At 59.4% G+C, this 56,974-nt stretch carries 52 protein-coding genes (2 of these 52 cut by a window edge); 20 read left to right on the top strand and 32 right to left on the bottom strand.

The window, feature by feature from the left end:
- On the bottom strand, positions 1–116 hold the 5' end (the start) of the coding sequence (gene tatC, locus ACYU7Q_RS20440; protein ID WP_460611313.1) for a twin-arginine translocase subunit TatC. 763 nt of this gene lie to the left of the window's left edge; only the first 116 of its 879 coding nucleotides appear in the window; the start codon lies at positions 114–116; the stop codon falls past the left edge of the window.
- Between the two features lie 166 nt (positions 117–282).
- On the bottom strand, positions 283–1,575 hold the full coding sequence (locus ACYU7Q_RS20435; RefSeq protein WP_460611312.1) for a serine hydroxymethyltransferase: 1,293 nt from the start codon (positions 1,573–1,575) through the stop codon (positions 283–285).
- Between the two features lie 111 nt (positions 1,576–1,686).
- On the opposite strand from ACYU7Q_RS20435, the gene ACYU7Q_RS20430 reads away from it, so the two are divergent.
- Together ACYU7Q_RS20430 and ACYU7Q_RS20425 are read left to right on the top strand one after the other, a co-directional pair.
- Positions 1,687–2,208 (top strand): RNA polymerase sigma factor, encoded by a 522-nt coding sequence (locus ACYU7Q_RS20430; protein WP_460611311.1) that lies wholly within the window; start codon positions 1,687–1,689, stop codon positions 2,206–2,208.
- Between the two features lie 177 nt (positions 2,209–2,385).
- Complete coding sequence (locus tag ACYU7Q_RS20425; protein ID WP_460611310.1) at positions 2,386–3,183, top strand: anti-sigma factor; 798 nt, start codon at positions 2,386–2,388, stop codon at positions 3,181–3,183.
- 306 nt (positions 3,184–3,489) lie between these two features.
- Here ACYU7Q_RS20425 and ACYU7Q_RS20420 read toward each other — a convergent pair whose 3' ends face one another.
- The 8 genes from ACYU7Q_RS20420 to ACYU7Q_RS20385 all read right to left on the bottom strand — a co-directional run bounded on the left by ACYU7Q_RS20420 (position 3,490) and on the right by ACYU7Q_RS20385 (position 13,489).
- Positions 3,490–3,975, bottom strand: a complete 486-nt coding sequence (locus ACYU7Q_RS20420; protein WP_460611309.1) for a hypothetical protein — start codon at positions 3,973–3,975, stop codon at positions 3,490–3,492.
- Between the two features lie 111 nt (positions 3,976–4,086).
- Positions 4,087–7,281, bottom strand: coding sequence for a T9SS type A sorting domain-containing protein (locus ACYU7Q_RS20415; protein ID WP_460611308.1), 3,195 nt, complete (start codon positions 7,279–7,281; stop codon positions 4,087–4,089).
- Between the two features lie 26 nt (positions 7,282–7,307).
- Positions 7,308–7,856: a Riean_0653 family protein gene (locus tag ACYU7Q_RS20410; RefSeq protein WP_460611307.1), complete on the bottom strand. Its 549-nt coding sequence runs from the start codon at positions 7,854–7,856 to the stop codon at positions 7,308–7,310.
- A gap of 17 nt (positions 7,857–7,873) precedes the next feature.
- Complete coding sequence (locus ACYU7Q_RS20405; protein WP_460611306.1) at positions 7,874–8,422, bottom strand: Riean_0653 family protein; 549 nt, start codon at positions 8,420–8,422, stop codon at positions 7,874–7,876.
- A 351-nt stretch (positions 8,423–8,773) separates the two neighbouring features.
- The gene (locus tag ACYU7Q_RS20400; protein ID WP_460611305.1) at positions 8,774–11,317 is read right to left on the bottom strand and encodes an autotransporter outer membrane beta-barrel domain-containing protein; all 2,544 of its coding nucleotides are present in this window, start codon (positions 11,315–11,317) and stop codon (positions 8,774–8,776) included.
- A gap of 552 nt (positions 11,318–11,869) precedes the next feature.
- Positions 11,870–12,568 carry a metallophosphoesterase family protein gene (locus tag ACYU7Q_RS20395; protein ID WP_460611304.1) on the bottom strand — a complete coding sequence of 233 codons (699 nt, stop codon included), beginning with the start codon at positions 12,566–12,568 and terminating at the stop codon, positions 11,870–11,872.
- 148 nt (positions 12,569–12,716) lie between these two features.
- Positions 12,717–12,932: a hypothetical protein gene (locus tag ACYU7Q_RS20390; protein ID WP_460611303.1), complete on the bottom strand. Its 216-nt coding sequence runs from the start codon at positions 12,930–12,932 to the stop codon at positions 12,717–12,719.
- 53 nt (positions 12,933–12,985) lie between these two features.
- The gene (locus ACYU7Q_RS20385; RefSeq protein WP_460611302.1) at positions 12,986–13,489 is read right to left on the bottom strand and encodes a hypothetical protein; all 504 of its coding nucleotides are present in this window, start codon (positions 13,487–13,489) and stop codon (positions 12,986–12,988) included.
- 123 nt (positions 13,490–13,612) lie between these two features.
- Between ACYU7Q_RS20385 and ACYU7Q_RS20380 the strand changes: the two genes are divergently transcribed.
- From ACYU7Q_RS20380 to ACYU7Q_RS20355, 6 genes are all read left to right on the top strand, one after another.
- Positions 13,613–13,861 (top strand): 4a-hydroxytetrahydrobiopterin dehydratase, encoded by a 249-nt coding sequence (locus ACYU7Q_RS20380; RefSeq protein WP_460611301.1) that lies wholly within the window; start codon positions 13,613–13,615, stop codon positions 13,859–13,861.
- An 87-nt stretch (positions 13,862–13,948) separates the two neighbouring features.
- The gene (rsmI, locus tag ACYU7Q_RS20375) at positions 13,949–14,716 is read left to right on the top strand and encodes a 16S rRNA (cytidine(1402)-2'-O)-methyltransferase (protein WP_460611300.1); all 768 of its coding nucleotides are present in this window, start codon (positions 13,949–13,951) and stop codon (positions 14,714–14,716) included.
- Positions 14,691–16,418: an apolipoprotein N-acyltransferase gene (gene lnt, locus ACYU7Q_RS20370; protein WP_460611299.1), complete on the top strand. Its 1,728-nt coding sequence runs from the start codon at positions 14,691–14,693 to the stop codon at positions 16,416–16,418. The genes rsmI and lnt overlap by 26 nt, the downstream gene beginning before the upstream one ends.
- A gap of 102 nt (positions 16,419–16,520) precedes the next feature.
- Positions 16,521–17,324: an inositol monophosphatase family protein gene (locus ACYU7Q_RS20365; RefSeq protein WP_460611298.1), complete on the top strand. Its 804-nt coding sequence runs from the start codon at positions 16,521–16,523 to the stop codon at positions 17,322–17,324.
- Positions 17,325–17,360: 36 nt separating this feature from the next.
- Positions 17,361–17,573, top strand: coding sequence for a hypothetical protein (locus ACYU7Q_RS20360; RefSeq protein ID WP_460611297.1), 213 nt, complete (start codon positions 17,361–17,363; stop codon positions 17,571–17,573).
- A 148-nt stretch (positions 17,574–17,721) separates the two neighbouring features.
- Positions 17,722–18,063 carry a hypothetical protein gene (locus ACYU7Q_RS20355; RefSeq protein ID WP_460611296.1) on the top strand — a complete coding sequence of 114 codons (342 nt, stop codon included), beginning with the start codon at positions 17,722–17,724 and terminating at the stop codon, positions 18,061–18,063.
- A gap of 141 nt (positions 18,064–18,204) precedes the next feature.
- On the opposite strand, the gene ACYU7Q_RS20350 is transcribed toward ACYU7Q_RS20355, so the two are convergent.
- The 3 genes from ACYU7Q_RS20350 to radA all read right to left on the bottom strand — a co-directional run bounded on the left by ACYU7Q_RS20350 (position 18,205) and on the right by radA (position 22,600).
- Positions 18,205–19,224: an SPASM domain-containing protein gene (locus ACYU7Q_RS20350; RefSeq protein ID WP_460611295.1), complete on the bottom strand. Its 1,020-nt coding sequence runs from the start codon at positions 19,222–19,224 to the stop codon at positions 18,205–18,207.
- A gap of 124 nt (positions 19,225–19,348) precedes the next feature.
- A complete protein-coding gene (locus ACYU7Q_RS20345) occupies positions 19,349–20,962 on the bottom strand; it encodes a TlpA family protein disulfide reductase (protein ID WP_460611294.1) in 1,614 nt (537 codons plus the stop codon).
- Positions 20,963–21,202: 240 nt separating this feature from the next.
- A complete protein-coding gene (radA, locus tag ACYU7Q_RS20340; RefSeq protein WP_460611293.1) occupies positions 21,203–22,600 on the bottom strand; it encodes a DNA repair protein RadA in 1,398 nt (465 codons plus the stop codon).
- Between the two features lie 171 nt (positions 22,601–22,771).
- Here radA and ACYU7Q_RS20335 point away from each other — a divergent pair, with 171 nt between their 5' ends.
- Positions 22,772–24,172, top strand: a complete 1,401-nt coding sequence (locus ACYU7Q_RS20335; RefSeq protein ID WP_460611292.1) for an ATP-binding protein — start codon at positions 22,772–22,774, stop codon at positions 24,170–24,172.
- Positions 24,173–24,187: 15 nt separating this feature from the next.
- On the top strand, positions 24,188–25,846 hold the full coding sequence (locus ACYU7Q_RS20330) for an NAD(P)/FAD-dependent oxidoreductase (RefSeq protein WP_460611291.1): 1,659 nt from the start codon (positions 24,188–24,190) through the stop codon (positions 25,844–25,846).
- Positions 25,847–25,944: 98 nt separating this feature from the next.
- Here the strand turns inward: ACYU7Q_RS20330 and rfbA are convergent, their stop codons facing one another.
- From rfbA to ACYU7Q_RS20300, 6 genes are all read right to left on the bottom strand, one after another.
- Complete coding sequence (gene rfbA / locus ACYU7Q_RS20325; RefSeq protein ID WP_460611290.1) at positions 25,945–26,823, bottom strand: sugar nucleotidyltransferase; 879 nt, start codon at positions 26,821–26,823, stop codon at positions 25,945–25,947.
- Positions 26,824–26,945: 122 nt separating this feature from the next.
- On the bottom strand, positions 26,946–27,953 hold the full coding sequence (locus tag ACYU7Q_RS20320; RefSeq protein WP_460611289.1) for an SDR family oxidoreductase: 1,008 nt from the start codon (positions 27,951–27,953) through the stop codon (positions 26,946–26,948).
- A 105-nt stretch (positions 27,954–28,058) separates the two neighbouring features.
- On the bottom strand, positions 28,059–29,114 hold the full coding sequence (rfbB, locus tag ACYU7Q_RS20315; RefSeq protein ID WP_460611288.1) for a dTDP-glucose 4,6-dehydratase: 1,056 nt from the start codon (positions 29,112–29,114) through the stop codon (positions 28,059–28,061).
- 57 nt (positions 29,115–29,171) lie between these two features.
- Entirely contained in the window at positions 29,172–30,197 is a 1,026-nt protein-coding gene (gene galE, locus ACYU7Q_RS20310) for an NAD-dependent epimerase/dehydratase family protein (RefSeq protein ID WP_460611287.1), read from the bottom strand.
- A gap of 20 nt (positions 30,198–30,217) precedes the next feature.
- Positions 30,218–31,513, bottom strand: a complete 1,296-nt coding sequence (locus ACYU7Q_RS20305; RefSeq protein WP_460611286.1) for a nucleotide sugar dehydrogenase — start codon at positions 31,511–31,513, stop codon at positions 30,218–30,220.
- Positions 31,514–31,544: 31 nt separating this feature from the next.
- Entirely contained in the window at positions 31,545–32,177 is a 633-nt protein-coding gene (locus ACYU7Q_RS20300; protein WP_460611285.1) for an acyltransferase, read from the bottom strand.
- 92 nt (positions 32,178–32,269) lie between these two features.
- Here ACYU7Q_RS20300 and ACYU7Q_RS20295 point away from each other — a divergent pair, with 92 nt between their 5' ends.
- Positions 32,270–32,857: a Uma2 family endonuclease gene (locus tag ACYU7Q_RS20295; protein ID WP_460611284.1), complete on the top strand. Its 588-nt coding sequence runs from the start codon at positions 32,270–32,272 to the stop codon at positions 32,855–32,857.
- 2 nt (positions 32,858–32,859) lie between these two features.
- Here ACYU7Q_RS20295 and ACYU7Q_RS20290 read toward each other — a convergent pair whose 3' ends face one another.
- The 3 genes from ACYU7Q_RS20290 to ACYU7Q_RS20280 all read right to left on the bottom strand — a co-directional run bounded on the left by ACYU7Q_RS20290 (position 32,860) and on the right by ACYU7Q_RS20280 (position 36,668).
- Positions 32,860–34,302, bottom strand: a complete 1,443-nt coding sequence (locus tag ACYU7Q_RS20290; protein WP_460611283.1) for an aldehyde dehydrogenase — start codon at positions 34,300–34,302, stop codon at positions 32,860–32,862.
- A 37-nt stretch (positions 34,303–34,339) separates the two neighbouring features.
- Complete coding sequence (locus ACYU7Q_RS20285; RefSeq protein ID WP_460611282.1) at positions 34,340–35,311, bottom strand: glycosyltransferase family 2 protein; 972 nt, start codon at positions 35,309–35,311, stop codon at positions 34,340–34,342.
- Positions 35,312–35,654: 343 nt separating this feature from the next.
- Positions 35,655–36,668, bottom strand: coding sequence for a glycoside hydrolase family 16 protein (locus ACYU7Q_RS20280; protein ID WP_460611281.1), 1,014 nt, complete (start codon positions 36,666–36,668; stop codon positions 35,655–35,657).
- A 78-nt stretch (positions 36,669–36,746) separates the two neighbouring features.
- Between ACYU7Q_RS20280 and ACYU7Q_RS20275 the strand changes: the two genes are divergently transcribed.
- The 3 genes from ACYU7Q_RS20275 (at position 36,747) to ACYU7Q_RS20265 (ending at position 40,249) form a co-directional block, all read left to right on the top strand.
- A complete protein-coding gene (locus ACYU7Q_RS20275) occupies positions 36,747–37,280 on the top strand; it encodes a hypothetical protein (protein ID WP_460611280.1) in 534 nt (177 codons plus the stop codon).
- A 115-nt stretch (positions 37,281–37,395) separates the two neighbouring features.
- Positions 37,396–38,844 (top strand): hypothetical protein, encoded by a 1,449-nt coding sequence (locus ACYU7Q_RS20270; protein ID WP_460611279.1) that lies wholly within the window; start codon positions 37,396–37,398, stop codon positions 38,842–38,844.
- A gap of 34 nt (positions 38,845–38,878) precedes the next feature.
- Positions 38,879–40,249 (top strand): hypothetical protein, encoded by a 1,371-nt coding sequence (locus ACYU7Q_RS20265; RefSeq protein WP_460611278.1) that lies wholly within the window; start codon positions 38,879–38,881, stop codon positions 40,247–40,249.
- Between the two features lie 59 nt (positions 40,250–40,308).
- Here ACYU7Q_RS20265 and ACYU7Q_RS20260 read toward each other — a convergent pair whose 3' ends face one another.
- The 3 genes from ACYU7Q_RS20260 to ACYU7Q_RS20250 all read right to left on the bottom strand — a co-directional run bounded on the left by ACYU7Q_RS20260 (position 40,309) and on the right by ACYU7Q_RS20250 (position 44,445).
- The gene (locus tag ACYU7Q_RS20260) at positions 40,309–41,652 is read right to left on the bottom strand and encodes an alginate O-acetyltransferase AlgX-related protein (protein WP_460611277.1); all 1,344 of its coding nucleotides are present in this window, start codon (positions 41,650–41,652) and stop codon (positions 40,309–40,311) included.
- Positions 41,653–41,775: 123 nt separating this feature from the next.
- Complete coding sequence (locus tag ACYU7Q_RS20255) at positions 41,776–43,086, bottom strand: alginate O-acetyltransferase AlgX-related protein (protein WP_460611276.1); 1,311 nt, start codon at positions 43,084–43,086, stop codon at positions 41,776–41,778.
- A 39-nt stretch (positions 43,087–43,125) separates the two neighbouring features.
- Positions 43,126–44,445 (bottom strand): MBOAT family O-acyltransferase, encoded by a 1,320-nt coding sequence (locus ACYU7Q_RS20250; protein ID WP_460611275.1) that lies wholly within the window; start codon positions 44,443–44,445, stop codon positions 43,126–43,128.
- Positions 44,446–44,747: 302 nt separating this feature from the next.
- On the opposite strand from ACYU7Q_RS20250, the gene ACYU7Q_RS20245 reads away from it, so the two are divergent.
- Entirely contained in the window at positions 44,748–45,296 is a 549-nt protein-coding gene (locus ACYU7Q_RS20245) for a carbohydrate binding domain-containing protein (RefSeq protein WP_460611274.1), read from the top strand.
- 15 nt (positions 45,297–45,311) lie between these two features.
- Here ACYU7Q_RS20245 and ACYU7Q_RS20240 read toward each other — a convergent pair whose 3' ends face one another.
- The 4 genes from ACYU7Q_RS20240 to ACYU7Q_RS20225 form a co-directional block, all read right to left on the bottom strand.
- Positions 45,312–47,147, bottom strand: a complete 1,836-nt coding sequence (locus ACYU7Q_RS20240) for a hypothetical protein (protein WP_460611273.1) — start codon at positions 47,145–47,147, stop codon at positions 45,312–45,314.
- A gap of 72 nt (positions 47,148–47,219) precedes the next feature.
- A complete protein-coding gene (locus ACYU7Q_RS20235) occupies positions 47,220–47,945 on the bottom strand; it encodes a glycosyltransferase family 2 protein (RefSeq protein WP_460611272.1) in 726 nt (241 codons plus the stop codon).
- A gap of 129 nt (positions 47,946–48,074) precedes the next feature.
- Positions 48,075–48,866 carry a Rossmann-fold NAD(P)-binding domain-containing protein gene (locus ACYU7Q_RS20230; RefSeq protein ID WP_460611271.1) on the bottom strand — a complete coding sequence of 264 codons (792 nt, stop codon included), beginning with the start codon at positions 48,864–48,866 and terminating at the stop codon, positions 48,075–48,077.
- Positions 48,867–48,908: 42 nt separating this feature from the next.
- Complete coding sequence (locus ACYU7Q_RS20225) at positions 48,909–50,663, bottom strand: hypothetical protein (protein ID WP_460611270.1); 1,755 nt, start codon at positions 50,661–50,663, stop codon at positions 48,909–48,911.
- Between the two features lie 166 nt (positions 50,664–50,829).
- On the opposite strand from ACYU7Q_RS20225, the gene ACYU7Q_RS20220 reads away from it, so the two are divergent.
- From ACYU7Q_RS20220 to ACYU7Q_RS20200, 5 genes are all read left to right on the top strand, one after another.
- Positions 50,830–51,354: a 3-hydroxyanthranilate 3,4-dioxygenase gene (locus ACYU7Q_RS20220; RefSeq protein WP_460611269.1), complete on the top strand. Its 525-nt coding sequence runs from the start codon at positions 50,830–50,832 to the stop codon at positions 51,352–51,354.
- A 74-nt stretch (positions 51,355–51,428) separates the two neighbouring features.
- Positions 51,429–52,490: an amidohydrolase family protein gene (locus ACYU7Q_RS20215; RefSeq protein ID WP_460611268.1), complete on the top strand. Its 1,062-nt coding sequence runs from the start codon at positions 51,429–51,431 to the stop codon at positions 52,488–52,490.
- A 45-nt stretch (positions 52,491–52,535) separates the two neighbouring features.
- Positions 52,536–53,825, top strand: a complete 1,290-nt coding sequence (kynU, locus tag ACYU7Q_RS20210; protein ID WP_460611267.1) for a kynureninase — start codon at positions 52,536–52,538, stop codon at positions 53,823–53,825.
- A 71-nt stretch (positions 53,826–53,896) separates the two neighbouring features.
- Complete coding sequence (locus ACYU7Q_RS20205; protein ID WP_460611266.1) at positions 53,897–54,592, top strand: hypothetical protein; 696 nt, start codon at positions 53,897–53,899, stop codon at positions 54,590–54,592.
- Between the two features lie 62 nt (positions 54,593–54,654).
- Positions 54,655–55,254 carry an alpha-ketoglutarate-dependent dioxygenase AlkB family protein gene (locus ACYU7Q_RS20200; protein WP_460611265.1) on the top strand — a complete coding sequence of 200 codons (600 nt, stop codon included), beginning with the start codon at positions 54,655–54,657 and terminating at the stop codon, positions 55,252–55,254.
- Here ACYU7Q_RS20200 and ACYU7Q_RS20195 read toward each other — a convergent pair.
- The 3 genes from ACYU7Q_RS20195 to ACYU7Q_RS20185 form a co-directional block, all read right to left on the bottom strand.
- Complete coding sequence (locus ACYU7Q_RS20195) at positions 55,251–55,457, bottom strand: hypothetical protein (RefSeq protein ID WP_460611264.1); 207 nt, start codon at positions 55,455–55,457, stop codon at positions 55,251–55,253. The genes ACYU7Q_RS20200 and ACYU7Q_RS20195 overlap by 4 nt on opposite strands.
- A 497-nt stretch (positions 55,458–55,954) precedes the next feature.
- Positions 55,955–56,671 carry a sulfite exporter TauE/SafE family protein gene (locus ACYU7Q_RS20190; protein WP_460611263.1) on the bottom strand — a complete coding sequence of 239 codons (717 nt, stop codon included), beginning with the start codon at positions 56,669–56,671 and terminating at the stop codon, positions 55,955–55,957.
- Between the two features lie 237 nt (positions 56,672–56,908).
- Positions 56,909–56,974: the 3' end of a hypothetical protein gene (locus ACYU7Q_RS20185; protein ID WP_460611262.1), read on the bottom strand. 441 nt of this gene lie beyond the right edge of the window; the window shows 66 of its 507 coding nt (coding positions 442–507); its start codon lies beyond the right edge, outside the window — the gene reads right to left on this strand; the stop codon is at positions 56,909–56,911.

The following is a 56,974-nucleotide window of genomic DNA, read 5'->3' as shown; positions in this document are numbered from 1 at the left end:
ACCACCACCGAAATAGCCGCCCGAATGATGTGCCAGCGCAACGCCTCCAGGTGGTCGATGAAGGACATTTCGTGCTGTTCGCCCAGCGGTTTTGGTTGTTGCGGTTGAGGTTGCACGGAGGGATGATGGGAGGGTATAAGGAATGAATCCGCCTTGTCATCCTGAGCGCAGCGAAGGACCTTATCACGCTCGCAGCAGTTGAGGTACTGCTAATCGTTCAGCGGTGATAAGGTCCTTCGCTGCGCTCAGGATGACAGACTATTCTGCTACATACGTAAAAACCTAGGCGAACAGCGGGTAGTCCTGCAACCAGGCGTTCACCTGCTGGCGCACCTGCCCGATGCGGGTGTCGTTGTCGTGGTTCATCAGGGTTTCGTCAATCAGCTCCACGATGCGGTGCATGTCGGTTTCGCCCAGGCCGCGGGTAGTTACGGCGGCCGAGCCAATGCGGATGCCGCTGGTTATGAACGGCGACTTGTCGTCGAACGGCACCATGTTTTTGTTGATGGTGATGTCGGCCCGCACCAGGGTGTTCTCGGCCAGCTTGCCGCTGAGGCCTTTCGAGCGCAGGTCGATTAGCATGAGGTGGTTGTCGGTACCGCCCGAGATGATGTCGTAGCCCAGCGCGGTGAAGCCCTTGGCCAGCGCCTGGGCGTTGCGCGCCACCTGCTGGGTGTAGGTTTTGAAGTCGTCGCTCAAGGCTTCGCCGAAGGCCACGGCCTTGGCGGCGATGACGTGCTCCAGCGGCCCGCCCTGGGTGCCGGGGAACACGCCCGAATCGAGCAGGGCCGACATGGGGCGGATTTCGCCTTTCGGGGTTTTCAGGCCGAAGGGGTTGTCGAAATCTTTGCCCAGCATGATGAGGCCGCCGCGGGGACCGCGCAGAGTTTTGTGCGTGGTGGTGGTCACGATGTGGCAGTGCTCGAAGGGCGAGTTGAGCAAACCCGTGGCGATGAGGGCCGAGGGGTGCGAGATGTCTGCCAGCAGCAGGGCGCCTACTTCGTCGGCGGCTTCGCGCAGGGCGGCGTAGTTCCAGTCGCGGGAGTAGGCCGAGGCGCCGCAGATAATCATTTTGGGGCGCTCGCGGCGGGCAATGTCCTTGATTTTGCTCCAGTCAATGAGCCCGGTTTCGCGCTCCACGCCATAAAAGCTGGGCTGGTAAAGCTTGCCCGAGAAGTTCACGGCCGAGCCGTGGGTGAGGTGGCCGCCGTGGCTCAGGTCGAAGCCGAGGATTTTATCGCCGGGCTGCAGGCAGGCCAGCATCACGGCGGCGTTGGCCTGGGCGCCGGAGTGGGGCTGCACGTTGGCCCACTGCACGCCAAACAGCTGCTTGATGCGGTCGATGGCCAGCTGCTCTACCTGGTCCACGATTTCGCAGCCGCCGTAGTAGCGCTTGCCGGGCAGGCCTTCGGCGTACTTGTTGGTGAGCACGGAGCCCTGGGCGGCCATCACCTGGTCCGAAACGTAGTTTTCAGAGGCGATGAGTTCGAGGCCGTGGGTCTGGCGGGTTTTCTCCTGCGCGATGAGGTCGAAAACGGCGGTATCGAGGAAGCGGGCGGGGGCGGCTGTTTGCATGGGCGTAAAGGTAATAGGGGCAGCGGGGATAGGGAATGAAGGAATGGGGAGCGGCGGCCTTCTCTTATTCCCCATTTCCGTTGTTACTTGCTATGGCCTTTACTTTCTGCTATGCCCGCCCCCCTTGCCGAAACCCTTACTCAACTGCGCATCGGCAATCAGAAATTTCTGATTGACTTTTACCAGCGCAGCCGGCACCTGTTTGCCCGCTGGGCGCAGCGTAAGCACCAGCTGCCCGCCGACAAAGCCCACGGCCTGCTCCAGGACACGCTGCTCGATTTCTACGACCACGTAGCCGACGGCCGCATCACCCGCATGCCCGAGGACCTGCGCGCCTACCTCTACGGCATGGCCCAGGAGCGCATTGCGGCCCAGGTGCCCGCCCACCAGCCCCTGCCCGCCGCCGAGGCCAGCCGCCGCCAGCGCCTGCTGACCCAGTTCAACCAGCTCAGCACCGACTGCCAGCAGGTGCTCACCTACTTCTACTTCCGGGGCTACCATTTCGAGAAGATGGGCGGCAAGATGGGCTTCCCCAACGCCACCGTGGCCCGCCGCCAGAAAAGCGTTTGCCTGCGCAAGCTCTATGACCTGGTGCGCGGGGGATATGAGCCGATAACGGGCGAGGTGGTATAGATGAGGAGGCTGAACGATTATCAACTGACCGTCATGCTGAGCGCAGTTGAAGCATCTCTACCGCGCTACTAACTCTTTCGATGGATTACTATTGCGGTAGAGATGCTTCGACTGCGCTCAGCATGACGTTCTTTTGTTACAAGAACCCTCTTCCCCCCTCCCCTTCGCCCCGTACCCATGGACCTCCGCCCTTATTTCGATGAGCTCGAACGCTTCGCCGATGGCCAGATGAGCCCGGCCGAGCAGGACGCTTTCGAGCTGCGGCTGGAGCAGGACGAGGCCCTGGCCGACGCCCACGCCGCCTACGAGCAACTAACCGCCGACCTGCGCTGGGCGGCAGGGCATGACACCCTGCGCCAGCGCCTGCAATCCCTCGACGACCGCATGAACGAGCGCGGCACCGCCCTGGCCCGTGCCCACCACCTGGCCCAGCGCCGCCAGCGCCGCTGGGTGGTGCTGGCCAGCGTGGGCGGGCTGCTGCTCCTGCTGGCCGCTGGCGTAGCGGCCTGGTACCTGAGCCGCCCCACCCAGGCCCGCCCCGCCCGCAACTGGGAAGCCTATTACCAGCCCGACCCCGGCCCCGCCGTGACTACCGGCCTGCTGCACACCCGCCCCTTGCTGGCCGAAGCCCTCGACCAGTACCAGTCGGGCCACTACCCGGCCGCCCTGCACTCGCTGGGCCGCGTGAGCCCTGCCAACGTGGGGGCCGACACCCTGCTCTACCTGCGCGGCCTGATGCTGCTGCGCCAGGGCCAGGGCAACGCCGCCCAGCTCTATCTGCGCCGCGTGAGCGACGACAGCGCCGCCAGTCAGCTAGCCCGCCGTGCCCGCTACCACCTCGGCATGGCCTACTGGCAGGCCCAGGAGCTGGCTCCCGCCCTGGCCACCCTGCGTGCCGTGGCCGCCGACTCGCTCAGCCCCTACCGCGCCACGGCCCGGCGGGCGGTGGCGGCCGGCGTGCTGGCGGAGCAGTAGGGGGCCGGTGCGCGTACCGGGCCGGACCATCACGCAACGCCGGCGGCAATGCTTTGGCGGGGCATTACTTCATAAAAAACCGGTTCAAAGTGGTGTTGCGCCACTTTGAACCGGTTTTTTACCACTCGCGGGTGGTATCACACCACCTGGGACCGGTGTTGCACCACGCTCGGGTGGTACAACACCATTCAGGACCGGCTCCGCACCACTTGCAAGTGGTATCACACCACCTGCCGACCGGTGCTACATCACCCTAAGGTGGTGCCACACCACCCGGGACCGATGTGGCACCGCTCTGGGCCGGGGCTACGCCGCTTTGGGGGCGGGCTTGGCTTTGGCGGTACCCAGGCGCTGGGCGTAGCGCTTTTTCATGATTTGGAGGGGGGCCTGCACGGCGGCGGTTTCGCCGTTGTCTTTGCGTAGGTCTTCGTACACGTCGTCGGCGGTCACCATCACGTCGGCCCCCACGAGGCGCAGGGTGTCCTCCACTTTCTGGGCCAGCGGCCCAAGCACGGCCCGGATGCCGCGCAGGCCGTCCATTAAGGCCACGTCTTTTTCAAACTCGGCCAGGTCGAAGCTGCGACGGGTGAAGTTCACGTCGGCCCGCACGGCGTCGAGGGCAGCCTGGGCGAAGGGCACGCCGTCGAAGCCGATGTTGCGCAGGCCCTTGCTTTCTTCGGGCTGTAGGGTGATGAGGAAGGGCAGCAGGGCTTCGGCCTGGTGCAGAAAGTCCACGATTTTCTTCGCGTCGGCGGCGCTGAGGGTTTCGGAAATGCGGTTGCCTTGTTTCATGGGTAAACGGGGGTAAAATGAAATGGGAGAAAGGGCGTGAAAAAAAACGGGTGGCCCGGCCCGAAGAGCCGAAGCCACCCGCGTGTGGTCCTAAACCTACGCGAAATATTCTTATTTCTCGATGCGCAGTTGCTGGCGGCTGAGGACCTCCTTGCCGCGCAGGATGTGCACGAAGTAGAGCCCGGCCGGCAGCTTATCCGTCGCCAGGCGCACCGAGGCCGCGCCGGTGCTGGTTTGCTCGGCCCGGGGCCGGCCGTAGCCGTCGTACAGGCGCACCGTGACGGGGTGGACCGCGTCGGCGTTTTCGACGTGCACGTCCACCGTTTCGCGGGCCGGGTTGGGGTAGAGTGTGGCCGTGGGGGCGGCCCGGCGGGCAGCTGGGCGCATCGAACAATACTGGCCGGGCGTACCGACAATGTAAAAGTGCGACCCAGAAGCGGAAACATCGCTGGCCCCGGGGCAAGCGGAAGGCGCGGTCACGCTGGCCAGTAACTGGTATTGCTGCGCGGGCAGCCCCGAAACCGTAATGGTGTTGGTGCCTTGCCCTGCCTGGATGGTTCCCTGGCTCACCTGCCAAGTAAAAGGCCCCTGCACGCCCACCACTTCGGTGAGTGTGAACGAGGTAGTAGGCTCGGCGCATCGTTCCGACTGGTCGTTATCGTCGATAACCAGAAAGCCCTGGCCCACCGCGACGCGGCGAGAGGCCGTGGTGCTGTAGCAGCCGTTGCTGATTTGTGCCGTAAGTGTGACCAGGCCGGTGCTGCTACCCGACGCGGGTACTACCGAGATGCTCGTGGCCCCCGCCGTGGTCGTGGGAAGCGTCACCAGACCGGCGGGCGAAGCGGACCAGCCCGTAACCCCGCCAAAAGGCGGCGCGACGGTGAACGTAGCCGAGCCATTGGCGCAGACGATGTCCGGCCCGGTGATGGGTAAAGGTGTGGTGGGGTAAAGGCTGCACTCACTGGCGCACGTCAGCTGTGCGTTGGCGGCGAAGTTGCTTTCCATCTCGTTAAACAGCCACTGCGCCTGCCGACCCGGAAAACGCGGATGCTCAAAATTGTTGGTCGATTGACCTGTATTAGGGTCGAAATCCGGCCCTTGGGCAATGAAACGACTGGCCAGGGGTTGGCTGGGGCCGGTGGTTGCGTTGCTGATGTAGCTGGACCGCGTCGTGACGTTATCGAACAAGGGCACGTCGAGGGCACTGGCCGTGGGAATGAAGCAAAAATTATTGGCGAGTGCCACATTGAAGCTGTACCCAAACACCGGAAAAGGAAACTGCCCCCAGCTGCCAGCGCTCATGCCTGGCGTCAGGCTTATCTGCCCATTGATGCGCTGCGTGCCTCCCGGCAGGCCATCCCAGGCTATTGGATTGTCGGCTGGGGATTGGTAGTCGGAGCGGGTCAGGTAAATCTTGCGAGAGAAGCCAAATATGTTTAGCTGCTGCCAGACACGCAAACCGCTTACGCGCTCCACCTGCCCGCCATTGGGCATGGCGTTCACAATAATTTCGGTATGCAGGCCCGTGCCCGCCTGGAAAACAGATATGTAGCCCGCCCCTTCTATCCGAACCAACTCGGTATGCGGCGCAAAAAGCCCGATGCCGCACTGCGACCCCAGGCTGGTGGCCTTGAAAGCATACGGAAAGGTCTGGCCGGGATTGGGGGTAATCATCGTGCGGTAATCGCCATTCACGAAGGAATTATACTCGTACCCGAAGCTGGACACCGGGCCCAGCAGCTGCCGCGTGGCCCGCACCAGCAATAGCTGCCGGGTGGCCGGCGCATCCAGCAGGTCATCGGCTTGCTGGAGTATCGGGAACAGCGCCAGCTTGGGAAAGAACACCGCCACCCCGGTACTATTGTACACCCGGATAAACTGCCCGGCCAGGGTGCCGGCCCCCTGCCGGGTCAGGGCCTGCAAGCCCAGGGGAGTGTTGGCCCCGCGGTGGGGCGCGTCGTGGGTGAGCAGCAGGCGGGTATCGGTGGGGTCGTTGCCGCGCTTTTCCATTTCGGCCAGGCCGTAGCGGGCCACCAGCCCGCCCATCGAGATGCCCAGCACCACGTTTTGCTGCTTGGCGCTGATAGCGGGGTCTACCACCTTTTGGTTATTTACCCAGCGCATCACTTCCTCAAACAGCGCGGCATTGCGGCGAATATCGTCCGTGCCGTTGTTGTAATCAATATAGATGATGTCGTAGCCGTTGAGGCCAGATTCATTTTGTAAGGCGTTGTATAGATTGAATCCACCCGTTACCCTTATATCATCCAAGAAATCCTGAATACTAATATTGCTTTGCACAGCCGGCGCGACTGATGACAGGTCGTACCCTTCCGCTACAATCAGCGGCTTGGTAATTCGGGTGCGGCTGCCTAGTGCGCCCCCAAAGCGGACGTATACTTTGCCACCCGAATGCGAGCCCATAACGGCAGGGAAAGACTGTACAAAGCCATCAACCGCGTAGCGGGCCGCCCCGGTTGAGCCGGCCGCCGGGGCCAGCACTTCCAAATCAAAGTGGCTCTCGTAGCTTATGTACTGCGGCAGGGGCGGCTGCAGCTTGTTGGCCCCGCCTGTTTTGCCCTCGGTGTAGATGCTGCCATTGTTGTAGGTAAGGCGCACCTTCACGCGCTTGGTGCCGGCGGTGCCGTAGCTGGCGGCCAATGGTTGGTTCCAGGTAACGGGCAGGTAGCCCCGGCCGTCGCCGAAGTCGAGGCTGATGCCCGCTACACTGCCACCACCGCTTTGCACGTGCAGGGCCGGCGCGAACACAAACGACACGTCGCCGGTGGGCGCGGTGCTGCGGGCCGGCGCGGCGGCAAACAGGGTGCGGACCTGATAGGGACTTTGGGTGCGGCCGGGCACGTCGAACAATTGCTCGTTTTGCCCGGTGAGCAGCCCGGCCGCCACGGCATCGGGGCGCAGAGCGGCGTAGTTGAGGCGCTGCACCAGCACCGGGATGGCGGGCCCAGCGGTGGCCTGGGTGTTCAAGGCCGCGTTGAGGTCGGGCAACATCGGCAGGTTGCACGGGCCGTTGATATTGCCGCTGAGTACGCTGGCGTAGAGCAGCCGCCACAGCGTGGCCGTGGTGCGGTTAGAATCCTGCAAGGTGCCAGCAAACAGCCGCAGAGGCGCGAAGCGGAAGCCGTATTCTTCGAGGTAGGGTGTGGGGACCTGGGCCGGGTCCAGGTTAGCAAACATATTATCCAGGTACAGCCGCACCGAGTCGCGGGGCGGTCCGCTCTGAGCGGCCACTCGGCCCAGGGCCAGGAACCAGCAGACGAACAAAAGCAGGGTAGTCTTTTTCATACGTTTGGAAAAAATGGTGGAAAGGATTAGAATTTGGCGTCGAAGCGCCCTTGCGTGATTTTGAGCGTGTCGCAGCCAGTACGCGCAATTATTGCGTCAAAAGTCCCGGCTATGATTCGACTGTTCTTATCAAATCGTGTTATTTTTAACGTCGCCTTTCTGTAAGTCACATCACGACTATCATACATAAAACCGCACGGTTGTGCCCCACCGCTGGAATAAAGTATCTCTCCAATCCCCGTACCTAAATTCAAGGAATAATTACCCGGAGTATTTGCCGGGGCAGCATCTATACTTAGGTATTTAGTGAGCCCCCCACCTTCTACTCGGTAAGTCTCAATTCCTAAAGCCCCACCTCTAAAAATTGGGTCGTAAGAGGCATACAAATTACTCATACCATTATTGCCTTTTGGCGTGTAAGCCTGGCCGTTGACGAGGCAGCCGAAGGTGTTGGCCCCGGTCTGGGTAGCGGGCGGGAGCTGGCTGGCCGGGTCGGCGGGTGCGGGGTCGTTCTTGCACTTGCTGCACTGGGTGAGCGTGGCCAGGCACAGGTAGAGCAGAAGCTTGCGGGTCATGGGCGGGAAGATGGGCGTTAGAATTTGGCGTCGAAGCGCCCTTGCGTAATTTTGAGCGTATCGCAGCCGGACTGGGCGGCTTTGAAGCTGAAAGTACCAGAGACAATCCCGCCTGATAAGCGTGAAATAATGAGGGTTCCATTTACATAAGCGCCGCCACTGCCATCGTACTCGTTGCAAGGAAGGGCCTTGCTCCTGTCGAAGAATGAAGCTGATTGCGGCCCATTGGATACCAGTAGATAAGTGCCAACCTTATTTATCCCTTCCCCGCCAAGAAGGACAGTACGCTTGGCATTGGTACAGTCGCCGGAGCAGTTGTAAGCCCTGATATCCAATGTGCCGCCGCTAAAAGTCGGGTCGTAGGATGCGTTGAAGTTGCTAGTTCCGGTGTTGCCTTGCGGAGTGAAAGCTTGGCCGTTGACGAGGCAGCCGAAGGTGTTGGCCCCGGTCTGGGTGGCGGGGGGCAACTGGCTGGCCGGGTCGGCGGGCGTGGGGTCGTTCTTGCACTTGCTGCACTGGGTGAGCGTGGCCAGGCACAGGTATAAGAGGAGCTTGCGAGTTTTCATGAGCGGACGGGGTTGGCGGTGAAAGTAGCGGCAATTGCCACGGGAGGAAGGTACGGCCAACAGGTCGGTAAAACACGGCGGTTCTGCCCCTCCATAAAAGGACACTATTGCGCTGTTTCAGACATCGATTTTTAGCACTTGCTGGCTGCACCAAGCCCCCAGCGGCATCCCTATTGGTGGGCTTTTGAATCCGCAAGCAGGCTTATGCACGGCATTGGCCCACGCCTGAGTCGCATAAAATCTCGCAATTGTGACATCGCCCCAAAACCAAAACCCAACGAGAAGCCCCGGCCGCTGACGCAGCCGGGGCTTCGGGAAACAGGCGGAAACGCGCGGGGCGCAGTCCTCGCCTCAGTCTTTTACCACGCGCTGGCGCAGCACCTGCCCGCCTACGGTGGCCGTGAGAATGTAGGGGCCGGCCGCGCAGGTGGGCTGCACCCGCATGGGGGCCGCGCCGGGCGCGAGGGGCTGTTCCTGCTGCCACACTTCGCGGCCCATGGCATCGAGCAGGCGCAGGGTGGCGGTGGTAGCGGTGGGGTGGTTCAGGGCCACGGTCAGTTCCGGGCCGAACTGCGTGGGGTAAGCGGCCAGCGTGGCCGGGGCCGCGTCGAAGCGCAGCAGTTGCGGGTCGTAGTAGTGGGCGGTGCCGTCGCGGTCGTCCTGGCGGAGGCGGTAGTAGCGGGGGCCGGCCTTGCCCTCGGCGGCATCCACGAAGCGGTAGGCGCGGGGGGCGCCGCTGGTGCTGCCCTCGGCGGCCACAAAGCCAATTTGCTTGAAGGCGTGGCCGTCCGTCGAGACTTCAAGGCCGAAGCCGTGGTTGTTCTGCTCAGTAGCAGTGGCCCAGGTGAGGACCGCATCGGCGCCCTGGCGCTCGGCCCGGAAGGCGGTGAGCCCCACCGGCAGCGGCGCGTTGACGTCGCCCAGCGTCCAGCGCGAGAAGCCGCTCACGCTGCTGAGCGTGGCAAAGCCGCTGCCGGCGCTGGTGAGGCCCTTATTCTGCCAGGTCACGCCATTGTCCACCGACTTATAGAAGCGCAGGTTGGCGGGCGCGATGCCGTTCAGCTCGTGGGCGAAATAACTCATAGTCAGGCCCAGGTTGAGGCCCGTGATGGTGGGCGCGCTGATGTCGAAGTAGCGTAGAATGCCCTGGTGGCCGGCCACGCCCACCGGCGCGGTACCCGTGATGCGCGTGACCTGCGTGAGGCCCGGCAGCGTGGAGGCCACGGCCGGCAGCATCGTCAGGCCCACGCCACCAAAGTCTTCGAGCACACCCTCGGCGGGCAGGCGGCGCACTTCCACGCGGCCCAGCACGTAGCTGGCGTCGGTTTCAGAGAGGTTGGCCAGCGGGTCTATCTTGAGGCGGTAAGGGCCGGTGGCCAGGATGCCGCTGAGCATCTGCACGCCGTTGTACACCTCGGCGTCGTCGGTGAAGGTTTTCACGCCGCCGCCGTTCACTTCCAGGTTGAAGTAGAGGCCGCCGCTCACGGTCTGGTTACCGGCCCCGGTCAGCTTTACCTTGCCCGTGGAGCAGGTAAACTGGCCGGTGCTTAGCATGTTGCCCTTCACCTCCAGGTCGCCCAGCGTCTGGGCAAAGGTGCCGGTGTTGGTGAAGTTGCCGTTGATGAGAATGTCGCCGCCCGTGTGGTTGAGGATGCCCGCGTTGGTGAGGTCGCCCAGCACCACGGTCAGGCCGTTTTCCACCACCATGAGCTGGCCGCTGCTCACCGAAAACGAGTTCAGGATGGTGGTGGCCTGGCTCACGAGGCTGTTCACGCCGCTGGTGCCGGTGTTGGTCACGTTCGTAACGGTGTTGCCGGTGAGCTCGGCGCGGCCGGCCGCAACGCCCATGGCCGTGAGGGCGGCACTGCTGCCCGCACCGGTCAGGCTCACCTGGCGCACGGTGTTGCCGGTTACCTGGTTGGTGAGGGTAGTGCTGTTGCCGCAGCTCAGCACAATGCCCTTGAAGTTCTGGGTGCCTGCGTTTTCCCAAATGCCGCCGGTGGCCCCGGCCGTGCGCCCGCCGATGAAGTTGCTGCTCACCAGCGCCCCGTTGGCCCCGGAGCCAGGCCGGAAGTCGATGGCCGTCTGGGCCGTGACGGGCACGGCCGTAGCGTTGTAGTAGAAGCTGTTGCCGCTGATGGTCCACTGGTCGCCGTTGCCGGCCCCAACGAATACGCCAGTGCGGCTGAAGTTGAACAGCTGGCTATTCAGCAGGCTGAAATTATCGTTGGTGCCGCCGCCCGCGCTGGCCGCATACAGTAGGTTGGCGGGCAGCTGGGCCGGGTCGGCGTTGCCCACGAAGCACTGAATGATGGTGTTGTTGTCGTTGCCACTGGTCTGGCCGCCGCCTACCACCACCACGCCGCTGGTCAGCAGCGTATTCGAGCCCAGCACGATGGCCTCGCGCACCTCGTTGTTGGAGGCGTCGTTACTGAACACCACGGCCGGGTCGGTGAGGCTGGGCTGGCGTAGCGTGAGCGCGCGGGAAATCGTACCGTTGTTGCCATTCAGGCTGGTGAAAGTGCTACCGGCTCCGAAGGTGAGCGTGCCCGTGAGCACAGTGCTAACACCCGCCGCCGGCCCGATAATGAGCGGGTTCTCAGCCGAGCCGGTTTTGGTCAGCAGCACGTCTTCGGTGTAGGCGGCATCGAGCAGGCGCAGCTCGTAGGGCTGCGTGAGGGGCGAAGGCACGGCCGCCAATGCCGTACCAATGGTGGAATATGCACCGCCGGCGCCCACCGTGACAATCACGTTGGCCTGCGCCCGCACCCCCAGCATCAGCAACAGGCTCAGCAGCAGGCCCACCAGCTGCCAGCGCCGGCGCACCCACCACGGCTGGGCCGGCAATGCTCCGAATGAATGCGCCGGGGGAAAAGAAGAGACGAAGTGTTTCATATAGTAGAAGAAAAATGAAAAAAGCATTTCGATAAGTTGCCTGACATTCGTTTGGTACTGTTCAGGAAAGTTTTCGCACTGCTGACGCGCTCACCATCAGCCCCGTATAACCATATTTACTATATTCTTCATGTTGTATCATACAAAGTTCGAAAGCCTCACAGCCAATTATCATTAATAGTATTTATCAAACGTAAACCATCTCACTGCCCTGCGCAACAACTCATTCAATTACTCAAAGACATAATCCAACTCCAATTCTATTTTCTATTCATCATCCTATGAATATCAATTATTGGTGCCATTATTTTTTTATTATTTCAATTATTTTGCCCTTTCAACTAAATCCAATCAGTAGCCACAGTCCGTAATCGGACGCAGTAAGACGAGGTGCATATTTTATAATTATTTAAATATTAACAAAAGCAAAAATATCATACCACTCCGGCAACATCTACAAAACGCCTTCCTTGGCATAGTCATAATGCAAACCGCCCCTGCCGGTACGAGCAGGGGCGGTTTGGAATAAGAGCGTTCGGAGTTCGGCCGGAGCTAACGCTTGCCGATGGTGTATGCGGGCTCGCGGTTGGGCACCAGGGTTAGTCTCCAGGTATCAAGGTTGAGGGCGGCGAGGTGAGCCAGCTCGGGGTTGTGGCGGTACACGCAGCCGGTATCGAGGCCCAGCGCGCCGGGATGCAAGGCCGCTTTGGCACGCACCTGGGCCGTGGGCGTGGGCACGTGGCCGTGCAGCAGGCGGCGGCCGCCCAGCCGCACGGGGTCGTACACATAGCTTTTGGTGTTGAGCATGGTCGTGTAGTCCTGGCGCATCTCGGCGGGCGGCAGGGCGAAGTTGTAGCCAGCGTGCACGAGCATGAAATCAGGCAATTCTATCTCATAAGGCAAGCCATTCAACCAGTTGAGGTAGGACGCGGGAATATCAGAAAGGCGCGACACGCCGAAGCTGCGCAACGTGGGCAGGCGGCCGCGCGGCCCCAGCCAGTCCCAGCGCCAGCGGTGGCGGGCGGCGTCGAGCAAGGCCTGGTCGTGGTTGCCGCGCAGGCAGTGCACCTGGTAGCCGGCGGCTTGCAGCCACATCAGGTAGTCGAGCACGCCGCGGCTGTCGGGCCCTTTGTTCACGTAGTCGCCCAGCAGGTAGAGTTCATCCTTGCGGCTGAGATTCAGCTCTTCTTCCACCAAGTAGCGGAAGGTATGCAGGCAGCCGTGGAGGTCGGTAGTGGCGTAGCGGCTCACGGGCGAATTACTAGGAGGATAACAAAAAACGTCATGCTGCGCGGAGCCGAAGCATCTCTACCGCAATAGTAAACGAATTACTGGCGTGGTAAAGAGGCTTCGACTGCGCTCAGCATGACGTACTGCCTAAAAACGAAAAGGCTGGGGGCTAGTGACCGCCACCGTAGGCTGGCTTGTCCAGGTCGGGCTTGTCGTAGCTGCGGTTGGGGTGGCGCTGGCCGGCGTCGAGGGCATCCTGCTCGAGTTGGTCTTCGGTTTGCTCGTCGGCGGAGTTTACTGGCAGCGCATCGGCTTTGGGTTTGCCTTCCAGATTGCGCTTGTCGGGATGCTCGCCGGTTTTCTGGTCATTATGGTGCGTAGACATAGCAAAAGAAGATTAAGGTGAGAGAAAAGAAAAGCCGGCCACCGGCCGGGGCGTTATTGGTCGATGGCCGAATCCGACGCGTTGGGGTCGGTCAGTTCGGCGTTGGTATCGGTGCCGGTGATGGGCTGAATGGGGCGGGGCTCCATCTGGCCCATGCCCACGCGGGAGTTGGGGTTCAGCATCTCATCCACGCCGGGGCGGAAGTCGTGCACGTCGAGCTCATCGACGGGGCGGCCGCTGGGCACGATGGTGTCGGTGTAGTCGTCGAGGGGCGGCATGTCCTGGTTGGCACGGCCGGCGCGGCCTTCGTCCTGCGAGCGCATGTTGTCGGCGGGCGGGCTCATGTTGTCGGCGGTTTCGTTCACGCCCACGGCGGTTTCGCCGCCCGAGGTGTCGGAGCCGAACCCTTCCTTGCCGTCGCGGTTGCCAAAACCGCCGCGAGCAGCTTCATTCTTGGGCGGGTCGGCGTTGGGAATGTGATGGCCGGCCTCCATTTCTTCGTTGGTCGTGTCGTCGTTAATGACGCGGATGGGGCGGTTGTTGGGGTCGATGGCCATGGGAGTTGAGAAGTGAAGAAGTGATGGTGCGAATAGGGAAAGGTGTACTTTGGTTTAAGCATTTGGGTTGTCTACCGCCCTGCTCACGCCGGTTTTTCTCAATCCTTAAATATAGCAGAAATCATGTGGAACAACATCGATAATAGCCTGCGCAACAGCTTCCGGTTCAGTGATTTTAAAACGGCCTTCGCCTTCCTCACCGAAGTAGCCGCCGAAGCCGAGCGGCTCGACCACCACCCCTGGTTCAGCAACGAGTACAACGTGGTGGAATTCCGCCTCCGCACTCACGACGCGGGCAACACCGTGACCCCGCGCGACCACCGGCTGGCGGCGGCCATTGATGCCGTGGCGGCGCGGTACGCGGTGCAATAAGAAGGCGTTTGCCATTGCCGCGTTCCGCTGCGCTCCACTCGCAATGACAAACGACTACCATTCCTCCAACCCGCTACCTTTGTCGCCATGCCCAACACGGTTCTGTACCTCGTGCCCACGCCTATTGGCAATCTGGAAGATATCACCCTGCGGGCTATCCGCATTCTGGGGGAAGTAGGCACCGTGCTCTGCGAAGACACCCGCACCAGCGGCCGCCTCATGCAGCACCTGAACATTAAAAAGCCCCTCCTCTCCTACCACCTGCACAACGAGCACCAGCAGGTGCCGCGTCTGCTGGAACGGCTGGAGAAAGGCGAAACCATGGCCTTGATTTCGGATGCCGGCACGCCGGGAATCTCCGACCCCGGGTTTCTGTTGGTGCGCGAGTGCCTGGCGCGGGGCCTGGGTGTGGAGTGCCTCCCGGGCGCTACCGCCTTCGTGCCGGCCTTATTGAAATCGGGTTTCGGGGCCGAGCGGTTCACGTTCGAGGGTTTTTTGCCGGTGAAGAAAGGCCGGCAGACGCGCTTGCAGCAACTGGCTTCGGAAACCCGGACCATGATTTTTTACGAGTCGCCGCACCGCATCGTGAAGACCCTGGGCCAGTTGGCCGAGGTGCTGGGGCCAACGCGGCCGGCTTCGGTCAGCCGTGAGCTGACTAAATTGTTTGAAGAAACCGTGACCGGTACGCTGGCCAGCCTGGAGGCTGACTTCGCGGCCCGGCCTGCTATTAAAGGAGAAATTGTCGTTGTCGTCGAAGGAAACCTTGCCCCGCCCCCCCGCGAGCCCCGCCCCGGCCGCGAAGACCGTTACCGTCGCGCTGCCGACGACGATGACGACACCGACTACGAAGACTAGCCCGCTGCTCCAACGGCCGCTGGTACTGGCCGTGCTGGGTGCGCTGCTGCTGAGCGGCGGCTGGGCCCCGTGGCCCACGGCCTGGTTGGCCCCGCTGCTGTTCATCGGCTGGGTGCCATACCTGCTGATGGAGCGGCAGCTCACGCTGACGGGTGCCCGCAAAGGGCGCGTGTTTGCCAGCACTTACCTCATGCTGGTGCTCTGGAACGCCCTCACTACCTGGTGGGTAAGCTACGCTGACCTGGCCGCCGGCATCGCCGCCGTGGTGCTCAATGCACTGCTCATGTGCCTGCCACTCATGGCCTTCCGCCAAACCAAGAAGCGGCTGGGCAACCGCTGGGGCTACCTCTCATTGCCCATCTACTGGATTGCATTTGAGCAGCTGCACCTGCACTGGGACATCACCTGGCCCTGGCTCACGCTGGGCAACGGCTTTGCAGCCGCGCCGCAGTGGGTGCAGTGGTATGAGTACACGGGCTTCCTGGGCGGCTCGGTGTGGGTGTGGGCGGCGAACCTTTTGTTTTTCAATGAGATATTGAAACGCTTGCCGGTTGCTACGTTCTACACGAGGTCAGCCGACGGACTTCAGGAAGCAGAAGCGCCCGCGAATATTCAGACGGCGGCCGGCTCGTTTATCAAGTTGCACACCTCATTGGCGGTGCCGCTACTAGCCATCGCCTTACCTATTGGCGTGTCGTATTTCATTGGTGCTTCCTACCACGAAAAAGGCCCAACGGCCGAGGTGGTGGTGGTCCAGCCCAACTTCGACCCCTACGTGGAGAAGTTCGAAGGCGGCCCCAGGTTCATCCCTTACGACGAGCAGCTCACGCGCCTGCTGGCACTCAGCGAGCAGCACCTCACGCCCGCCACGCGCCTCGTGCTCTGGCCCGAAACCGCGCTGGAAGAACCCTACTGGGAAAACACCATCGAAAGCAACCCCAAAATCCGCCGCGTGCGCGAATGGCTGGGGCGGCACCCCGGCGTAGCGCTGCTCACGGGCATCACCACCCTCAGCTCTTACCCCAACAAGGAGGCAGCCAGCGAAACCGCCCGCTACCGCGACGACCTCGGCTACTATGACTTCTTCAACACCGGTGCCTTCTTCGCCGATGCCACCGCGCCGGTGGTGTTTTACCACAAGTCGCGCCTAGTGCCCGGCGTGGAGAAGATTCCCCCCGTGCTGGCCTCGCTCATCGCGCACATCGACTTGGGCGGCACCGTGGGCAGCGTGGGCAGCCAGCCCGAGCGCACCGTGTACCCGGCTCCGGCCAACGCGCCAGCCCTGCGGGTGGCCCCGGTCATCTGCTACGAATCCATCTACGGCGATTTCATCGGCGAATACGCGCACAACGGGGCCACGCTGCTGGGCTTGGTCACCAACGATGCCTGGTGGCATGACTCGCCCGGCTACCGCCAGCTGCTGAGCTACGGCCAGCTGCGCTGCATCGAAACCCGCCGCGACCTGGCCCGCTCCGCCAACACCGGCTTCACCGGCTTCATCAACCAGAAAGGCGAAATTACCCAACGCGAAAAAGCCTGGATTCCGACCGCTAGCCGCGCCACCGTGCACCTCAATGACGAAGCGACGTTTTACGTGCGCTTCGGCGAGCTGATTGGGCGCGGCGCGCAGGGGCTGGCGGTGCTGATGCTGATATTTGCCATCGTGCAGGGTTGGCGCAATAAGAACCTGCGCCCAAGTTAGTTGAACGGCAAGGTTGAGAAAGAACACAGCACGAAATTCCACAACTTTAGCAACGACGAAACGCGAAGTGCCGCGTTTCCATGCCGTTCGGCTTATTCAATCATGCCCCTCGACTTCACCCAACTATCCCACGACCTCGCCGCCCTGTGCCGCACCACGGCCGAATTCATCCGCGAAGAAGCGGCCATATTCGACCGCGCCAAAATTGAGCACAAGGGCGTGCACGACCTCGTGAGCTACGTGGACCAGGAAACCGAGCGCCGCCTCGTGGCCGGCCTGCGCCAGCTGCTGCCCGAAGCCGGCTTCATCACCGAAGAGGGCACCGCCGGTCCCGATGCCCACACCGAGGAATTCGTGTGGATAATCGACCCGCTCGACGGCACTACCAATTTCGTACACGGCCTGCCGGTGTACTGCATCAGCGTGGCGCTGGCGCAGCACCGGGAGCTGGTAGTGGGCGTGGTGCACGAGGTGGGCCGCGACGAAAGCTTCCGGGCCGTGCGCGGCGGCGGCGCCTTCTGCAACAACCAGCCCATCCGCGTAACCGACGTGACCGAGCTCAACAGTTCGCTCATTGCCACCGGCTTCCCCTACAAGGACTTCGGCAAGATGGACGCCTTCCTGCAAATCCTCGGCGCATTTTTCACGCTGAGCCACGGCGTGCGCCGCCTCGGCTCCGCCGCGACCGACCTGGCCTACGTGGCTGCCGGGCGTTGCGAGGGCTTCTTCGAATTCAACCTGAATTCCTACGACGTAGCGGCCGGCATCCTGCTGGTGCGTGAAGCAGGCGGCCACGTCACCCAGTTTCTCACGGATGGCGACCCATTGTTTGGCCGCGAAATAGTGGCCAGCAACCAACTCATTCACGCCGAGATGCAGGCGACCATTGGTCAGTTCTGGCAGTAGCGCAAACTATTCTTTTTCCCGCTTAGTTTATCCATCATGCTCCTGCTTGCCATCTCCTCCATCGAAATCCAGTACCTGCTGATTGGCGCACTGTTCATTGCAGCGGCGTTTTACGTGGGGCGCATTTTTTACCGGGCGTTTTTCAGCAAGACGGCGGCCGGCTGCGCCAAGGGTTGCGGCGGCGCCTGCGGGCAGCTTGATGTGGAGAGTCTGCAGCGCACCATTGAGGCCCGCGCGGCGGCCAAATAGCGCGGCCCGCTTAGGTATAGCACTTCCGCATTTTTTCTATGGCTTTGGTATAACCCGCCCCCGCCCTGGCTGCGTATAGCCGGAGCGAGGGCGGTTGGCGTTTGTGCCAGTTCGCCCCGCTTCATCCTTACCAAAACACCCCACCGCCATGCAGGACAAAGAAGAAGAACGGTCGCTTATCAACGTTGAGAGCAAACTGAATAAGGAAGGCTTCACCCAGGATTTCAACGTCGTGGATGGCCGCCTGCATACCATCGGCAGCGACTCCAATAAGACCTATGCTCCTGATGAAGTGACCATCGTAGATTTTTACCGTTTCGAAGGCGAGAGCGACCCCGATGACATGTCCGTTCTCTACGCCATCGAGGCCAACGACGGCGTTCGGGGTACCATCTCGAACGCCTACGGCACCTACGCTGACACCGACACCGACGACTTCCTCAAGCAGGTCGAAGACCTCGGCAAGAATCTGACGAAGAGGGACAAGTAGGACGCGCCCGTCCGAAATAGAACGTCCTGCTGAGCACAGCCGAAGCATTTCTACTGCGAGGGTAATTATCTACTTTCTCGGTAGGGATGCTTCGGTTGTGCTCAGCAGGACGTTCCAGCTTTTACTTGCCACGGTCTCGCCTTACCCCCACACTTTCGTGCCCTCTGAGCAGTTGCGGCACATCTCAATCTGGTCGCGGCCTTTGAGAAGGCTGCCGCGAAACTGCTGGTATTTGGGGCCACGCCAAAGCTGGCGGAATGTTTCGGTTTTGAGGTCTCCCTGGCGGTATTCGGCATCTTTGTCGAAGCAGCAGGGCACCACCAGGCCGTCCCAGGTAATGACGCAGGAGTGCCACATTTTCCAGCAGTGGTCGACCAGCTTGTTTTTCAGGCTCCAAGTATTGTCGCCGTTGTTCTGGTAGCGCGAGTAGTAGTCGATGGTGGGAATGAGTGGTGAGCCCTGCGCGTGGTCATAAATCTGGGCAGTCTTGAACCATACGTCGTCCACACCCAGCGCCTCGGCCAATTGCTTGGCGTCGTCAATCTGATGCTCATTAGGTCGCACCACCAGAAACTGAAAGATGATGCGCGGCGTGCTCGATTTTAGCTCTTTGCGCCATTTCACCACGTTGCGGGTACCCTCTAATACCTTTTCCAGCTTGCCGCCCACGCGGTACTGCTGATACACATCCTGCGTGGTGCCATCGAGGGAAATGATGAGGCGGTCGAGGCCGCTTTCCACCGTTTTGCGGGCGTTCTGGTCGTTGAGGTAGTGGGCATTGGTGCTGGTGGCGGTATAAATGCCTTTATCCGCTGCGTATTTCACCAGCTCCAGAAACTGCGGGTGCAGGTAAGGCTCGCCTTGGAAGTAGAAAATCAGGTACCACAACCGGCTGGCTACTTCGTCAATCGTCTTCTTAAATAAATCACCCTGCAGCATGCCCGTGGGCCGCGTGAAGGAACGCAGGCCACTGGGGCACTCCGGGCAGCGCAGGTTGCAGCTGGTGGTGGGCTCGAAGCTGAGCGCCATGGGCAAACCGCGCAGCCGGGCCTTGCCCGTAATCTTGCTCAGGATGTAGGAGCCGATGATTTGCGTCGCGTTCCAGACCCGCAGCGGGGTGGCTTTCGACAAAACATTGAGGCTATCGGTGAGCACGGACATAGGAAAGGGTTAAAAGCAGTAGCGCGAACTGTGTAGCTCGCGTCCCTGCGCCGGGAGGGGTTTCGGTGGCGCGGAGACGCGAACTACAAAGTTCGCGCTACTTCGGTTGCGTTCAGTCGAACGCTTATTTCTTGGTGGCCGGGAAATCGATGGCGCTGGTATAAGTGCTGGCCTTGCCAAACGACTCGTTTATTTCGTCGACGGCAGCACGGCTGCTTAGGCGCTTGGGTTTGGTATTGAGGAAGGTACCGTCTTCGCCCACCAGCATATACGTGGGCACTTCCTGCAAAGCGTATTCCTTGGCCACCATCGAGCGCAGGCCGCCGCCGGGAACGCGCACCTGCACGCCGGGCAGTTTTTTCACCGTCACCAGCTGCTTCCAGGCCTGCTCATTCTCATCCAAAGCAATGTTGATGAAGGTGATGTTTTTGCCTTCAAACTTGCGCATCAGTTCCTGGGCGTAGGCCAGGTCGCGCAAACACAGGCCGTTGGTGCTTTTCCAGAAGTTGAGGTACACCAGCTTGCCGGCGAAATCATGCAGGTGCACTGTGTCGCCGGTAGCGGTGGGCAGCTTGAAATCGGGAGCCGGCGCGCCGATGGCAAAATCCTTGTGCAGGTTGAAATCGGTTTGCAGCGTGGGATAGTACTGGTTCTTGGGGTCGTAGTTGCGGAAATCGGCCAGCATGGCGGCCGACTGCTTCACGTGCCCAAAGCGGAACGACTCCTGCAGCACGCGCCCCAAAATGATGGCCCGCGACGGGCCGGTGAGCTTCTTGCTGGCCAGTGCGTAGCAGGCCGGATAAAAGTCGGGGTCGGAGCGCTGGTGGTGGTCCTGGGCCACGGCGAAGTGCACGTAGTTGAGCAGAAACTCGTGGTAGAGTTCGCTCTGCACGGCATTGGGCTCGTTGAGCAGGCCGGGTTCGCGCAGGAAATTGTAGTAGTCGGGAGCCATTTTCAGGCGGCCTTCGGTGTTCACCACTTGCTCGCGCAGGTCCTGAAAGGTCAGCCTATCGTTGGCGTAAGCGTACACCACTTCGGCGTGAGCGTAATTGTAGAACTCCTGCGTGAACGACTGCTTGGCCGCGTGGTCTTCCAGAAACTCGTATTCGTGCTTGCGGCGGTACTCCAGGAAGGACAGAAACGGTGCTTCGTATAGCTGAATGTTATCGGGCAGTACCTGAAAACCATCGTTTTCCACAAACTGGGCATCGGCTTCTACCAGGTAATTGTTGGCGTTGGCGGCCTGCTGGCGATGGCGCTGCTCCTCGGTCAGGTTCGAGCGGTTGCGCAGCTTGGTGCCGAAGCCCGAAGGCACATCATTGGGTTTAAATTTCAGGGTACCCGACATGTCGCTGCCCTTGAAGCGCACGTCCATGTCGGTGCCGGGGTCGAGGAACAGCGGAGCCACGTCGTCGCCGTACACGAGGTCGGCCTTAGTAGCACCGCCCACAGGCACGACTATCTTGAAATCGCCTTTATCGTTGAGCGGCACCCGGAACAGCTTTTCCTTGGGGTCAAGCGGGTTTTCGCGCAGCGAAATCGCGACGGAATCAGTGGTAGGCCCACTCACCCGGCCGGTGAGGGTGGCCATGCCCGCCGAAGTAGCAGCCGCGACCGGAGCTGCTTTGGCGGCGGCACCCACCACCGTGGTTCGGCCCTGGGCGTGCCCCAGTAGCGGAGCCAGTACCAAAGCCGCCCCGACCAGCCGGCGCGCGCAAGTGACAAAAGATAATATCATGACAATAAAAACCAGCTCCGAGTAGTTGGTAACAACTCCAGCAGTTAATTGGACAATGGATAGAACTGACGAGATTTACCAGGCCATTCGCGGTAAAACCCTATCAGCAATCCGAAGATAAGGCTTTTTCGTTTATAAAATCCAAATCAAAATTCCGGCCTTTTGCGGCTGGGTTGGTGAGTCATGTCCTATCCACCGCAAACCTTTGCGGCCATCGGCTGATAATCAAGCTGCTTTTTCTTATCCGAACAAGCCGTTCAGCACTTCGTCGAGCCGACTCACGGCGTGCACTTTCAGGCCAAACCGGGCTAAGTCCAATCCCTTGCCGTTGAATTGGGAGACGTACATCTGCTGGAAACCCAGCTTTTCGGCCTCGGCCAGACGTTGGTCGAGGCGGCTCACGGCCCGGATTTCGCCGCTCAGCCCTACTTCGGCCGCCAGGCAGACGTTGCCGGGAATGGGTAGGTCGTTGAGCGAGGAAACCACGGCGGCGCACACGGCCATGTCCAGCGCTGGGTCGTCGAGCCGCAGGCCGCCGGCGATGTTCAGGAACACGTCGTGCTGGCCCAGGCGCAGGCCGGCGCGCTTTTCGAGCACGGCCAGCAGCATTTGCAGGCGCTTGGCATCGAAGCCGGTGCTGCTGCGCTGCGGCGTGCCATAGGTGGCAGGCGTGACCAAGGCCTGCACTTCGACCAGCAGTGGGCGGTTGCCCTCCAGCGTGGCCCCGATGGCCATGCCGCTCAGGCTCTCGCCGCGCTGCGAAAGCAGGATTTCGGAAGGGTTGCTCACTTGGCGCAAGCCGTCGCCCTGCATCTCATAAATCCCTAATTCTGACGTGCTACCGAAACGATTTTTGGTGGTGCGCAGGATGCGGTAGCTCATGTGCCGGTCGCCTTCGAACTGCAGCACGGTATCCACCATGTGCTCCAGGATTTTGGGGCCCGCGATGCTGCCATCTTTGGTGATGTGGCCGATGAGGAGCACCGGCGTGCTGGTTTCCTTGGCGAATTTCAGGAACTCGGCGGTGCATTCGCGCACCTGGCTCACACTGCCCGCACCGCTCTCCACCAGCGTGGAGTGCATGGTCTGGATGGAGTCGATGACCAAGATGTTGGGTTGCACCTGGTCAATCTGCCGGAAGATGTTCTGGGTGTTCGTCTCCGTGAGGATGTAGCAGCCGGGATGCTGGCCGTCGGCCATGCGTTCGGCGCGCATTTTTATCTGGGCTTCGCTTTCCTCGCCGCTCACGTAGAGCACCTTCATACTCCGGAGGCTGAGGGCAATCTGGAGCATCAGCGTGCTTTTGCCAATGCCCGGTTCGCCGCCAATGAGGATGATGGAGCCCGGCACAATGCCGCCACCCAGCACGCGGTTCAACTCACCGTCGGGGGTGATGATGCGGGGCTCGTCTTCGGCCAGGATGTCGCCGAGTGGGACCGACTTGGCGGCTTTGGTGAGGTTGCCGCCGGGCACGGTGCTGGCGGGTTTCCACTGGCCCGTGGTGGTAGCTACGGTTTCTTTCTGGACGACTTCCTCTACGTAGGTATTCCACTCGCCGCAGACGGGGCAGCGGCCTATCCATTTCGCCGATTGGGCGCCGCAGGATTGGCAGAAAAAGACGGTTCTGGCTTTGGCCATAAAAAGGCGTTGATTCGATAGATGGGGAATAATTACAAGGCTGGCAGCGGCAAAAAAGTTGCTTAAAAACGGAGGTATCCGGGCGGCCGCCCCTTTTTGCAGAGGTCGCAAGGTACGGCCCGAAGCGCCCCGCCAACTTCAACATTACGCCCCGCCCGGGGTTATGCAAACATGGCTATTTCTGCTACCCTCGCCCCCGCCGACCTCTCCCCCATCACCGCCTTCGCTGGCCTGCCTGCCGACACGCTGGCCTGGCTGCTGGCTCACGGCGAGGCCCGCTCCTACGCGCCCAATGAAGTCATCATCGAAGCCGGTTCGCCCGCCGATTTTATGATGGCCGTGGTGCGCGGCGGCATCCAATTCTACACTGGGCAGGGCGGGCAGCACACGCCGGTATTCCGCATCGAAACCGGACAGGTATCGGGCGTGCTGCCCTATTCCCGACTGCGCGAAGTGAAAAACCAGGGCACCGCCACTGGCGAAACCTTGCTCTACCTGCTGCACCGCAACCACTTTCCGGCCCTGGAGCAAGCCAGCCCCGAGCTGGTCCAGCGCCTCGTCGGCATCATGAACGACCGCAGTCGCGACCAGGTGCGCGGCCAGGAACGCGACGACAAGCTGCGCGCCCTGGGCAAGCTTTCGGCCGGACTGGCCCATGAGCTCAACAACCCCGCTGCGGCCATTGCCCGCGCCGCCCAGGCCCTGGCCAACCGCGTGGGGGCCAAGCCCGCACTGTTTGTGGAGCTGGTGGGCCACTGCCCCTCGCCCGAAGCCATGCGAGCCCTCACCGGCCTGGCCGTGCCTAGCGCCGAGGCCCAGCCGCCGCAAAGCGCCCTGGCTCGCGCCGACCGTGAAGACGAGTTGGCCGACTGGCTCGCCTCCCACAACGTGCCCAATGGTTATAACCTGGCCCCGGCCCTGCTTGAAGCCGGCGTGACGCCCGCCGCCCTAACCACCGTGGCCGAACTGCTGCCGCCGGCCGCCCGCCCGGCTGCCTTTGCTTGGCTCGAAGGCCAGCTCACTACCATGCAGCTGGTGCATGACGTACAGGAAGCCGGCAGCCGCATCAGCAAGCTGGTGGCCGATGTGAAGACGTACTCGCACATGGACCGGGCCAGCGGCTTCGAGCCGCTCGATGTGACGACTGGTTTAGAAAGCACGCTCAACATCCTGGGGTTTCAGTTGCGGCAGAAAAACGTGCAGGTTATCCGCGATTTCGCGCCCGGTCTGCCGCTAATTCGCGGGCAGGTGAGCAGCCTCAACCAGGTGTGGACCAACCTGCTTGACAACGCCATTGACGCCCTGCCCGCGCAGGGCGGCAAAATTACCCTGCGCACCCAGCGGGAAGGCGACTTCGTGCGCGTATTTTTGATTGATAACGGCACCGGCATTCCGGCCGACGTGCTGCCGCACATCTTCGAGCCCTTTTTCACCACCAAGCAGGCTGGCGACGGCTCTGGACTGGGCCTCGATATTGCGCAGCAGATTATTCGGCAGCACGACGGGCGGCTGGAAGTCCATTCCGAGCCCGGCCGCACTGAATTCTGCGCCTGGCTGCCCATTGCTAATTGATTCAGCCTCATCATCATGCCCGACAAAAAACCTATTATCCTCGCCGTTGATGACGACCCGCAGGTCTTGGCCGCCATTGCCCGCGACCTGCGCCAAGAGTTTAGCAAGGATTACCGCATTCTGCGCGTGAATTCCGGCCCCGAGGCGCTCACGACTATCAAAGAGCTGCACGAAAAGGAGGAGCCGCTGGCCCTCATCGTGGCCGACCAGCGCATGCCCGAACTGGAAGGCGTGGAGCTGCTCACGGCCTCGCGCGAATTTTTCCCGGATGCCAAGCGCGTGCTGCTCACGGCCTACGCCGACACCGAGGCCGCCGTGCGCGCCATCAATTCGGCCCGGCTCGACCATTACCTGATGAAGCCCTGGGACCCGCCCGAAAACCTGCTTTATCCGATTCTGCACGATTTGCTCACGGCCTGGCAGGTTACGCATAAGCCCAAGTTTGGCGGCATCCGGCTCATTGGGTTTCAATGGTCGCCGCTTTCGCACGAGCTCAAGGATTTCCTGAGCGGCTACATGGTGGGCTACCAATGGCTCGACTACGAAACCAATCCCGAAGCCAAGGAGTTGGTGAAAGCCCGCGGCTTCACTTCTACGGATTTGCCTCTTGTCATCTGCGCCGATGGCAAGGCCGTAGCCAACCCCACCAAAGCTGCTTTGGCCGAGCACCTGAACATCGCCAACCAGCCTTTGCAGGACCTGTACGACGTGGTGGTGGTGGGCGCCGGACCATCCGGACTGGCCGCCGCCGTGTACGGAGCCAGCGAAGGCCTCAAAACCCTCATCGTGGAGCGTCAGACGCCCGGCGGGCAGGCCGGCACCAGCTCACGCATCGAAAACTACCTGGGGTTTCCCACTGGCTTAAGCGGAGCCGAGCTGGCTTTCCGCGCCTGGACTCAGGCTGTGCGCCTCGGGGCCGAGTTCCTGGCCCCGCAGGAGGTGTCCGACCTCTGCATCCAGGATGGCTACAAAGTTCTGACTCTGAGCGACGGCCGTGAAATCAGTACCAAGGCCGTAGTACTCACTACTGGCGTGAGCTACCGCACCCTCGACGTGCCGGGGATGGAGCGCCTGAGCGGGGCGGGTGTGTACTATGGCGCGGCCCGCACCGAAGCCCGTAGCTGCGACGAGCAGGACGTGTACATCGTGGGCGGTGGCAATTCAGCCGGGCAGGCGGCCATGTACCTGGCCAGCTATGCCCGCAAGGTGTTCATCGTCATTCGCGGGGCCAACCTGGCCGCCAGCATGTCGGCCTATCTCATTGAGCAAATTCGCACGACGCCCAACATCGAGCTATTGCCGCACTCGCAGATAAAAGAAGTGTGCGGCCAGGACCACCTCGAAGCCGTGATGGTGGATGTGAACGGTACCGTCGAAAAGCGCCCCGCTCGCGCCCTGTTCGTCTTCATCGGCGCCAAACCCAGCACCGAGTGGATTTGCGACCAAGTGTTGTGTGACGGCAAAGGCTTCCTCCTCACCGGCCGCGACCTCGTGACCGACCCGCGCTATGCCGAAGTCTGGAAGAAAGACCGGGAGCCTTATTTGCTGGAAACCTGCGTACCAGGGATTTTTGCGGCCGGCGACAGCCGCGCCGGGGCCATGGCCCGCGTGGCCTCGGCCGTGGGCGAGGGCAGCATGGCCATCAAGTTCGTACACCAGTACCTGGACGAGTAAGGATTAGGGCAGGAGGGTAAAAGCTTGTGGGGGCAGGAGTTTGGCAAATAACGCGCAATTCCTACCCCCACAGTCTTTTACCCTCCTGCCTAAAAACCTTACGCTTCCAGCATCAGCTGGTCGGGCAGGTTCATCAGGTAGTCGCCGTAACCGCTTTTGCGCAGCGGAGCGGCAATGGCGCGGAGTTGGTCGGCATCAATAAAGCCCTGGCGGTAAGCCGCTTCCTCAATCGAACCCACTTTCAAACCCTGGCGCTGCTCAATCACCTTCACGAACTCGCCAGCCTGCATCAGGCTTTCGAACGTGCCGGTATCGAGCCAGGCCGTGCCCCGGCCGAGGATGCCTACTTTCAGGGTGCCACGGCGCAGATACTCGCGGTTCACGTCGGTGATTTCGTACTCACCACGCGGGCTCATTTCCAGATTTTTGGCGATTTCTACCACGTCGTTGTCGTAGAAATACAGGCCGGGCACGGCGTAGTTGCTTTTAGGCTTAGCTGGCTTTTCTTCGATGCTGAGGGCTTTTTTGTCCGCGTCGAACTCTACCACGCCGTAACGCTCGGGGTCGTGTACGTGGTAGGCGAACACCACGCCGCCTTCGGGGTCGTTGTTTGACTTCAGCAGCTCTTCCAGGCCCGCGCCGTAGAAAATATTATCGCCGAGCACCAGCGCCACCTTGTCTTTGCCAATAAAATCGGCACCCAGCACGAAGGCTTGGGCCAAGCCGTTGGGCACCTCCTGCACCACGTACTGGAAATCGCAGCCCAGGCTCTTGCCGTCGCCGAGCAGCTTTTTGAACTGCTCCTGGTCGTGGGGCGTGGTGATAATCAGCACTTCCCGAATACCCGCCGACAGCAGAATCGACAGCGGATAATAAATCATCGGCTTGTCGTACACGGGCATGAGCTGCTTCGATACGGCCAGCGTGAGCGGGTGCAGGCGGGTGCCGGAGCCGCCGGCAAGGATAATTCCTTTCATAGAAGTGGGAAACGTTAGAACGTCATGCAGAGCGCAGCGAAGCATCTCGCATGCAATGGTAAATCAATTATTTTACGAGGCAAACGAGATGCTTCGCTGCGCTCTGCATGACAATCGGCAACCTAATTTCTTTCCGCGATAAATGCCTGATTGGCCTTGAACCACTCCAGTGTCTTCTTTAAGCCCTCGCGGATACGCACCTGCGGCTGGTAGCCCAGCAGGCGGTTAGCCTTCGAAATATCGGCCAGGGAATCGCGGATATCGCCAGCGCGGTCCGGCCCGAATTTCGGAGCCAAATCCGAGCCCGCTTCCTCGCGCAAAATGTCGTACATCTGCACCAAAGAGGTGCGGTCGCCCACGGCGATGTTGTACACCTGACCCAGCGCCTCAGGATTCTGCACCAAGGCGGCGCGAATATTGGCTTCCACGCAGTTCTCTACGAAGGTGAAGTCACGGGTCTGGCCGCCGTCACCGTTGAGCGTAGGCGGCGTGTTTTGCAGAATAGCGTCGATGAACAGCGGAATCACGGCCGCGTAGGCTCCGCCGGGGTCCTGGCGCGGGCCGAAGATGTTGAAGTAGCGCAGGCCGATGATTTCCATGCCGTAGGTCTTGGCAAAGACGTCGGCATACAGCTCATTGGCATACTTCGTCACCGCATAGGGCGAGAGCGGCTTGCCGATGCGGTCTTCCACTTTGGGCAAGCCGGGATGGTCGCCGTAAGTCGAAGACGACGCCGCGTACACGAAGCGCTTCACGCCTGCGTCCTTGGCGGCCGTCAGCATCTGCACGAAGCCGCCCACGTTCACGTCATTCGTCAGCACCGGGTCTTTGATGGAGCGCGGCACCGAGCCGAGCGCGGCCTCGTGCAGCACTACATCCACCCCTGCACAGGCAGCAGCACAGGTAACCGCGTCACGGATGTCGCCATCCAGAATTTCCAGCCGCACATCATCGGCGAACAGGGCCAGATTCTTGCGGAAGCCGTTGGAATAGTTGTCCAACGTCCGCACTTTTTTCACGCCGTATTTCAGCAGATACTCCACGATGTTGGAGCCGATGAAGCCCGCGCCGCCAGTAACGAGAAAAGTCAGATTGTCGAGCGGCTGCTCGTGGAAGGGGTTTTCGTACACGATGATGAATTATGAGTTTTGAGTTATGAATTATGAGTTGTCAAATCATCGGCCTTTTGAGTGGCCAATTCACAACTCACAGTTCATAATCCATAATTTAAAGCGCTAGCGCCCCGCGTATTGCTTCTGATTGTAGTCCTGATACGCGCCGCTCGTTACGCTATTGAGCCACTCTTCGTTGGCGAGGTACCAGTCCACGGTTTGGGCCAGGCCCTGCTCGAAGGTCACGGACGGCTTCCAGCCCAGTTCGTTCATGATTTTGCTGGAGTCGATAGCGTAGCGCATGTCGTGGCCGGCGCGGTCGGTCACAAACTTGATGAGCTTGCGGGAAGTGCCTTGCGCTTGGCCGGTTTTCTCGTCCACCACGTCGCAGAGCAGTTCGATGAGCTTGAGGTTCTGCCACTCGTTTACGCCGCCGATGTTGTAGGTATCGCCGTTTTTGCCCTTATGAAACACCGCGTCGATGGCCGTGGCGTGGTCTTTCACGAAAAGCCAGTCGCGCACGTTTTCGCCTTTGCCGTACACGGGCACCGGCTGGCCGGTGCGCAGGCGGTGAATGGCCAGCGGGATGAGTTTCTCAGGGAAGTGGTTGGGGCCGTAGTTGTTCGAGCAGTTGCTCAGCTTGATAGGCATGCCATACGTGTGGTGCCAGGCGCGCACGAAATGGTCAGAGCTGGCTTTCGAAGCCGAGTAGGGCGAGCGCGGGTCGTAAGCCGTTTCCTCCGTGAACATCTCGGGGCCGAAGTCCAGCGAGCCGTACACCTCGTCGGTGCTCACGTGGTAGAACACGTGGCCGTCGTAGCCGCCGGGCTGCCACAGGTGGCGGGCCGCGTTCAGCAAATTCACCGTACCAATGACGTTGGTTTTCACGAAAGCCATCGGGTCGGTGATGCTGCGGTCCACGTGCGACTCGGCCGCGAGGTGAATCACCGCGTCGGGCTCCTCATTGGCGAACAGCTGGTCGATGAAGTTCTGGTCGGCGATGTCGCCCTTAATGAACTTGTAGTTCGAGGCGTTTTCAATGTCGCGCAGGTTTTCCAGATTGCCGGCGTAGGTCAGCGCGTCGAGGTTGATAATCTGGTAATTCGGATATTTCGTTACGAAGAGCCGAACTACGTGAGAGCCAATGAAACCGGCGCCGCCAGTGATGAGGATTTTCATGGTGTTAAGTATTTGTCATGGTGCGCAATGCGCCGCATAACGGTCTCTATAATCTGCTTATTTTTTAGCCAATGCTTGCTGCCATTTCCATGCGCTGGCGAGCGAATCAGCCAGAGAGGTTTCCGTTTTAAAGCCCAGCACCTGCTCTGCTTTCGTGGCATCAGCGTAGATGGCAGGCACATCGCCGGCGCGGCGCGGGCCGATGCGGTAATTGAGTTTCTGGCCGCTTACCTGCTCGAAGGTTTGCACCACTTCCAGCACCGAATTGCCGTGGCCCGTGCCCACGTTGAAGGTTTCCACGGTTTCGCTGCCCTTGCGGTCGAGCAAGCGCTGCACGGCCACAACGTGCGCCTTGGCCAGGTCCACGACGTGGATGTAGTCGCGGATGTTAGTGCCGTCCACAGTATCGTAGTCGCTGCCGTTAATGGTCAGTTGCTCCCGGATACCGGCCGCCGTCTGGGTGATAAACGGCACGAGGTTATTGGGTACGCCCAATGGCAGCTCGCCAATCTTAGCCGATTCGTGGGCGCCAATAGGATTGAAATAGCGCAACAGAATGGTGTGCAGCTCGTTGGTGGGCGCGGCCGACACATCGCGCACCACGTCTTCGCACATCTGCTTGGTGCGGCCGTAGGGCGACGAAGCCGGCTTGGTGGGCGTATTCTCCGTCACGGGCAGCGCGTCGGGAATGCCGTACACAGTGCACGACGACGAGAATACCAGGTTTGGCACCTTGAACTCGGCCATCACGCCCAGCAGCGTCAGCAGCGAGCCCACGTTGTTCTGGAAGTAAGCAAGCGGCTTGGCTACTGATTCACCCACGGCCTTGTAAGCAGCAAAGTGAATCACGCCCTGAATGTCCTTTTCGGCTTCAAATACGCCGCGTAAGGCCGCCGCGTCGGCGCAGTCGATGCGATAGGTCGGCACCTTTACACCCAGAATGGACTCGATGCCAGCCAAAGCTGACTCTTCCGAATTGCTGAAGTTATCCACAATAACTGGCTGGTAGCCGGCCTGCTGGAGCGCCACCACCGCGTGGGAGCCAATGTAGCCGGCACCGCCGGTAACGAGTATCTTGCTCATATGCTGTGCTCAGTCAATTACTACAGGCTCCAGTATTGCAGGTCCTTCATCTTGCCGCGGTACAGGCCTTTGATGTCGACCAGCACGGCGTTGTCGGAGGTGATGGACTGGAAGTAGGCTTCGTCTTTCGATGCGTAAGGGGCGTGGCTCACCGCCACAATTACGGCATCGTAGTCGGAGCGCACGTCGTCGTTGTGGGTCAGGCGGAAGCCGTACTCATGGTGCAGTTCGTTGGAGTCGGCGTGCGGGTCTACGATGTCGACGTTCACCGAGAAGTTTTTCAACTCCTGAATCACGTCGGCCACCTTCGAGTTGCGGATATCTTCCACGTTTTCCTTGAAGGTAGCGCCCATCACCAGCACGCGGCTTTTGGCCACGTCCTTGCCTTTTTTAATCATCATCTGCACCGTTTTGCGGGCGATGTAGGCTCCCATGTTGTCGTTGGTGGTGCGGCCCGAAAGAATCACCTTAGCATCGTAGCCCAGCTCTTTCGCCTTGTAGGTCAGGTAGTACGGGTCAACACCAATGCAGTGGCCGCCTACCAGACCGGGCGAGAACCTCAGGAAGTTCCACTTGGTGCCAGCGGCTTCCAGCACCTCGTAGGTGTTGATGCTCATGCGGTCGAAAATCATCGACAGCTCGTTCATCAGGGCAATGTTGACGTCGCGCTGGGTGTTTTCGATGATTTTGGCGGCCTCGGCCACGCGGATGCTGCTGGCGCGGTGCACGCCGGCCTTCACCACCAGCTCGTAGACTCTGGCAATGGTGTCGAGCGACTCCTCGTCGCAGCCGCTCACCACTTTCACGATGCGCGTGAGGGTGTGTTCCTTGTCGCCGGGGTTGATGCGCTCGGGCGAGTAGCCCACTTTGAAGTCGGTCGGGAATTTGAGGCCCGAGAGGCGCTCCATCACCGGAATGCAGTCTTCCTCGGTGCAGCCGGGGTATACAGTGCTTTCGAACACCACGTAGTCACCCTTTTTCAACACTTTGCCTACCGAGCCGGACGCGCCGAGCAACGGCTTCAAGTCGGGCTGGGCGTGCTCGTCGATGGGCGTGGGCACGGCCACGATGTAGAATTGCGCCTGGCGCAGCACTTCCAACGAATCGGTGAAGGTGATGTCGCAGCCTTCAAAGTCCTTCTTTTCGAGCTCGCCGCTGGGGTCGATGCCTTCTTTCATCTGGGCCACGCGGCCGGCGTTGATGTCGAAGCCAATCACCTTGAGTTGCTTGGCAAATTCGAGGGCAATAGGAAGGCCCACGTAACCGAGGCCGATGACGGCCAGGGTGGCCTCTTTGCGCAATAGTTGGTCGTACACGAGAGTAATGGTCAGTTGCTAATTTTCACGGTTAGTTGCTGATTTTCGGCAACTTATTAGTAGTGCGCCCCAGCGGCCGAACCGTACGGCCGTCGGGACTCAGTTCATATTTTTCGGCGCTTTCGGGGCAGGTGGCGTGGCCCTGCTGGTCGAAATTGAGGCGGTGGCCGTAGGCGCTCATCCAGCCCTGCAGGCGGGCGGGCGTGCCGTATACGAGGGCATACGCTGGAACGTCGTGCGTGACCACGCTGCCCGCGCCCACGAAGGCGTAGCGGCCCAGCCGGGTGCCGCACACAATGGTGGCATTGGCCCCAATGGTGACGCCCTGCTCCAGATAAGTGGTCTGGTACTGGCCGGGACCTTTGCGGGGCACGGCACTGCGCGGTTTTTTTACGTTGGTAAACACCACCGAAGGCCCCAGGAATACGTCGTCTTCGCATACCACGCCGCCGTAGAGGCTCACGTTGTTCTGCACTTTTACGTTGCGGCCCAACGTCACGCCGTCGGCCACAAATACGTTCTGGCCCAGGTTGCAGTCTTCGCCGATATCGGCCCCGGCGCAAACGTGGCAGAAGTGCCAGATGCGGCTACCCCGGCCTATCTGGCACCCCTCGTCGAGGATGGCCGTAGGATGAGCGTAATAATCGGGGGTATTGAGGGGCATTCGGGGCAGTCGAGCGGTTCAGCCCGCAAAGGTAAGGACAAGGGCGGGGTTGGCTTCGTACTTTTGGGTAATTCCCTTATTGTGCTTGCATTATGGCTCAGCCCGCCTTCCAAACCGAACCCACCAGCTATGTTTCGCCCGAAGAATATCTGCGCCTGGAGCGCGAGGCGGAATTTAAACACGAATATTTTCAGGGCGAAATCCGCGCCATGGCCGGGGCTGGCTACGCACACAACCTGATTTGCGCGAATCTGACCATCGAAATTGGCAGCCAATTGCGCGGCAAAGGCTGCTCGGTAGTGGGCAGCGACCAGCGCCTGCAAATCATGAGCGGCAGCGCCTTCGTGTACCCGGACCTGACGGTGGTGTGCGGCAAGCCGGAATTCAACGAAGAAAAAAAACCCGATACGCTGCTGAACCCCACGCTACTGGTGGAAGTGCTGTCGCCCACCACCAGCCAGTACGACCGCAGCGAGAAGTTCATGCTCTACCGACAGGTGCCCAGCCTGCGCCAGTACCTGACGCTGGACGCCCAATCCATTCATGCCGAGTTGCACACGCGGGACGACCTGGGCCGCTGGGTGCTCACCGAAACCCGCGACCTGAACGCGGTGCTGGACTTGAGCAGCGTAGCCTGCCAGGTGCCGCTGGCGGAGGTGTATGCGGGCGTGCAATTTTAAATTTAAAGCTTCACGCACACATTCTGTGCCTCGGTGAAAAACCGCAACGCCTCCAGCCCGCCTTCGCGGCCCACACCGGAGTTTTTCATGCCGCCGAAGGGCGTGCGCAGGTCGCGGTGCAACCAAGTATTTATCCAGACGATGCCGCTGTGCAGCTGGTGGGCCACGCGGTGGGCGCGCTGCAAGTCGCGCGTCCAGAGGGTGGCGGAGAGGCCGTAGTCGGTGCTGTTGGCCATCATCAGGGCTTCTTCGTCGGTGTCGAAGGGCGTGAGCGTGACGACCGGGCCGAAAATTTCCTCCTGGTTGGTGCGGCAGTCGAAGGGCAGGTTCTCGAACACGGTGGGCTCCAGGAAGTAGCCGTCGGCGCAACGGCCGGGCACGGTGGCACGGTGGCCGCCGGCGAGGAGCACGCCGCCTTCATCATGCGCCAGCTTGATGTAAGCCAGCACTTTACTCAGATGGGCTTCGCTCACCAGCGCCCCCTGCTTGGTGTCGGCTTCGAGCGGGTCGCCAATTTTCTGGTCCTTGAGCTGCTTGAGAAACTCGGTTTTGAAGGCCTCGTAAATCGGGCGCTCGATGAAGATACGCGAGCCGCACAGGCAAATCTGGCCCTGGTTGGCAAAGCTGCTGCGGATACTGGTGGCCACGGCGGCGGCCAAGTCGCAATCGGCGAAAATGATGTTCGGATTCTTGCCGCCCAACTCCAGACTCAGCTTTTTGAACATGGGCGCAGCCGTGGCGGCGAGGTGCCGGCCGGTGGCCGTGCCGCCCGTGAAGCTGATGGCCTTGATGCCCGGGTGCTCCACAATGGCCTGCCCGCAGTTCGGGCCGTTGCCGTGGATGATGTTGAGCACGCCCGCCGGCAGGCCGGCTTCGATGCACAATTCACTCAGCAAAAAAGCCGTAGCCGGGGTGATTTCCGAAGGCTTGGCGACCACGCAGCAGCCCACGGCCAGGGCCGGCGCAATTTTCCAGGTGAAGAGGTAGAGCGGCAGGTTCCACGGCGAAATACAGCCTACCACACCCACCGGGTGGCGTACGGTGTAGTTCACGGCTACGTCGTCCTGCACGTGGGCTTCGGTGGCGAAGTGGCCGGCGGCGGTGCCGAAAAAGTGGAAATTGGAGGCTGCGCGGGGGATGTCCATTGCGCGGGCCAGGCTCAGGGGCTTGCCGTTGTCCTGGCTTTCGGCGCGGGCCAAGCGGTCGAGGTTGGCGTCGATGAGGTCGGCGATTTTGACCAGCAGGCGGCCCCGGTCCTCAGCGGGGAGGGCGCGCCAGGCGGGCAGGGCGGCTTCGGCGGCGGCCACAGCGGCGGCCACGTCTTCGGGGCCGGAATCGGGAATCTGACCGTAGGCCTGGCCGGTAGCGGGGTCTACGTTGTCGAGGTAGCGGCCGGCCTGCGGCGGCACGAGTTGGCCGTTGAGGTAGTTCTGAATGCGAAGCATGGGACGAACTTACGACCCTTCCGGCAACCGGATTTGCTTAGCTGTGGGGAGCAGCCGCCACTAAATCCGGCACGTCCCCGGCGGGTAGGTTAGTATCGGCAATAAAATAGAGGGGACGCTGCCGTACGTTGGCCGACATCCGGGCCATGTACTCGCCGATGATGCCGATGGCAATGAGCTGCACACCACCCAGAAACAGAATGCTCACCATCAGCGAGGCCCAGCCCGGCTCGTAGTCATGGCTAATAAACCGGGAGTAGAGCGTGTAGAGCATCACCAGAAAGGCAATGCCCGAGACAGTGAAGCCCATGATGGTGGCCGCTTTCAGGGGCACATCGGAAAAGGCGGTGATGCCATCGAGCGCCAGCCGAATCATCTTGCGGTAGGTGTAGCCGGTTTCGCCGCCGGCCCGCTCGGCGCGGTCATATTCCACAAACGTCTGACGGTAGCCAATCCAGGAAATCTGGCCGCGCAGAAACTTGTTCTGCTCGGGCATCCGCTTCAGGCCTTCCACCACTTTGCGGGAAATGATGCGGAAGTCGCCGGTATCAACCGGAATAGACACATTGGTGATACTGGCCAGAATGCGGTAGAACAGGCGGGCCGTAAACTTTTTGGCCGCGCTCTCGCCCTGCCGGGAGCGGCGCTTGGCGTACACCACTTCGTAGCCTTCCTGCATTTTCTGGTATAGCAGCGGTATCAACTCGGGCGGGTCCTGCAAGTCGGCATCGATGATAACGACGGCCTGGCCAGCAGCCCGGTCCAAGCCGGCGGTAACCGCGATTTGGTGCCCAAAATTGCGGCTCAGGTCAATGTAGCGCACGCGGGGGTCGCGGGCGGCCAGGGCCAGCAGCATCGGCAGCGACTGGTCGCGCGAGCCGTCGTTGATGAAAACTAACTCGAACCCTCCAGGCAGCACCATGGGCTCCAGCACACTCAGCAAGCGGCGGTGCAACTCGCTGATGTTGAGCTCTTCGTTGTAGATGGGGATAATTACGGAAAGGTCCACGCAGGCTTCGGTCAGGCTAAAGGAAGAGGGTTAAATAAACATTTGAGGCAGGCTCAACATGCTTATGCACAATATTTTACATCTGCAATAAGGAGACTTGCCGGTGCCGCGAATCAGCAATACCACTTTAGCGGTTTTTACTGCTTGTCACCCAAGCTTCTCAGTATGGTTCATGCCCGACAAAAGTAAGAGATTACAAGTCCCTTCACGGCGAGGGAGGCCAACGCCAGAGTATGCCTCAGCCGCGCACTTGCTACCGCACGCATTACCTGCGGCGGCCTCGGGCAGAACAAGACGCCGGCTTGGATTAGCTCCTCGCCCAACACTTGCCCGACAACATCTGTCAGTTCAAAAGCCTGTGCTTGGAAACAGGAATATTTCGCAGCTGACGGTATGCCGTAAATTGCTGGGGCGACCGGAATTTCCACACTTTAACGTAGTCAATGACCATATCGCCATCGGCAAATTTAGCGGCCCGGCTGGTTGCTACATTTATGATTATCCGGGCGGTTTCTTCATGCGTTTTCACTACCGTGGCAGGCACGGAGAATATTTCCCGGTCATTGAAGAAGAAAGTGACCTCCTGTGGGGTCCATACGGCACTATACGTATTAAATCCTTTGGCCAGGCTTTTTCCGTGCTTATAAATGCGTGTGCCATTGGTCCAGCAGGCAGGCGTGGCAGTATCGCCCTGGCATTCGCTGTATTTTTTTTCCCAGTCCAGCACGCCGAGCTGCAACAGGCGCTGCGGCACGTCGTTGCCATTATCGAAAATATCAATCTCCGTATTGGGGCTGTGAAGCCAGAAGGCGGGCATAATACCGAGGCCGCTGCCAGGTAGTTTGCAGCGAATTTCGAACAGGCCATAGGTAAAGCCATTGTACGCGTGGCCAGTCGCTGGCTTTAGGGAATCGACTGCTACCCTGGAAATCATTTTACACGATGCGTACCCAATGCTTCCGCCGTTGGGCGACGAGGCGGTGGCAATTGCACGAGGCGGCACCGGCGCCGGCCGAATTACACCATGTTTAGCGGCTGAGTCTGTTGCCGCTTGCCGCTGCGCCATTGTCAGCCGTTTGGTATGTAGCTTAATAAATCCTCCCGTTAGCATCTCCAGCTGCGAAGAGGGCGAATACTCACTGTAGTCATCATTGACGGCGGTGTAGAAATCAGCATCCCAGCGCTGCCTGAACTGCGGGTCTGAGGTCGATTTATAGGTAAACTCTTCATTGAAGACCGGCGCTACCTGAAAGCTGGACCGGTCCAGCAGATTTTGTCCGGCTGCACTCAGGCACCCCACCCATAAAACGAAAGCCAGCGAACATCCACTTTTGCACATTCTATACACTGCTGTCATTGCCTAATAATATGGTTTGCTTCTACTACAAGGAGCTTACCTTTGTCATTACGTCAAGCATCATTTCCATTCTTATCCATGAAAAAGTACATTGTTTTGCTGAGCTTAGGTTTGCTCAGCGCTTGCTCTTCAGACACTAAATCTACCAGTGCTTCAGGAGATAAAATCATCACGGCCAATGATTTTGAGTCGACGGCAGGCTGGGATGTAAGCCCAACTATGCTGGACCGTGGCCGGGCTCATTCCGGCAAATATGCCATCAAAGTTGATAAGGACCATGAATTCAGCCTGACCTTTGATACCCCGCTGGGCCAAGCTTCGCCAACTAAAATCAAGACCGTCCATCTGGAGGCGTGGGCCTTTCTGCCTAGTGATAAATCGACGGGGGTGCTGGGTGTTCAGATAATGGATGCCAACAACCAGCAAGTATTCGGTGATGGCATCAAGCTGGGCGAAGTTGTAAAATCCCACAACAAATGGGTGCAGGTAGGACAGGATTTCGTTCTGCCGGATAACATTACCGCCGCGCAGCACATCCGCATGTCATTGTGGCGAGCTGATGCCAGCGACCAGGTACTGGTGGATGATGTAAAATTGAGCATCAAAGATTAGCCTTATTTGCTACTAGCTACTCTTACGACGGGATGCGGCGCCGGTGTCCCGGCTCCGCATCCTGCCTTTTGCGCTGGCTCCGGTTCAGCGCCCGCTTCGAAACGCACTTCTACCAATGACTAAGCGCAACTGGTCCAAGCTATTAATAGCATTTATTGTTCTTGATATAGCCCTAACGTACTGGCAGAACTACCAGCTGCAGCTAGACGGCGATTTAGTCAATATTGTGCTGCCCTCGCCGGGCTATAGCAAGGTGTTACACGACCCTTTTGGCTGGTCGGTATTTACGCGGAATGAAATATACGCAGGCACCAACCGCTTCTTCGCGCACGGCACCATGTACCTGTACTGGCGACAGTTGCCCCGGCTACTGCAGCATTTCATGTCTGCCATCGATAGCCTTTATGTAAGCAGTGCGATTTTCAATACTGCTGTGCAAACCCTTCTGGTGTTTGTGCTGGCAGCCTACGTACGACAAGGCACAGGGGCCCCGCGCGGTAGTTGGGGATATTGGCTGGCCGCAGCCTTGCTGGTACCGCTTTTTCAGACAGAAGGCTTTTACGGGCAGATGGGCATTACCAACCAAGCCATTACCTACACTTTCTTCTACGCTTTTCCGATACTGCTGCTACTGCTGTTGTTCTGGCCATTCTTCCAAGCTGCTCAGCGGCAGCAACCACTTCGACTACCTTGGTGGCGAGCCGGTTTGCTGGTGCTACTCATGGTAGTTATTTCTTTTAATGGCCCCATTGCGACCGCAGCCATAGCGGTGCTATTGCTGGGGATTGGACTCTATTGGGCCTGGTTGCAATGGCACACCGTTCCGACCAGCGCCGCTCCACGTACGCTTGCGGTTGGGTGGCTTTCAGGGCAAGCCATGTGGCTATTAGCCATTCTGGCTATTCTGAGCATTTACTCGCTCTACATTGGTCGCAACAATATAGAAAACTCCCATACCTATACCCTTTCAGAACTCTATAAGCTGCTGCCGACGGGTGTGTACAAGGAACTCTGGATGCAATGGGCCTTGCCTATGCTTCTTTTATTGCTGGTGATTAACGGGCAACTCATCCGCTGGCTCATTCCACCTGCTCCAGACCGCAACCGGGTGCTGCTCAGCTTACGTGCCGTGGGTCTATTTTCTGTGCTATTTATCCTGTTGTTGCCCTTCGGAGGTTACCGTAGCTACCGCCCCTATCTGATACGTGGCGACTCTATCCTTCCAGTGTTGATTGGGCTTATCTATGCCTACGGGTTAACAACGTATTTTCTTCTATTTCACTTACGCGGCTTAGTATGGCGTGGCTACGTAGCCACAACTGTAGTGTTCTTGGGCATCTTTACCTATACCGACGCTGTTTTTCAGATGCCCCGAACCAATGATTGTGAGCGGTGGGCTTTTGCCCAAATGGCCGATTCGCCAGAACCGGTAGTGCACATTTATGCTTCCTGTAACTTGCTAAGCTGGGGGATGATGTCCGACTATAACGCATCAGACCAGAACGCCGACATGCTTTATTATTGGGGCGTCACAAATAGCAAGAAGCTTTATTACCAACAGTAAGTTAGTATACGCTTCTCCGTTACTTCCACAGTATATGCCCCCCTTTATTTTTAACAACACAGTGATGCAAACCGAGACACTGCAATTGACTAAAAGTGTAGCTGGCTGGTGGAGGAGGTGGTCTATTTCCCAAGTGAGTTATGTGTGGCTTATCGTTGCCATCCTTCATTGCGCTTTGATGAAGGACACATCGAATTGGAACCGCTCCGACGTATTGGTTTGGGATGCGGGTGGTTATTATCTATACCTACCTTCCACCTTCATCACCAATGATTTAGGCGATGGCAAGTACTTAGCTTACATCCGTGAGCAGTACCGCCCCGACCTAAACCCGGACTATAGTCTTGTGCATTTGCCCAATGGCCGGGCGGTGTTCAAATACCCTATCGGCATGGCGATTGTATATGCGCCATGGTTTGCGCTGGCGCATGCATATGCAGCCATTTCGGGCTACCCAATGGATGGCTATTCTGTGCCCTATCAAATGAGTATAGCCTTTGGCTGCATGTTTTATGCCTTGTTGGGCCTGTGGCTGCTGGGCCGGGAGTTGCGCCATTACGTGCCAGACGGGCTGGCGGCGCTAACGCTTCTAGTCATTAGTTTAGGCACTAACCTTTTCATTTACAGCACCATCAATTCGCCGATGACGCATGGCACGTTGTTTCTGATGAACGTGCTCTTGCTAACATACACGCGGCGGTGGTACGCAAAAGGAAACTGGTCAGTTGGCTTACGGCTAGCATTAACTTTTGGACTGATGCTGCTGATAAGGCCCTCGGAACTATGGATGGCGGCGGTCCCGCTGCTGTGGGGCCTCACCAGTCGCAATGCCCTGAGGCGACGTCTGTCCTTCTGGCTGCACAGGTGGCAGCAGATGCTGGCCATGGTGGCCACTATTGCCGTTTTGGTCAGTGTGCAATTCATTTTCTGGCGGCTAGTGGGTGGTCATTGGTTTCTGGACTTCTATCCGGGCGAAAAATTCTACTTGCTTAACCCACACTTGTGGGACGGCTTATTTAGCGTGCGCAGAGGCTGGCTGTTCTGGAGTCCGCTATTGGTGTTTGCCTTATTGGGCATCATCTGGCTGCGGCGAACTGTGCCGGCCGCTGTTCCTGTGGTGCTAGTGCTGGTGCCATCGGTCATTTACATCACCTTCAGTTGGTGGGATTGGACGTATGGTGGCGGCTTTGGCTGCCGCCCGCTCATCAGCCTGTATCCGCTGCTAAGCCTGTGCTTGGCTAGCTTTTGGATGCGCTGGTGGCAGAAGGCTGCTGTGCCGCTTGCCTTCGTGATAGGGCTGCTTGTGCTGCTCAACGTGAGCCAGAGCTGGCAGTTTAGCCGTGCCATAATAGACTGTTGCGACGTGACTTGGAAGCACTACAAAGAAAATTTCTTCAGATACTAGTCTTGCTTTGGCACCCTTAATCGTGGGGGATGTAGCACCGCCTACGAGTGGCACCCAGCTTACTTCTCATCCTTATGTTGGCGCTGGTCTTCCGCAATTTGCTCTCTCTCATATTGCGCAACAGCATTTTTATGTAATTCATCTGCTAGCTGGTGCCCCCCTTGATAGCTCTCTTCCCATAGACGCTTTTGCATTTCCGGAGGGCGGCTCATTTCTTTTTCGATTTGCTGAACCCGGTGTTTCGTGGCCTCTGAAGGGGGATAGAACAGGTCGTACATCTGGTCGATAATACTGTGGTCGTATAGGTTGTGCTCGGTCATGTGCATCAGAATGAATTTGCGGGACTTTATTTCCTGCGCAAAGTCAAGTTGCCACAGTTCATGCCCTTCACGGGTATAGCCATCGGTGTATCGGAAAATATTTCGGTCCATGCCCCAGAAGCGGGACTCTGGCGCAAATAGCGTTTGCAAATAAGGCCAAAACTGCATTAGCGCCCAATTGAAACTATCGCCGACAATAAGCAGATTAGGGCGCTGCTGTCCCGTTTTCAGGGAATCAAATACCACTGTGGGATATGCCGCCGGATACGATTGGTAGGGGAAGAACAGATTAAGCGTTTCGGTGAGGTCTGCATCGGTTGACCTGAGCGAGTCATATTTGACAACTACCGGGCCCTGGCGCCTGAAGTCTATTAAGTCGAAGTGCCCGAGTTGTTCAATACGCGGGAAAAGCGTGTCGGCAGCCAGGGCCGCACCGTAACCGCTCCAGTGCGTGCCGCCCTTGGGAAAAAGTGCATAGCGCGTAGTATCCTTCCAGGATTTAAATAAGGCAACGAAATCTAACATATTGACCTGCTGAGCTTGCATTTCCCGCGCAAAAAGTTCGTAGTTGGTGAGGCCCCGCACGGTGTTTCGCAAATGGGCCGGCAGGTTTTCGGGCTGGTAGCGAGCTTTATTAGGCGCAATTGCAAACAGGAAGGAAATGCCTTGCCGGGCCAGAGTATCCTGCAGAATGCGCAGCCGCCGCACCCGAAACCGCACCTCATCGGGTGTCAGCCGGTTGTGGCCCTGATAGCTCGCAACTGGGCTCGATTGAAACAACACATCCTGGTTTCCTACTACAATATCGCTTGACGTGGCAATTCGGAAGCAGGAAAACAAAAGCTGATTTCGCAACCGAACAAAGGTTGAGCGAAAGCCGATGCGGTCTTCTAAATAGTGTTCCAGTGTTGGCTGGTAGGTATTTTCGCGTAGCCCTTCCCAATGAAAGGACGGTCGCGGGGACATGATAAATGCTCCAGCCAGTCCCGTTTCTGCAACGAAATGAAACCGGGCCTGCAGTACCGGCACCAGCATTATGGCCAGCAGCATGCCAAGCAAAACCCGCTTTAGAAGAATTGACATAACGAAAAATAATTTAGAATAATAGACCTACCGGCCTTGTTCAGACAATCAAGTATGGCGATTTAATTACGCATTAAATCACCATACTAAGAGCAAATCTTCGCAGCTTGTATATTCAACGAACTACAGTGGTTGTTGACGCTCGAAAATCTCCTCTGCCTTTTCCCGGTTTTTCCGCGTGAATTCATCCGGATTTTTCGCTTGCTCCTCCCAGCTTGCTTCGCGGGCTAGCTTCTGGGCAATCTGGTCGATAGCAGTTTGGTTAGCCGCAGTCAGCGGATGATAAAGGCGGTACACCCGGTCAACAAACTTAAAAAAGTGCTCTACAAAATTATGTTCTGTGAGCAGTAGCACGATGAAACGGCGTGATTCAATTTGCGCCCGCCAGTCGAGATTGATAGAAATGTCTCCCGTATTATGTTCTACGCTGTCGGGTATCCGCACGGTGTAGCCGTAGTACCAGAGTCGGGAATCGTCGGCGAATTCGCGCTGGATATAAGGGTTGAAATACATCAAGCTCAGTGTGAAGCTGTCGCCCACGAACAGTGCCGACGGTCGGGTCTGGCCCGGCCGGGGAGGGTCGAAGGCCAAATGCGGATAAGCCAACGGAGTGGCTTCTGCCTGCTGAAGCAGATTCAAGGGACCACCAATGTCGTTATCGGTAGCCCGGAGCGAGTCGGCATTGTGAATGATGGTTGGTGGCCCAACTGTGCGCACGGTTGGAAAATGCAGGTTACCCATTTGTTCCAGCCGCCGTAGCAACGTGTCGGCGGCCAGCGTAGCACCGTAGCCGCTCCAATGGGTACCGCCACGCGGAAAAAGGGGGTATGGCTTGGTTTCTTTCCAGTGAGCGAACAGGGGTACCATATCGAGCACTGCAACCGAATCGGCCTGCATGGCCCGCATATACCGGTCATAGTTGGTTGCTGTGCCGGGAGCAGGACGCAGGTGCGTGGGCAGATTTTCGGGCTGGAAACGCGCTTTATTAGGCGCCATCACGAATAGCAACTGTACTCCGCGCTGGGCCAATTCGCGTTGCACCGCTCGTAGCCGCCTCACCTGGAAATTCACTTCCGCTTCTTCAAATAGGTCGCGGCCTTGGTAACTTGTGATATGGGCAGGCTGAAATAGAACACCGTGCTGACCCACCACAATGTCGCTCGACCGGGCCACCCTGAATAAGGAGAATGCCAATTGGTTGCGCAGGCGAATCAGGGTTGGGCGGAAACCAATGCTGTCTTCCAAGTAGTGTTCCAGCGTTAGCTGATAGGTATTGTCGCGCAGGCCCTCCCAGCTAAGAGACGGCTTCGAAGTTGCCGTAAATGCCCCAGCCAGCTGTTTTTCTGCAACGAAATGAAACTTGGCCTGTAATACCGGTACCAGTACTACCGCCAGCAACATAAACAGCAAAAACCGTTTGTATAAAGCCGTCACGAATCAAAAAAAAGGATGATTTATAGGTCGTTAGCAATGCTAAAACCGGAAATAAATGAAGGGATTGAAGGAGCTACCGACAATATAGCTGATGCTAAGCACCAGTAGCAGCGCCGTAACGAAGGTGAGGCCCGTAGCACCCCGCATGGAAAAATGCCCGGCAGCCAGTGTGCTTAACTCCCAACGCTCAACTTTAGGCAGTGCCGCAACAAACGATATGAAAGCAGCCAGCCCCATGGTGAACCAAAACTCATGGTTGAGATAAGGCGACTCGGCGGCCGACCCGGTGATGCCAAACAGCGCGCCGATATAGGCCACAGCACCAGCCAGCGTTTCGGCGCGGAACAGTACCCAACCCACCACGGTGATGAGAAAGGTCGGTACGATGCTAAGTGCGCCAATGCGCTGGTATATGCGCAGCAGAAACAGGCGGTCCAGGATGAGAAAAAAGCCGTGGAAAGCTCCCCAGGCAATAAAATTCCAGGCCGCCCCGTGCCAGAAACCGGAGAGGATGAACACCGTCCAGAGATTGACGTAGAGGCGACTGGGTTTCACGCGGTTGCCTCCGAGGGGAATGTAGAGGTAGTCGCGCATCCAGCGGCCCAGCGTGATGTGCCAGCGCTGCCAGAACTCGGTGATGGAGCGAGATATGTAGGGATTATTGAAGTTTTCAGGAAACTGAAAGCCCATCATTCGTCCCAAACCGATGGCCATATCAGAGTAGCCCGAAAAGTCGAAATAAATCTGGAATGTGTAGGCCAAGGCTCCTATCCAAGCCAGTCCGGGCGTCAGGGTATTGGGAGCCATACCAAAAATACCGTTGGCCTGTTCGCCCAGTACGTTGGCAATAAGCACCTTTTTGGCTAGGCCAATAACGAACCGAAACAGGCCTGCCAGCTTCTGGTCTACAGTGTCGAAGGCCGCGCGGTCGGTGAGCTGACCAGCAATTTCGTGAAAGCGCACGATGGGGCCGGCAATCATCTTGGGAAACAGCATGATATAGAGCATGAAGTCCCAGAAAGACTTGAGCGGCTTGTTCACGCCCCGATACACATCGATGGTATAGGTCAGCTTTTCGAAGGTAAAAAACGAGATACCGATGGGCAACACCACTTTTTCCCAGGTCAGCGGCGGGCCACCAAAGTAGGCGCGCACGGTACTGGCATTGTCCAGAAAAAAGTTGGCGTACTTAAAATAAAAGAGCATCGTCACGTTGATGACAACGCTCATAATGAGAAAGATGCGTTGCTTCCAACGCTCCGGTGTGGCATCCATGTAGCGGATGAGCACAAAATTCACCACAACTGAGCTCAGAAAGAGCGCCAGAAAATTCAGGCCGCCCCAAGCGTAAAAGGCCAAGCTTGCTATCAGCGCTACCGTGTTTTTCCAACGCGCGGGAGCAGCATAATACAGCAGCAAAAAACCTGGCAGGAAGTAGAAAAGGAAAAGTGTACTGCTAAAAACCATGTGCTAATTATTAATAAAATAAGGGAACGCTTCACTAAGCAAACCGTTTCAAAAATACGCAACCTTGATTAAAGCCCGGTTCTATGGCATAGGTATCTGTGCTGATTGGGCGGGCACGATGGCATCCGACGCTGAACCATGCTTGGGACAAACCTGCGGCGAACACATACCTTTGCCTTACACTTTTTGAGTTTATGCTGAAACACGTTACTGCCAGCGGCTTGCTGGCCACCCTGTTATTAACGGGCTGCTCCTCCACATCAGGCGATGCACCAGCGGATGGGCAGCTTGCCTTCAATAACTTTGAAAATCTGGACGGTTGGCTGGCCGACTCACCAGCTTTGGCTACCATCAACCGCGAGAAAGCCCATTCCGGCGTTTATAGCACCAAGGTCAGCCCAGGCCATGACTACAGCCTCGGCTATAGCAATACCCTCGAGCGTTTTTCGCCCGACTGGCCCGCCAAAATCACGGTAAGTGCCTGGGTATTGCTTCCCAACGACCAGGCCAACGCCAAGTTGGTGACACAGGTTAAAAGCCCCAACGCAGGCTCCGACCTCGTGTGGGAAGGCTTGGAACTGAACAAAGTAGTGAAGGTATACAACAAGTGGCAGCATGTGGAGCAAACCATCACCATGCCCGAAGCTGCTAAGCCCGATAGCCGCCTGCTGGTTTACCTCTGGCGCGCCGACAGCAAAGAGCCCGTGTACCTTGATGACTTGGAGATTTCACTTGCTAAATAGTTGGCCCAACGGGCGCTATTTCACCACTTCTACGGGTACCCGCAGCCGCACGGGCCAGTCTCGATAATCGCGGCTGACGAGGCTGATTTCGCAAGTGTAATGGCCAGGCTGCTGGGGCATTTGCAAGAGCAGTTCCTGAGTCCAGGGCTGCCATACATCCACTTCCAGCGCGGTTTGCACGGGGCTGGTATCAGAAGGCCAGTCGTGCGATTTGTAGAACGCCGTGCGCAGCAACGTGGGATGGTCGGCCCGGATACCGGAATGGAGGGGCCGGGCTGCCTCCGGCACCGTTATTTTAACGGCAACAACTTGCGAATGAGCTGCCCGCAGCGTAGCAGGCAGCGGCTTTGCCAGTTCCAGGCGGATGCCTTCGTGGGCCGTGATATAGGCATTGAGGGCGTTGGGTTCCTGCGGCGGCTCGGTATTGAGCACGCGGTAGGTGGTATTGGGAAAGCGGCAATAGTTGCCGGGCAATTCGGCGCTTTTCATGTTTTCGAAGGGGCCGAGCAGGACACCGGGTTCCGAGCCGGCTCTTTTCATCTCGTCAATGTCCCAGCCTACTCGCACGGTTTGCACCGAATCGGGGTTATGGCATGCACTCACCATCATGGTTTCGCTAGCAGAAGCCCACCAGGGCCAGCCTGCTCGCAGGCGGTGCGGGTCTACATTGTCGGGCCACATAATGAATTTTCGCTCCGGGAACTGTTGCGTATAGTTGGTCAGATGCTTAAGCCAATGCTGATAAGCAGTATAAGACTCATGTCGGTACCAGACTAAAGCCAACCTGCCGACTAATAGCAAGCCCAATACACCAGCCGCCAAGAGTGGCCCCCGCCCAGCCCAACTGCGTTCGAGCGCCGGTAGGAACTCCATGGCGAAAGGAATAGCCACGAAAAGGGTAAGTGGCAAGTAGAGATTTTCGAGATAAGTAGCTTCTGTATAGTCAGGATTGGAGACGTTGATAATGAATACGTAACCAACCACAAAGCCCCACATCAGCGCCAGTCGCAAACCAGCCAGCAAGTTCCACTGCCGCAAATAGAGCACCGTAAGTGCTAATAGCAGTACGGGCAGCGCAATGAAGCCATTGGCGCAGAGATGCCAGAAATTATCGAAGCTGCCAATAGCTAGGTAATTGGGGAAATACTTTACCAGATTAGGGGTAAAGGTCATGTGCGTGGCCTCGTACGAGCCCGGCGGGGTAAGCATCACCCGCAACTTGTACATGCCCAGCCCCAGCCCCAGCAGGCCATAGTAGCCCCAATCCCGAAACCGGCGGTTCAGCAACCAGTCGTAGGCCCAGATAAACAAAAAGGGAATGACGCACAGCGGGTGCCCAAAAATGAATACGGGCACCAGCGCAAGGAGGGCCAATGTGCTGATATTAAAACGCAAAGGGGTTTGCCGCGCAATACCGGCGTAGAATAGCAGCATGGCGGCCAAGGCCTGCGGCAACTCCGACTGTGCCCAATAGAACGTGCGCGAGGCCAGCAATACAAACAGCAGCGCGACAACCAACGCTACCTGCTCATTGCGCATCCAGTAGGCACACATGAGGAAAACCGCCAAGTAATAGACCACAAACACCACCGAGTAGAGGCGCAAAACCTGGTCGAGGGGCAGGCCGGCCCTGATGGCCGTCAGCGTGGGCCACTGCGTGACGATGGCCACAAAGCGCCGGTTCTGCACGAACAGCGACTTTGTTTTCAAGTAGATGAAGAGGTGGTAGGCAAGGTCGTAATAAGCCGACCGTTCCATGTAGAAGTGCCACGCAAACACCAGCAGAACCAGCATGGTGACCAAGCCCAGGCGCACTGGCCAGCGGGTTGCGTATTGTTTGGAAAGCAACATAGAGCAAAAAAATGAGGAACCAACCGGCCCGGGTCCGGTCAGCTACGCTTTGGCCTAGCCTGTCGGACAGGCTTATTGGCCTAGCAGGCCATACTTGAGGATGCAATAGATGGCACGAAACCCGTCGCGCCAGCCAATTTTTTTACCCTCGGCGTAGGTCCGGCCGTAGTAGCTGATGCCCACCTCGTAGATGCGGGCGTCCTTTACGCGGGCCACCTTGGCAGTTACCTCGGGCTCAAAGCCGAAGCGGTTTTCGACCAGTTTCAGGCCCTGAATGATGTCGCGCCGGAACATCTTGTAGCACGTTTCCATGTCGGTCAGGTTCAGGTCGGTCACCATGTTCGAGAACAGGGTAAGCCAATAGTTGCCGATGCTGTGCCAGAAAAACAGGATGCGGTGCGGGTTGCCGCCCATGAAGCGGGAGCCAAAAACCACGTCGGCAAACCCTTTTAATATGGGTTTAACCAGCAGGTTATATTCCTCGGGGTCGTACTCCAGGTCGGCGTCCTGAATGATGACGTAGTCGCCGGTGGCCTCGCGGATGCCCGTGTGCAGAGCGGCGCCTTTGCCCTTGTTCACGGGGTGCTCCAGCAGACGCAGGCCCATTTCGGGGTATTGTGCCGCGTAGGCCCGAATGGTATCGCCCGAGGCATCGGTAGAACAGTCGTTGACGAGAATTATCTCTTTGCTAATATTATTCACCAGCTTCAGCTCACGCAGCAAATCCAGAATTTGATGGATGGTGCGGGCCTCGTTGTAGACCGGAATAACGATGGATAGGGTGTCGAATTTTACCACAGGAAAGAAGTTGGACGCAGTCGGAAAGCAGCAAAGGTAAACGCTTCGCTTAATGAGGAATGAAGAATGAGGAATGAAGAATTGGAAAATGTGCTCGATGAGCTAAAATTCTTCATTAAGCCCAAGGCATCAAAGGGCCCCCGTGCGGCCACCGTCCACGGGCACGCTGGTGCCGTTGATGTAGCCGGCGGCGGGTGAGGCCAGGAAAACCACGGCAGCGGCCACTTCCTCGGCGTGGCCGAAGCGGCGGGCCGGAATAGTTTTCAGCATGTCGGCTTCGATGGCCTCGGCCGACTGGCCGGTTTGGGCTACTTTCTTCTCGATAAGAGAGGTGTGACGCTGGGTGAGCGTGGCCCCGGGCAGCACGTTGTTGACGGTGATGCTGGCCGGCCCCAGTTCATTGGCCAGGGTTTTGGCCCAGCTGGCCACTGCCCCGCGGATGGTGTTGCTCACGCCCAGCCCCGCCAGCGGAATCTTCACCGACGTGCTAATGATGTTGATGATGCGCCCGTAGCCAGCCGCCCGCATGCCCGGCACCACGGCCTGCGCCAGCAGCTGGTTGCAGATAACGTGCTGGTTGAAGGCAATGCGCAGGTCATCGACCGAAGCATCGAGTAGCGGGCCGCCGGCCGGCCCGCCGGTGTTGTTCACCAAGATGTGGAAGCCTTCGGGGTGCTGAGCCAGGTAGGCCTGCACCACGGCTTCGAGGTGGCTGGGGTCGTCGAAATCGGCCACTAGGTAGTTATGGCGGGCTTCGCCGGGCGTGGGCAAGGCGGCGACTACTTCGCGCAGCCGCGCTTCGTTGCGGGCCAGCAGCGTCACGGCGCAGCCTTGCTCGGCCAGCAACTGGGCCACGGCCCGGCCAATGCCCTGGGTAGAACCGCCCACAAGGGCGCGGCGGGAAGTCAACGGAAGGCTCATAGCAAGAGGTGGTTATTAAGGGAAAACGGAAAAACCGGCTTTTTACTTGGCGGGCGGGGTTAGCAGTACGTAACCGCCCACCAACTGCTCGCGGTAGCCGTAGGGCTGTAGCAGCTGGCGCAGGAAGGCATGCACGGGCTGGTTGCGGAAGGCCGGGTCGATAACGAAAGCGGCGGGGTCGTAGGTGCGCAGAAAGCCCTGCATCTGGCGGGACGTGGGCGGGGCGGGCGGCAGCGAGTCGGGCCGCATCTGTGCTTGCAGCAAGGCGTGCAGCACAGGCTGCTCGTCGAGCGAAGTAAACAGCTCAGGGCTGACCCGGGACAAGTAGCCGATGGGCAGCTTTTTGGCGTGCTGGGTTTGGTAGAACATCTGTTCCGGCTGCATTAGCCCCACTTGCCGGTTGCCATCCAGAATGCCCAGCGGAATGGGGATGAGCGAGGTACCAGGCAACTGAGCTACTTGCCGAAACACCGGCGGGATGGCCGCTTGCGTCAAGTGCTGGTAGGGCTGCGGCCAGAACTCCAGCAGCACAATACCCGCCAGCAGCAGGCTGAGCACCAGCCGTGTATTCGGCCGCAATGCCGTGGCCCACCAGGATTCCAGCGCGCTGAAGGAAACGATGGGCAGCAGCAGGCCCACCATCAGAATCCAACGGGTAGGACAGCGGATGTTATTGAAAAACGGGATGAAGTGGATGGCGGCCGTGGGCAGGTTGAGCCATTCGTGCCCGTAGATGCGCAACGTGGGCACGGTGAACATCAAGAAGATAATCAGCACCCAGGCCAGCGGTCGGCCGTCAGTGCTCTGCGCGCGTCGGGACGGGGGGCGCTGCCCGGCCAGGCGTAATGCCCACAGCGCCAGTGCCAGCAGCGGCAGCGCATATCCGATAAACAGCGTGTTTTCGAGCGAGCCCGGCATGTTGAATACCTTGGCGTTGTGGTAGAGCCGCGCCGCCCAATCCCAATACACGAACCGACTGGTGGGCGGCGGCATCAGGTAAGCCACCAAATCGCCGGCCCACCAGATGCTGTATTCGGGTAGTCCCGACAGGCGCAGCAGCCGCACCACAATGTGGCCGACCACCAGAATGCCCACCAGCCACGCCCAGGTACGCCACGCGCCCCACCGGATGCGTCCGATGCGGAACCAGAACCACGCGGCATACGCCAGCGAAAAGTACAACAGCCCAAACAGCACGTAGTAGTCGCTGAGAAGCGTGAGCACCCCCAGGGCCAGGCAGCCGGCCACGGCCCCCCAGCTGCGCACCCGGGGCAAAAACCGCCCTTCCTGAAATTCAAACGCCCGGAAAAACAGTAGAATATAAAAGGGAATCGTGGCCGTGAGCTGCAGGTTGAAATGCTGGGTGAGGCGTTGCAGCTTGAAGGGCGAATAGACGAAGATAAACCCCGCCAATAAGCTCAGCACCGGGCTTTGGACCCAGCGCCGCGCCAGCAGGTAGGCCCCCGCCCCCGAGATGGCGGCACTCAGGAGCAAGCCCACATTCACGGCCAGAAACGGATTGTTCAGGCCGAGGTTCAGCAGGCCCAGCACAGGCAGGTAGCCGTGCATTATCAGCCCGGTGCCGCGCGGAAAAAACAGCCAATCGGTCACATACGGGTTGTGCCCGCTGAGCAGGAGCTTGCGAAAATGCCAAGCATCCCAAATATAGCCGCTGGAATCGCCGCCCGGTATCGCGATAAAAGACGTCCCGAAATTGGCGCCCAGTGGCCAGGTAAAAACCACAAATGCCAGGCCGTAGAAAAGAAGCAGAAGTAGCAGGCGCTGCCCGTTTTTCATAATAGCAGGTATGGGTTGGCGCCCGGGCTGGATGAAGCCGGATAAGCGGCAAAGATAGCGCCGTCGGTTTGCGGAGAGTGGCTGGCTGCCAGCTCCCAGCCGGACAATTTGGCCCGGACTCCGCGCCCGGCAGTAGTTTAGTATTCCCAACCAACCCATCCCGCCCATGATAGCCCGTCCGTTTAATTTCCAGAAGTGGATTGATGAGCACCGCCATTTGCTGAAGCCCCCGGTGGGCAACCAGCAGGTTTTCAAAGACAATAAGGATTTCATCGTGATGGTGGTGGGCGGCCCCAACGCCCGCAAAGACTACCACGTGGATGCCGGCGAGGAGCTGTTCTGGCAAATCGAAGGCACGATGACCGTCAAAATCATCGAGGATGGCAAGCCGGTCGACATCACCATTGGTCCGGGCGAGATGTTTCTGCTGCCGCCCCACGTGCCGCACTCGCCACGCCGCCCGGCTGGCACCGTGGGCCTGGTGCTGGAACGCTACCGCACCACCGACGAGCCCGACGGCTTCCAGTGGTACTGCGAAAACTGCGGCCACAAGCTGCACGAGGAGTTCGCCCTCATCACCGACATCGTGGCCCAGCTGCCGCCCATCATGAATGCCTTTTGGGCCAATGACGACCTGCGCACCTGCAAAAACTGCGGCACCTACATGGAAGCTCCCGCGCCGGTTGTTTAACATTCGTCATCCTGAGCACCGCGCAGGATGACGAATTATTTTTCCTTGCCCCTGCCTGCCCCACTCGCCTCGCCGTGTTGCCCAATTCCCTCAGCATCGACATCCACACCCACATTCTGCCCGAGCGCTGGCCCGACCTGCGCGAGCGGTACGGCTACGGCGGCTTCATCCGGCTCGACCACCACAAGCCGTGCTGCGCCCGCATGATGCAGGACGACAAGTTCTTCCGCGAGGTGCAGGACAACTGCTGGGACCCCGCCGTGCGGATGCGCGAGTACGACCAGTTTGGCGTGCAGGTGCAGGTGCTGAGCACCGTACCCGTCATGTTCAGCTACTGGGCGCAGCCGCTGGACTGCCTGGACCTCAGCCAGCTGCTGAATGACCACATTGCCGATGTGGTGCGCCGCTACCCTACCCGCTTCGTGGGCCTGGGCACCATCCCAATGCAGGACCCCGACCTGGCCATCCGGGAGCTGGAGCGCTGCATGAAAATCGGCTTGGCTGGTGTACAGATTGGCTCCCACGTCAACGACTGGAACCTGGATGCGCCGGAGCTTTTCGAGGTTTTCGCCGCCGCCGAGGAGCTGGGGGCCTGCGTATTTGTGCATCCCTGGGACATGATGGCCCAGCAAAAAATGCCCAAATACTGGCTGCCCTGGCTGGTGGGCATGCCCGCCGAAAGCACGCTGGCGCTCTGCTCCCTGATATTCGGCGGCGTGCTGGAGCGGCTGCCCAACCTGCGCGTGGCGGTGGCCCACGGCGGGGGCTCCTTCGCCAGTACCATCGGGCGCATCGAGCACGGCTGGCAGGTGCGGCCCGATTTGTGCGCCATCGACAACCCGCACAACCCGCGCAAGTACCTGGGCAAGTTTTGGGTTGATTCGCTGGTGCACGACCCGCTGATGCTGGACTACCTAGTGAAAACGCTGGGGGCCGATAAAATCACGCTCGGCACCGACTACCCGTTTCCGCTGGGCGAGTTGGAGCCGGGCCAGCTCATCAAATCCATGTCGTTTTCGGATGATATCAAAGCCCGAATGCTGGGCCAGAACGCGCTGGACTGGCTGGGGCTGACGGCCGAACGGTTCGGCCATGCCCCACTGAGTGCCAATGCCCGGGCAATGCTAAGGCCATAACCTTTTGTTAGCATCGGCAGGAGCTTTGCGCCGACCTTTGCGGATATGATTACCGCTGTTACCTCCACCCCCGCCGCCCACCTCGACGCTACTGACCCGCTGGCCGCTTTCCGCCAGGAGTTTCACCTGCCGCCCGGTCCCGATGGCCGGCCCTGCGCCTACTTCTGCGGCAACTCGCTGGGCCTGATGCCCAAGGCCGCCCGCGCCGCCGCCGAGCAGGAGTTCGAAACCTGGGAGCGGCTGGGCGTGGAAGGCCATTTCCACGCGCCCTCGTTCTGGATGCACTTCCACAACACCCTCACCGAGGCCACGGCCCGGCTGGTGGGCGCCAAGCCGATTGAGGTGGTGGTGATGAACAACCTGACCGTGAACCTGCACCTGCTGCTGGTCACGTTTTACCGTCCTACGGCCACGCGCTACAAGATTCTGATGGAAGGCGGCGCGTTCCCATCGGACCAGTACGCCATCGAAAGCCAGGCCCGCCTGCACGGCCTCGACCCCGACGACGCCATTGTGGAGCTGGTGCCCCGCCCCGGCGAGCACACCCTGCGCACGGAAGACATCGAAGCCAGAATCGCGGAGCTCGGCGATTCGCTCGCCACCGTCCTTATCGGCGGGGTGAACTACTACACCGGGCAGGCCTTTGATATGGCGGCCATTGCCAAAGCGGGCCACGCCGTGGGGGCCTACGTAGGCTTCGACCTGGCCCACGCCGCCGGCAACCTTGACCTGCGTCTGCACGATTGGGACGTGGATTTTGCCTGCTGGTGCACGTACAAGTACCTGAATTCCGGCCCCGGCGGCACCTCGGGCGTGTTCGTGCACGAGCGATTTGCCAACCGGCCCGACCTTGTGCGACTGGCCGGCTGGTGGGGTCACGACGCCTCGGTGCGCTTCCAGATGAAAAAAGGCTTCCGGCCCATGCCCGGCGCGGCCGGCTGGCAGCTCTCCAACGCCCAGATTTTTCCGATGGCCATTCACCGCGCCAGCCTCGAAATTGTGGACCGGGCCGGGGGCATGGCCGTGCTGCGCCGCAAGAGCGAACAGCTTACTGCCCGTCTCGAAAGCCTCATCCGGGGCCTGAATCTTCCTACGGATAAGCTCGAAATCATCACGCCCGCCGACCCTGCCCAGCGCGGCTGCCAGCTCTCGGTGCTGGTGCACGAGCGGGGACGCGAGCTGTTCGATTTCCTGGCCGCGCAGGGCATCATTGCCGACTGGCGTGAGCCCAATGTTATCCGCCTGGCACCCGTGCCGCTCTATAATTCGTTTGAGGATGTGGAGCGGGTGGGCGCAGCGCTTACCCAATGGGCGAATGAGCAAGCGAATGGGTGAATGAGCGAATGTTTCTCTCGTATACCCCATTAAATCACTCATTCGCTCATTCACCCATTCACCCATTGAAAATGGAAGATTACGCCGCCAAGATGCTGCTCAAGACCGACGCGGCCCTGCGCGAATACGTGACCGGCCATGTCCAGTACCGCGAGGCCGCCGTGCTCGCCGCCCTCGATGAGCTGCGCCGCCGGGGCCAGCCCGCCCCCGAAGAAGAAGCCCTGCGCCCCAGCCTCGAAGCCGGCGCAGCTGCCCAGCGCACGATTGACGAAGCTGCCGAAGCCGCGCAAGAAAGGGCTCGGCCGGCTGACACATTTGATGCTACTGAGCCCGACGAAACCGCGCCCGCGCTGTATTCGCCGGTGACCATCGTACTATTTTCCATCCCGTTCACACTGCTGGCGGGCGGCGTACTGCTGGGGCTCAACCTGTGGCGGCTCGACCGCAAGCGGGCTCTGCTGAGCCTGGTGATTTTCATTGTGGCCTACTTACTGGCTGGGATGCTGGCGCTGAGCTGGGCGCTGCCCCGCTTCGGCTTGAGCCCGTGGTACGGGCCGCTGTTCAACCTGCCCGCTATTCTGGCTTATGTGCTGTGGTTCTGGCCGCGCTACGTGGGGCAGCCCGTTTACCGAAACCGCAGCTGGCTGCCGCCGCTGCTGGTGTGCTTCGCGCTGGCCTACGGGGCTCAGCGCTTCCAGTCCTACATGCTCAAGCAGCAGCCCAAGGAGGTACAGCAGGAGCTTGAGCGCATGATGCCGAAACAGTAAGGCCAAACCCCAATGGCGGCCCCGCCCGTAGTGCGTGGGCCGCCCGCTACGGGCGTTTTCTTATGGCTCTCTCGTTGTTGCCCCTCCCCCAGGCCGAACTGTTGTTCGACCCCGCTTTTCTGCCGGCTGCGGAGGCCGAGGCGCTGCTCACGCAGCTCACCACCGAAGCGGCCTGGGAGCAGCGGGCCATTCGCATTTTCGGGCAGAAAATTCCGCAGCCGCGCCTCACGGCCTGGTACGGCGACGCGGAGGCCCGCTACGCCTACTCGGGCCTGGCGTGGGAACCGCGCCCCTGGCTGCCAACCCTGCAAGCGCTGCGCCAACGCCTCGAAGCCGCCACCGGTGCCCGCTTCAATAGTGTGCTGCTGAATCTGTACCGCGACGGACGCGACAGCATGGGCTGGCACTCAGACGATGAGCCCGAGTTGGGCCCCGCCCCTGCCATTGCCTCGCTCAGCCTGGGGGCCACCCGCCGCTTCCGGCTGCGCCCCCGCGTCGGGCTGGCCCATACTCCCTTCGGCCTCGACCTGCCCAGCGGCAGCCTGCTCCTGATGCGCGGCCCCTCCCAGCAGCACTGGCAGCACGCCCTGCCCAAAACGGCGCGGCCCATTGGTCCGCGCCTCAACCTCACGTTTCGGTGGGTGGCGGGGGCCGCCGGCTAGTAGCGAATGCCGGGGTGGCCGTGCAGGTGCGGGCAGTAGCCGTCGCCCACCTCGTACTCTCCCACCCGGAAAACCGGGGCCGTGATGAGTTGAATAGTTTTTGCGCCGCCGGGCCGAGCGGCAGCCGGAGGCTCCGCTCCGGCGTGGGGCATATTGGGCAGGGCGGCGGGCGCAAGCTGGCGGGCAGTGGCGGAACGGGGCATAAGCAGGCGAATAACAGCGGTGAGAAGCGCTGATTAACTCAACCGTATTCAGCGACCTAAGGCTGCGGCGTCGGGCTATTTACAAGGAGCGTACCAGCTTGGCTATCAAGCACCACAGTAGCAGCATTTTATCGCTCAGCAAGCCCGCCAGGAACCGGAACACATAATAAGCAGGCTGGGGCTCGGCAAGGGCCGTAAGAGCCAAAATTTGAGGAGTGCCTGGGGCGGGCAGCATAGCAGCCTCTCTTTCACTGTTGAACCCGGTAGCACAGACCATTTCGTGCCATGCAGGCCAAAGTGCTCCGGCTTCAGCAGGGCGGCCCCATCTGCATCGCCCTGAGCCGCAAAGGAAAATAAGACGGGTACTCATTGGCCGCTCCTTGGCCGCTTATTGGTACCAGAGTTCAACTGCTTGTTCGTGCAACCCACTAGCCCAGCCAAAGAGGACGGTAACCATGTACCGGCTACCGCCCCCTTTTAACTACGACAAGGCCATTCTATGCCAGAAACATCATCTGCAGCCCAAACGCGACAATCAGGCCTTCGACCACAATCAGAAATTTCTCTTTGGAGATGCGGCTCAGCAGGAGCTTGCCGGTGTAGCTGCCGCCAACCATGGCCACGCCGGCGAAGGAACCCACCAGCAGGCCTTTGGTCGTGACGAGCGAATACTTGCTATACACAATGGTTTTGGTAAGGTGCAGCACCAGCGAGGCGAAGGCATCGCTGGCCACGTAAGCCACGGGCGGCAGGTTCAGGCCCAGGAAAAACAAGGCCCCGGTGGGCCCGGCACTGCCCGTCAGGCCCGACAGGAAGCCTGTCAGCGCGCCGCCCAGCACCATGCCGGGGTTGCCCAACTCTACCTTTTTTGCCACGTTCAGGTGACGAAAAATCACCACCAGCACCAGAAAACCACCCACCAGCTTGAATATCCAGTCAGCCTTCATGCCCGAATACAGGCTGCTCGACAGGATGGCCATGGGCAGGGAGCCCGCCAGAAAATACAGCACCGGCTTCCACTGCAGCTCGTGCCTGCCAAACCAAAAGCGCGACGCATTGCCGAAGATTTGCGCCACGGTCAGCACCGGCACGGCCTCCTTGATGCCCACGATGTTGGCCAGAATCGGCAGAAAAATTAGCGCCCCGCCAAATCCAACCGAGGCCGAAACCGTGGCCGCCAGGTAGGCAACCACGAAAAGAATGAGATACTCCATTAATAATACGCAACTAATTGATTTTAAAAACTTTTGCCTTAATCAAAGGCATTTATTACCCCAATGTTAAAATATGATTCTGTAAAGAATCTGCGCAGCCTCAGCTTGGCGTTCCAGCACTGCTAAAGGAAGTTGTTTCTGCCCGCGATTACCCGGGCATTGGCCACGGCCGGCCGCTTCCATCGGCGGGAAGCGGCACCGGGCAGCACCGCCCGGCAGCAGCGGCGCAGGGCCGGCTTATTGGGCAGCCAACCGGCCGTCGGCGGTGAAGAGAACGTCCTGCTTTTTGCCGGCCCGCGCTAT

Source organism: Hymenobacter terrigena, from assembly GCF_054776515.1.
This window is presented reverse-complemented; position numbering and strand designations above follow the sequence as displayed.

Bases quoted from the DNA above. Each gene is read 5' to 3' on its own strand.
- ACYU7Q_RS20435 (WP_460611312.1), bottom strand. From the start codon at position 1,575: ATGCAAACAGCCGCCCCCGCCCGCTTCCTCGATACCGCCGTTTTCGAC.
- ACYU7Q_RS20430 (WP_460611311.1), top strand. From the start codon at position 1,687: ATGCCCGCCCCCCTTGCCGAAACCCTTACTCAACTGCGCATCGGCAAT.
- ACYU7Q_RS20425 (WP_460611310.1), top strand. From the start codon at position 2,386: ATGGACCTCCGCCCTTATTTCGATGAGCTCGAACGCTTCGCCGATGGC.
- ACYU7Q_RS20420 (WP_460611309.1), bottom strand. From the start codon at position 3,975: ATGAAACAAGGCAACCGCATTTCCGAAACCCTCAGCGCCGCCGACGCG.
- ACYU7Q_RS20415 (WP_460611308.1), bottom strand. From the start codon at position 7,281: ATGAAAAAGACTACCCTGCTTTTGTTCGTCTGCTGGTTCCTGGCCCTG.
- ACYU7Q_RS20410 (WP_460611307.1), bottom strand. From the start codon at position 7,856: ATGACCCGCAAGCTTCTGCTCTACCTGTGCCTGGCCACGCTCACCCAG.
- ACYU7Q_RS20405 (WP_460611306.1), bottom strand. From the start codon at position 8,422: ATGAAAACTCGCAAGCTCCTCTTATACCTGTGCCTGGCCACGCTCACC.
- ACYU7Q_RS20400 (WP_460611305.1), bottom strand. From the start codon at position 11,317: ATGAAACACTTCGTCTCTTCTTTTCCCCCGGCGCATTCATTCGGAGCA.
- ACYU7Q_RS20390 (WP_460611303.1), bottom strand. From the start codon at position 12,932: ATGTCTACGCACCATAATGACCAGAAAACCGGCGAGCATCCCGACAAG.
- ACYU7Q_RS20385 (WP_460611302.1), bottom strand. From the start codon at position 13,489: ATGGCCATCGACCCCAACAACCGCCCCATCCGCGTCATTAACGACGAC.
- ACYU7Q_RS20380 (WP_460611301.1), top strand. From the start codon at position 13,613: ATGTGGAACAACATCGATAATAGCCTGCGCAACAGCTTCCGGTTCAGT.
- rsmI (WP_460611300.1), top strand. From the start codon at position 13,949: ATGCCCAACACGGTTCTGTACCTCGTGCCCACGCCTATTGGCAATCTG.
- lnt (WP_460611299.1), top strand. From the start codon at position 14,691: ATGACGACACCGACTACGAAGACTAGCCCGCTGCTCCAACGGCCGCTG.
- ACYU7Q_RS20365 (WP_460611298.1), top strand. From the start codon at position 16,521: ATGCCCCTCGACTTCACCCAACTATCCCACGACCTCGCCGCCCTGTGC.
- ACYU7Q_RS20360 (WP_460611297.1), top strand. From the start codon at position 17,361: ATGCTCCTGCTTGCCATCTCCTCCATCGAAATCCAGTACCTGCTGATT.
- ACYU7Q_RS20355 (WP_460611296.1), top strand. From the start codon at position 17,722: ATGCAGGACAAAGAAGAAGAACGGTCGCTTATCAACGTTGAGAGCAAA.
- ACYU7Q_RS20350 (WP_460611295.1), bottom strand. From the start codon at position 19,224: ATGTCCGTGCTCACCGATAGCCTCAATGTTTTGTCGAAAGCCACCCCG.
- ACYU7Q_RS20345 (WP_460611294.1), bottom strand. From the start codon at position 20,962: ATGATATTATCTTTTGTCACTTGCGCGCGCCGGCTGGTCGGGGCGGCT.
- radA (WP_460611293.1), bottom strand. From the start codon at position 22,600: ATGGCCAAAGCCAGAACCGTCTTTTTCTGCCAATCCTGCGGCGCCCAA.
- ACYU7Q_RS20335 (WP_460611292.1), top strand. From the start codon at position 22,772: ATGGCTATTTCTGCTACCCTCGCCCCCGCCGACCTCTCCCCCATCACC.
- ACYU7Q_RS20330 (WP_460611291.1), top strand. From the start codon at position 24,188: ATGCCCGACAAAAAACCTATTATCCTCGCCGTTGATGACGACCCGCAG.
- rfbA (WP_460611290.1), bottom strand. From the start codon at position 26,823: ATGAAAGGAATTATCCTTGCCGGCGGCTCCGGCACCCGCCTGCACCCG.
- rfbB (WP_460611288.1), bottom strand. From the start codon at position 29,114: ATGAAAATCCTCATCACTGGCGGCGCCGGTTTCATTGGCTCTCACGTA.
- galE (WP_460611287.1), bottom strand. From the start codon at position 30,197: ATGAGCAAGATACTCGTTACCGGCGGTGCCGGCTACATTGGCTCCCAC.
- ACYU7Q_RS20300 (WP_460611285.1), bottom strand. From the start codon at position 32,177: ATGCCCCTCAATACCCCCGATTATTACGCTCATCCTACGGCCATCCTC.
- ACYU7Q_RS20295 (WP_460611284.1), top strand. From the start codon at position 32,270: ATGGCTCAGCCCGCCTTCCAAACCGAACCCACCAGCTATGTTTCGCCC.
- ACYU7Q_RS20290 (WP_460611283.1), bottom strand. From the start codon at position 34,302: ATGCTTCGCATTCAGAACTACCTCAACGGCCAACTCGTGCCGCCGCAG.
- ACYU7Q_RS20280 (WP_460611281.1), bottom strand. From the start codon at position 36,668: ATGACAGCAGTGTATAGAATGTGCAAAAGTGGATGTTCGCTGGCTTTC.
- ACYU7Q_RS20275 (WP_460611280.1), top strand. From the start codon at position 36,747: ATGAAAAAGTACATTGTTTTGCTGAGCTTAGGTTTGCTCAGCGCTTGC.
- ACYU7Q_RS20270 (WP_460611279.1), top strand. From the start codon at position 37,396: ATGACTAAGCGCAACTGGTCCAAGCTATTAATAGCATTTATTGTTCTT.
- ACYU7Q_RS20265 (WP_460611278.1), top strand. From the start codon at position 38,879: ATGCCCCCCTTTATTTTTAACAACACAGTGATGCAAACCGAGACACTG.
- ACYU7Q_RS20260 (WP_460611277.1), bottom strand. From the start codon at position 41,652: ATGTCAATTCTTCTAAAGCGGGTTTTGCTTGGCATGCTGCTGGCCATA.
- ACYU7Q_RS20245 (WP_460611274.1), top strand. From the start codon at position 44,748: ATGCTGAAACACGTTACTGCCAGCGGCTTGCTGGCCACCCTGTTATTA.
- ACYU7Q_RS20240 (WP_460611273.1), bottom strand. From the start codon at position 47,147: ATGTTGCTTTCCAAACAATACGCAACCCGCTGGCCAGTGCGCCTGGGC.
- ACYU7Q_RS20230 (WP_460611271.1), bottom strand. From the start codon at position 48,866: ATGAGCCTTCCGTTGACTTCCCGCCGCGCCCTTGTGGGCGGTTCTACC.
- ACYU7Q_RS20225 (WP_460611270.1), bottom strand. From the start codon at position 50,663: ATGAAAAACGGGCAGCGCCTGCTACTTCTGCTTCTTTTCTACGGCCTG.
- ACYU7Q_RS20220 (WP_460611269.1), top strand. From the start codon at position 50,830: ATGATAGCCCGTCCGTTTAATTTCCAGAAGTGGATTGATGAGCACCGC.
- kynU (WP_460611267.1), top strand. From the start codon at position 52,536: ATGATTACCGCTGTTACCTCCACCCCCGCCGCCCACCTCGACGCTACT.
- ACYU7Q_RS20205 (WP_460611266.1), top strand. From the start codon at position 53,897: ATGGAAGATTACGCCGCCAAGATGCTGCTCAAGACCGACGCGGCCCTG.
- ACYU7Q_RS20200 (WP_460611265.1), top strand. From the start codon at position 54,655: ATGGCTCTCTCGTTGTTGCCCCTCCCCCAGGCCGAACTGTTGTTCGAC.
- ACYU7Q_RS20195 (WP_460611264.1), bottom strand. From the start codon at position 55,457: ATGCCCCGTTCCGCCACTGCCCGCCAGCTTGCGCCCGCCGCCCTGCCC.
- ACYU7Q_RS20190 (WP_460611263.1), bottom strand. From the start codon at position 56,671: ATGGAGTATCTCATTCTTTTCGTGGTTGCCTACCTGGCGGCCACGGTT.